The following is a 57,671-nucleotide window of genomic DNA, read 5'->3' as shown; positions in this document are numbered from 1 at the left end:
CGGCAGCAAGTACCTACAATCCGTGGACAGGAAATTATGCGAGAACCAATCAAGGGCATAACGCGTATGCACAATGGGGACATTCGGCTGCGACAAACGGTAATCAGTGGGCGCAAACTGGACATATTACAACAAGACGAGGAACGGCAGTTGCTTATCAGACCTCAGGCGGAAAAGAAGGTGTAATTACACATCGCAGAGGCGGAGGAACGACTGTTCATACCAACAATAACAATCTTTATGCAGGTCACGATGGACATGTCTATAAAAGAGATGCCAACGGAAACTGGAGTCATTACAATAACGGAAACGGTGGCTGGACACAAGCAGGAACTTTGGGTTCGTCTAAAAAAACAGGTGAAGGAATTCAGAATAGAGCTAATCAAGGACTTGGTGCCAATGGAGCGGGAGAGCGAATTCAGCGTGATAATCAGGGATTGGGAGCAAATGGAGCAGGAGAAAGAATTCAGCCGAAAGCAAACCAAAACTTGGGTGGTGAAACTCGACTAGGAGGAGCAACGCAACGTGATAATTTTACCAAACCAGAACAAACGCTGGGGCAACCCAATAAACCGCTTGGTGAAGCAGGTCGTCCTGATATTACAAACGATCTAGACCGTTCTGCTTTTTCAAGAGACCGTGGCGAATCGCAAACGCGTAATTTCCAAAACTTCCAAAGAGATGGCGGCAGCCGTTTAGGCGGTGGCGGAGGTTTCAGCGGTGGAGGTTTTAGAGGAGGCGGAGGCTTTAGAGGAAGAAGATAAATACAATAAAGTTAGTTATAATTCAAAAAATCAGGAATGGTAGAAATACTAGACCTGATTTTTTTTTAAATCTCAATCCTTAAATTCTAAAAACAAGTAATTGAAATTTTAATTTTAGATTTTCCTTATATTTAACATTCAAAAATTAAATAGATGAATTTTAAGAAACTTTTACTTGTTTTTTTTCTTATGGCACAAGTCGTATTGGGTCAGACGAACTCAGATTCTATTTTAAAACAGCTGAGCAAACAGCATCAGTTTGCTAAAATGGATAGTCTTAACAATAGAGAAAAAGGTAAAGATTATTATTTCTATAAAGGATTGTATGCCAATGTCTGCAACAAACCAAAGCTTTCAAACCAGTATTTGGACAGCCTGAAAAATAATGAACTTATAAATAGTTATGAATTTGCCAAATTGAAAGATGATAACTACATTAAACTCTTCAGTTATAATTCTGCTTATATGGCTTCTAAAGTTTTGACCATGAAGTTTCAGCAAAAATTTACCAAAGAAGAACTTCTTGACGAAATAAACACTCAGAAAATCTGGAAGACTTTGCGAAGTACGAGACCTCAGTCTATCGACAAATTCTCGAAAATTACTTTGGCTACGATAAGAGATAAAGCGGGTCTGATTACAACAGAGGTTAAAGCAAAAGATACATTGGCTCATTTTGTTTTTGATACTGGAGCAGGAATCAGCTGTATCACAGAAAGCATTGCAAAAAAAATGGGGCTAAAAATTCTTCCCGACGATGATATTTCGGTGGAGAGTTTTACGGGGCAAAAGAATAAAGTTCGTATTGGCGTTGCACCTGAAATTACTTTAGGGGAACTGAAAATTCATAACGCTGTATTTTTAGTATATCCAGATAAGGCTTTTACTTTTGCAGATGGAGCATATGTGATTAACGGAATTATTGGTTTCCCTATTGTAAAAGAATTAGGAACCATTACAATTGAAAAAGATAAACTTACGTTTTCTAAAGAATTAGATTCTGGTGCAAATGAAAAAAACTTGTTTGTAGACGAACTTAGAGCAATTGTAATGCTGGAGTATAAAGGTAAAACACTGCCATTCAATTTTGATAGTGGCGCAAAAGTGAGTCTCTTCAACAAAGCGTTTTACGAAAAATTCAAAACAGCTCTTGATCAAGCTGGAACTCTAGAAACGATGAAATCTTCTAGTGCAGGAGCAGAAGTTGTTTCGACTGAAGTTTTAGTTTTAAAAGAGCAGCAAATATCGCTCGGAAATAAAACAATTCAGCTTCAAAAAATGGAAATTGACCCAAAAGATTATGGCGTTTATGGCGAAGTAAACTTTGGCAATATTGGTCAAGATATCCTCGGGCAATTTGAAAAGGTAGTGATTAGCTTTGATGGCAATTATTTGAAATTAGAGAATTAGAATTAACTACAGAAGAATTATATAAATCAGGATAGTAATAACATACTATACCTGATTTTTTTTGCTAACTGCTTATTTAACCGCAAAGCACGCAAAGGTTTACGCAATCCCGATAGCTATCGGGAGCAAGGTTTTTTTAATCTCGCAAAGTTTCTAAATTCTTTGAGTCTTAGGGACTTTGCGAGCAATTCCACCATCGTTATCCACAAAGCCTTGCGCTCTTTGCATTTTTACAAAGTCCACGCAAAAAAACCTTGCGTGCTTTGCGGTAAAATACACCAGCATTTCACATCTCACATTTCACATCCCAGAAATCCACAACTCACAGCCTGTCCATTTCACCCTGAAGTTTGTCCGTTTCAACTATTTTCTCATTTCCTAAGAAGGGTTATCGAAATACTTTTGACAAAGAAATTAACGATTAACACTAATTTAAAAATCAGAAAAAATGAAAACAGTTCAGAGAAACAGACCTTCTTTTATACAAACAATTGCAGCGGGAACTTTCATGTTATTGGCATCAGCTTCTTTCGCACAAAATAAAGACAAACAAACTAAAAATGATGCAAGTTTAATTCGTCCTTATCATATCAGCGTTTCGCAGGAAGCAATTACAGATCTTCGCAATCGCATCAATGCGACAAGATGGCCAGATCAGGAAACAGTAAGCGATCAGTCGCAAGGAGTAAAACTGAATCAGATTCAAGGTCTGGTAAAATATTGGGGAACAGATTATGATTGGCATAAAGCCGAAGATAAACTAAACGCTCTGCCTCAGTTTGTAACCAACATCGACGGACTCGATATTCAGTTTGTCCATGTAAAATCAAAACATAAAAATGCAATGCCTCTGATTATTACGCACGGCTGGCCAGGTTCGGTTTTTGAACTTTTAAAAGTAGTTGGACCGCTAACAGATCCGACTTCGTATGGAGGAAAAGCAGAAGATGCTTTCGATTTGGTAATTCCGTCAATGCCAGGTTACGGTTTTTCTGAAAAGCCAAAAGGAACAGGTTGGGGACCAGAGAAAATAGGAAGTGCTTGGGATGTTTTAATGAAACGTTTAGGCTATAAATACTATGTTTCGCAAGGTGGCGATTGGGGTTCTGTAATTGCAGATGCCATGGCGCGCCAAGCTCCAGAAGGTTTATTAGGAATTCATGTGAATATGCCGGCGACTGTTCCTGCTGATGTTGCAAAAGCTTTAAAAGACGGCGATCCAGCTCCTGCAGGATTATCGGTTAAAGAAAAAGCAGCTTTTAATTCGCTAAACAAATTACATACAAAAGGCGGCGGTTATGCCGGAATGATGGTAACGCGTCCGCAGACTTTAGGTTACGGATTGACAGATTCTCCTGTTGGATTGGCTTCCTTTTTCTTGGATAAATTCAACGAATGGACATACAGCGGAGGAAATGCCGAAAAATCACTTACAAAAGACGAAATGCTAGACGATATCTCTTTGTATTGGCTAACGAATACAGCCAATTCTTCAGCTCAATTGTATTGGGAAAACAACAATAACAACTTTAATGCTTTCGAACAGAAAACAGCTGATATTAAAATTCCAGTAGCGATTACGGTATTTCCCGGAGAGATTTATCAGGCGCCAAAAAGCTGGGCTGAAAAAGCATACAAAAACTTGTCTTACTATAACGAAGTAAACAAAGGCGGACATTTCGCTTCATGGGAAGAGCCACAAATTTTCACTATCGAACTTCGCGATGCTTTCAGAAGTTTAAGAGGGAAACATTGATAAGAAGATAGAAAAAAGAACATAGAATATAGAAAAAAGAAAAAAGTTGTTTCACGCTCGCGATAACTATTGGAGCGTGAAATAAATGAAAGATATACCAAACTAAAAAAGAGAAAAAATCATGGAAACGAAAAAACAAAAAACTTGGGTTGTAATTGCAATTGTTATTTTAGGAATCATTGCCTTTTTAGTTCCGAATCAGCTTGCGGCGCAAACAGGAGTAAAACGTACCGATTTACAAAAACACGATCTCAGCACTCCAGGAAAAGAAATGGTTCAAGCTCGAATTGATTTTAAAGCGCATTCATCATTTGGAAAACACTTTCACCCAGGAGAAGAAGTGATTTATGTAGTAGAAGGAACGTTAGAATATCAAATTGAAGGCGAAAAACCGGTGACGCTAAAAGCGGGAGAAGTACTTTTTATTCCAGCAGGCGTAGTGCATTCCGCTAAAAATAATACCAATGCCAATGCAGCAGAACTGGCGACTTATATTGTAGAAAAAGGAAAGCCAATCTTAACGTTGAAAAAATAGTTTCAGGTTTCAGGTTGCATGTTGAAATGCGTGTGGAATTTAACCGCAAAGTGCGCAAGGTTTTTTATCTATAGGGCTTTGTAAAAACGCAAAGGGCGCAAAGCTAAGCGAAATAAAACTTTGCGTCTTAGCGACTTTGCGAGATTAATCTTGAATGGCGTGTGGGTTTAGCCGCAAAGAGCGCAAGGTTTTTTATCTATAGGACTTTGTAAAAACGCAAAGGGCGCAAAGCTAGGCGAAATAAAACTTTGCGTCTTAGCGACTTTGCGAGATTAATCTTGAATGGCGTGTGGGTTTAGCCGCAAAGAGCGCAAGGTTTTTTATCTATAGGACTTTGTAAAAACGCAAAGGGCGCAAAGCTAGGCGAAATAAAACTTTGCGTCTTAGCGACTTTGCGAGATTAATCTTGAATGGCGTGTGAGGTTTAACCGCAAAGTGCGCAAAGGATTACGCTAAGTCCGCTAAGTTTTTTTTATCACACAGCTTTGCGCTCTTTGCGTTTTTACTAAGTCTTGAAAGCAAAAAATCTTAGCGTGCTTTGCGGTTAAAAAAAAAGCTTGTCCACTTCAACCCCAACTTTGTCCACTTCACCTTTTTTTATCTTTTAAAACAACCATTGTCAAGATACCTTTGACGAAGAAATTAACTGATAATCAAATACTAAAAAAATAAATAATTATGAAAACGATCTTAAAAATTACAAATAGCATTGCAACTAAAATAGTTTTAATCGCAATCCTTTTTATGAATGCATCTTTAACTCAAGCACAAACTTCAACACAAAAAACAATCGAAGTAAACAGTTCATTAGGAACTTTAAAACAAATCAATGCAGGTTTATTAAACGTGGGTTATACCGAAGCAGGACCTTCAAACGGAATACCCGTAATCTTGCTTCACGGCTGGCCTTATGACATTCACAGTTACAACGAAGTGGTTCCGCTTTTAGTAGCAAAAGGATATCATGTTTTTACACCATATCTAAGAGGATTCGGAACAACAACTTTTCTTTCTAAAGACACTTTTAGAAACGGTCAGCAAGCGGCTATAGCAAGTGATATTATTGCTTTTATGGATGCGTTAAAAATCGACAAAGCCGTAATTGGCGGTTTCGATTGGGGAGCGAGAACAGCAGTTGTAGTTTCAGCACTTTGGCCAGAACGTGTAAAAGGTTTGGTTTCGGTAAGCGGTTACTTGGTAGTGAATTTAGAAGCAAATTTAAAACCGCTTCCTCCAACAGCTGAATTAGGATGGTGGTACCAATATTATTTTGCAACCGAAAGAGGAAAACAAGGTTACGCTCAAAACACCTACGATTTCAATAAATTAATCTGGAAAATCGCTTCTCCGTTATGGAATTTCGACAAAGCAACTTACGATCAAACCGCTCAATCTTTCAATAATCCAGATCACGTAGCAATTGTAATTCACAATTACAGATGGAGACAATCTCTAGAAGCAGGAGAATCTAAATATGATGCTTTAGAAAAACGTCTTTCAACAAAACCAGAAATTAAAGTCCCAACCATTACCATAGGAAGTGATTTTGACGGCGCTTTCGCGGATGGAAAAGCATACGCAAACAAATTCACAGGAAAATACGAACACAGAATCTTAAAAGGAATTGGACACAACGTTCCGCAAGAAGATCCAAAAGCATTTGCACAAGCGATAATTGATGTAGCGAACTTGAAATAAATTCCAATTTTTAAAATTCCAAATTCCAATATCAATATCAAAAATCAATAACAACAAACATTTTACTTTTTACAAATAACATTTTACACAGAAAAATCATGGAAACAAAAGTTTTATACACAGGAAAAACACACACAACAGGCGGTAGAGAAGGAGCCTCTCAAAGTTCAGACGAACAATTGAATATCAAATTAAGCGTGCCGGGATCTTCGCGTCCGGGAACAAATCCAGAGCAACTGTTTGCTGCGGGTTGGTCGGCTTGTTTTATTGGAGCTTTAGGAATTGCGGCTTCAAAACAAGGAGTTAGACTTCCAGCAGAAACTGCGGTAGACGCTGAGGTTGATTTATGTGTAACAGAAGGAGAATATTCGCTTCAAGCGAGATTAAATATCAGTCTTCCAGGTTTAGATACTGAAACCGCAGAAGCTTTGGCCGCTCAAGCGCATCAGACTTGTCCATACTCTAAAGCGACCAGAGGAAATATAAACGTTGAGATTAATATCCTTTAATTTTTTGTTGATGGTTGTTGGTTGGTAGTTTTTGGTTTTTTTCCAAAGAAGAGAATCGATCAACCAACAACAATCAACAATCAACAAAAAAAATAATGTTATGAAAAAAATACTAATGGGCTTAATAATGTTGTTTCTCTTTAGTGCAAGCAGCATTTTTAGTCAAAACTCAGATAAAAAAGGTTTTGCACTTTTAGAATTGTATACTTCAGAAGGCTGTTCGAGTTGTCCGCCAGCAGATGAATTGCTTGGAAAAATTCAGAATGAATATCAAGATAAGAATGTCTACGTACTGGCTTATCATGTCGATTACTGGGACAAACAAGGCTGGAAAGATATTTTTAGCAATGCCAGTTACACCCAAAGACAATACGACTACGCGCAATTTTTGGGAAAAGAACCAATTTATACGCCTCAAGTAATCATTAACGGAAAAGCAGATTATATCGGTTCTCAGGAAACCAGTTTGCGAAACGGAATCAAATCAGCACTTTCTAAACCCGCTGCGGTTGATTTGTCCTTAGAAACCAAACAGCAAAATGATAAATTAACGCTGAATTATAGTATTAATGGTACTTTCAAAAACATTCATTTGCTTATTGCAGTAGTTCAAAAATCAGCTAAAAGCAATGTAAAGCGAGGAGAGAATGCGCATCGCGTTTTATCGCATTACCAGATTGTACAGCGTTTGCAAACCATCGATCTGAAAGCTGCAAAAGGAAACTCGACAATTACTTTGCCTAAGAATTTTAATAGCCAAGACTTTGAAGTAATTGGATTTGTACAAGATATGAAATCTGGTGCTATTCTTGGGGTGAAACGTGCTTAGGTTTTTTGTTTCACGTAGATTATTTTAACACATAGAAACATAGATTGCTTTGCGGACAAAGGCGTTTCACTTTGCATAAATACACATAGCTATTGCTTTACGCTTTGTCAAAGTTTCAAACTTTGACAAAGCTTTTACGCAGTCTGACAATGTGTTAAAAACTAGTTTTTTTCTTTTATCTCATTTAAGAATAAAATAAAAAATCTATGTTTCTATGTGTTTAAAAAAAATAAAAAATCTCCTCAATCTGCAAAATCTGCGAGAGCAAAATCTAATTTAATTTTTTAAAAATAAACCTATCTTTGACAGAGTAAGATCAAAAACAAACCTTAATTATGGAAAAAGTTAAACGCTTTCAGGTTTCTCAAAAAGTCATTTGGGGAAGTTCTATCGCACTGGCGGTTATGGCTTCGATACCCAAATTATTTGATGCCGATTCTACGCCTGGTGATCTTATTATCAATTCTTCGATTACACTTTTGTTTTCCCTTTTTATATGGTATTACAATATCTATAGTTTGCCAAAATTTTCATCGCACCAAAACAACAAAAGTCTGTTTAACTGGAAACTTTTGTTGAGTGTCGTAATGGGAATTCTGCTGATGGTGATTCTCGTAATCGCACATCAGGAACTTTTTCAGGTGTCAAAAATGGACGCGCCAATTATGTTCGAACTCCGTGGCGTTTTGATTAACCTTATTGTCTATATGTTCTTGCATTTGCTTTTTCAAAACTATCAAACCCAGCAAATAGGAGTAGAGCTAGAACGCACAAAAGCAGTAAATCTAGGCGCTCAATACGAATTGCTGAAACAGCAGGTTAATCCGCATTTTCTTTTTAATAGCTTGAACACCTTGAAATCGATGGTTGATATTCAAGATCCGCAGAGTTCTGATTTTATATTGAAATTATCTGATTTTTATCGTTTTACATTAGAAAGTCGAAAAATGGATTTGATTCCGCTAAGCGAAGAGCTTCAGATTCTAGATTCGTATGTTTATCTACTGAAAGCCCGTTTTGAAGACGGATTTGTTTTAGAAAACGAAATTGATCCAAAACAATACGATTCTGCAATTCCGCCTTTTACTTTGCAACTGCTCATCGAAAACTGCATCAAACACAATGTTGTTTCTTTAGATAAACCTTTGATTATTAAACTTTATACCGAAAATGAGTTTTTAGTAATTGAAAATAAAATTCAGCTCAAAAGAGGCGCAGTGTCTACAGGTGTTGGTTTGGATAATATCAACCAGCGTTTTATGCACTTGATTCACAAAGAAATTGAAATTGATAAAGACGAAACCACTTTTAAAGTAAAAATACCATTGAATTATGACTATCATAATAATTGAAGATGAAGTAAAAACGGCCAAAGCACTTGGTCAGCTTATTCTGAGCATCAGACCCGATGTTCAGATTTTGTCTTATATACAAAGTATTGACGGAGCGGTTGATTATCTTATGGAAAACGATCAGCCCGATCTTATTTTTATGGATATTCAGCTGGCAGACGGCCAATGTTTTGAGATTTTTAAAAACGTTGAGGTTCTGTCGCCTGTAATTTTTTGTACTGCTTTTGACGATTATGCGATCGACGCTTTCAAGTCAAACGGAATCGATTATGTTCTAAAGCCTTTTTCTAGAGACAGCATTTCGCAAGCTTTAAAGAAAGCAGGAGAGTTGAAAAACTTCTTTCAAAGAAATAAAAAAGCAATGCCCGATTTTGATTATTTGCTTACGCGAAATGGCGAAAACAAGGGGAAAAGCAGTTTTTTGGTTTTCAAAAACAATAAATATCAAACGGTTTTAACGGAAAATATTGCGTTTTTCTTCATCAAAAACGAAACGCCAACGATTATGACTTTAGATAAAAATGAATATCCGTTAACGCAGTCTTTAGACGAAATTCATAAGCTTTTATCGCCAATTCAGTTCTTTAGAGTCAACCGACAATATTTGGTCAATTTTGCTGCGATAAGAGAAGCAGAGCATTATTTTTCGCGTAAGATAATCGTAAAATTAAGCGTTCCGACAGAAGAAAAAATATTGGTCGGAAAAGAAAAAGCAACAGCATTTTTAAGCTGGTTAGAAAACCGATAAAACCAATTAATCCATCGTTTTTGAGATAAATTAATTGGCATGATTTTACAATCCTGGAAACATAAAACAGCTTATAAAAAACAAAGCTGAAAGTATAAAACAGAGAATGAGAATGATCTTTTTCATTTTGATTTGTATTAAAATAAAAAATAATAAAATGCCTAATATTCAAGTATTAGGCATTTTCATTTTGATGTAGTTTTGTTATTAGTTGATTTCTGATGGAGTGTAAGTTGCCATATATAATTTTCTATACATTGCATAAGTTACGCTTACCATTACAAAGGCGATTATAGCATCTGTTGCTGCGCCAAAACCTAAAACGGCTATTTTTGAAAAGAAAGCAAAGATAATGTCGAAAAAGATACCTGCGAAAACCCATTCTTTCAATCTCAGTAATTTGTTCGGAATTAAAAGTGTAATAACACCGGCTACTTTAAAAACACCAAGGATATAAATAAAATGCGCTGGATAACCTAATTGCTGTGTGATTCCCCAAACCAATGGATTGTTTGTTAATTCGAAGAAACCGCTTGCGCCAAACCATAAAGAAGTTAATACTGCGCCTGTCCAATAGATAATTTTTGTTGTTTTTGAGTTCATGATTTTGATATTTATAGTTATTTAACGGTACAAATGTGCGTCGAATGCCTTAAAAACGAAATCGGAAATAGGTTGAAGCGGACAAACTTCAGGATGAAATGGACAGTCTTTGAGTTGTGAAATGTGAAATGTGAAATGCTGGATGGGTTTAACCGCAAAGCACGCTAGGATTTTTCGCAAAGCACGCTAAGTTTTTTTAATCTCGCAAAGTCGCGAAGTTGCGAAGAATTTAAAAACTCTGCGACTTCGCGACTTTGCGAGCAATTGGCATCGTTCTAATCCACAAAGCTTTGCGAACTTAAAACACAATCTAGAGAAAAAAAACTTAGCGTACTTTGCGGTTAAACACACAAGCATTTCAACATGAAACGTGAAACATGAAACGTGAAACATGAAACTTGAAACATGAAACAATTTAATTAAACTTAGCGTGCTTTGCGGTAAAATGCAGCTGTTTCAGTAATTAGAGACTGCATCAATTCGTTGGCTTTATGATGTTTTAAATTGCTTGTGTTTTGTCCCGACCAAAAACTAATCATATCTGTTCTTCCTTGAGCGAGTGCGGCGACTTTCAAAGGTGCGATTAATTTGGTTTGAAGTGGAAAAGGGAGCACTTCGGTTTCAAAAGGAACAGCATCAGAGATTTTATTGCTGATCATTCGGCCCATTCTTCCTGTAAGCGATTTTGAAACCGTAGTTGGCACATTCGGATTCTTAAATAACATTTCTTTATGAATAGGAGCAGCGCCAGATTCATCCGTAACCATAAAAGCAGTTCCTAGTTGTACGGCATCAGCGCCTAAAGTTAAAGCAGCAGCAATTCCTTTTGCATCTATGATTCCACCTGCGGCAATAATTGGTGTTTTGGTTTTTGCTTTTAGTTGTTGTACAAGGCTGAATAATCCTGTAAAAGATTCCTGTGCTGGTTTTAAAAAGGATGGTCTGTGTCCGCCTGCTTCAAATCCTGCTGCGATAATGGCATCAACTTCAGCATCTTCTAAGGCTAATGCTTCTTCTAAAGTGGTTGCTGCGCCAATGGTTTTTATTCCCAATTTTCGACTTTCTTGAAGGATTTCTTTTGAAGGGATTCCGAAAATGAAACTAAAAACAGCTGGTTTGAGTTCGAATAAAACTTCTACTTGTTTTTCAAATTTAGACGGAATATCAGAAGATAAATCGGGAAGCGGAATTCCTAATTCATCAAAATAAGGTTTAAATTGCTGTTTTATCTTTTCCAGTTTTTCTGCAGGATAATTTAAAAGACTTTTATCTACATCATTAACCCATAAATTGATATTGTAAGGTTTAGAAGTAGCGAGTTTAATTTCTTTTCCCGCTTCTCGAATTTCTTCTGGAGTAAGCGTATAAGCACCGTAACTGCCCAATCCGCCCGCGTTGCTTACAGAAGCCAATAGAGCGGCAGTTGAAAAACCACCGCCCATCGGACCTTGTAAAATTGGATACTCAATACCTAGTAATTGTGTTATTTTGGTTGAATTCCACATTGTATTTTAATTTACTTTAGTTGCTAATTTATTGCTGATAACCCATTTGCCGTCAACGACAATAAGGCTTAAAAAGTCATAATAATTGAACTCGAATATCGGAACTTGCACTTTCGCGACAGCGGTATTATTGATAATTTCTAAAGATAAGATTTTCATTTTGAATTCTTCTTCCAATTCCTGCGGACTTTTACGGTTTTTAACGCCTTCCAGATATTGATTTACGGTTTTGAAATGCGTTTCTCCATTCAAATCAAAACCAATAATTGCTTGCGGATGAAATACACTTTGCAATAAAGTAACATCGCCGTTATAAATTCCGTTAAAATAATTCATAAGCACAGCTGTAATCAAGGCTGCGTTTGTGCCAAAATTTTCCATGATTTAAAGTTTTGAAGTTATCAAATGCTGTGACCCGCAACGTGACCGCCATCTAAATTAATAATTTCGCCTGTCACAAAATTGCTTTCGGCCAAATAAAGCGCCAGTTGTGCAACATCGTTTGTTTCTCCAATTCGTTTCAAAAGATGCAAACCAGCCAGACTATCTGCATTATCTACACCCGTTTTTGCCTGCAGCGGACTTCTAATGATACCAGGAGCAATAGCATTTACTCGAATATTGTTTTTTCCGAACTCAGCTGCAAGCTGTTTCGTAAAAGCATGAATACCGCCCTTGCTTGAAATTGGTGCAGTAGCAGGAAAGCCGTCAATAGCATGGTCAACCAAAACAGTTCCGATATTAATGATTGAACCTTCACCTTGTTGGAGCATCTGTTTTACTGCAGCTTGGCTTGTAAAATAAGTCCCTTTTAAATTGATGTTTAAAAAGCGATCCAAATCTTTTTCTTCAACATCTAAGAAAGATTGTGGCTGAAATATTCCGGCATTGTTTATCAATACATCAACACTTCCAAAACGTTCTAAGGCTGTTTGAACTAATTGTTTTCCTGTTGCAATTTGACTTACATCACCTTGTACCATCGCCAATTGGCTATGATGCCCAAGTTCTTTAAAAGTAGTTTCAAGATTCTGCAAATTGGCAGAGTTGATGACCACGTTATAGCCTTTTTCTAAAAATAATTGAGCTATTGATTTACCGATGCCTGTCGAAGCGCCGGTTACTATAATTGTTTTCATTTTTTCTGGTTTTAAATTATTTCTTTTGAGCTGTAATCCCTCTTTCGCGCAATACAGAAACTTGTTCGCCAGCAAATCCCCAATCGTCCAGTTCTATTTCCTGAATGACAATATGCGTAAGGCTCGGATCTTTGTCTAAAACATCTGTTATTAGTTGCGTAATGCCAGCTATCAGCTGCTGTTTTTGTTCTCTTGTAACGCCTTCACGAGTTACTTCAATTTTTACGTATGGCATGATTTCTAGGTATTAAGCAAGTTTAGCTGTTAGGTTTACATCCAATTCAAAATCATTGTAAATCAAAGTATCGCCAAGATTGGTGAAGAAATTTCCAGAACGGAATTTCATATCGTATTTGGTTCTGTCGATGATGATTTTGCCTGAAGCTTTCAAGTCGTTTTCGTTTCTTTTTACTTCCAAATTAAATCCAATAGGATGCGTGATGGCTTTAATCGTAAGATTGCCTTCAATAAAATAAGCTGATTCAGCTTGTTTAGAAACAGCTGTGATGTCTAAAGAAGCGCTTTTGAATTTGTCGATAGAAAAGAAATCGTCAGAAGCTAGATGTCCAGCAAATTGCTGATTGGTTGCGGAATCGGTAACGTCAAGAATTACGATAGAAGTAGTGTCAATAACGACATTTCCGCCAGTAAGTTCGTCATTAGAAAAAGTAAAATTACCTTCCTCGATATTAATTGTTCCATTGTGTTGTCCAGTAACTTTTTTTCCAATCCAGTTTACTTGACTCTCAGTATTCGAAATTTTAAAATTTTTAGTTTCCATTATTCTGTATTTTAAATTGTTATTAATTTATAGTACAAAGTAATGGTGACATTCAAAATTGATTACGTGATGTAGATCACATTCGTCAATGGGGTTTAGAAGCGTTATATAATCGGCTTAAAGTTTCTCTGGAAACACCCAGATAAGCGGCGATTAAATGTTTTGGAACAGTATTGTATAGAGCAGGATACAATGAAAGCAATTCTTCATATCTTGTTTTGGTGTCATTATTCATAAAAGAAAGCAATCTTTTTTGAGAAGCCACATAACCGCGATTGGTTCTCCATCTGAAAAAATGCTCAACTTCGTGTATTTCACTGCAGATTTTCTCCCGATCCTCATTGGAAAGACAAAGAATTTCAACATCCGAAATACAATCAACATTTATAGTAGCTTTGGTTTTGTTGTAAAGTGCGGCATAATCAGACGCCCACCAAGTTGGCATGGCAAACTGCAGAATGTACATTTTTACTTCATCATTAACATAAAAGGATTTCAAACAGCCTGAAACAACAAAATACTCTTGCTCAACGTCTTGACCTTCGCTAATAATAGTTTGTCCTTTCTTAAAAGATGCTGCTTTAAAATGAGAAAAGAAATAATCAAATTGCTCATCGGTTAAGGCAACAATTTTTGAAACATGTTCTTTTAATAGATATTTGGCATCCATTGCTAAAGTTTTAATCCCAGTAAAAGTAATAAATATTAAAACGGTCAGAGCCGATTATTTTCTGCCGTTTTTAAAGTAAGAAACAAAAAAGTAAAGCCAGTTTTTTCAGGAATGATATTTTACGTTTGAGTCACCAAAAATGATTATTCGGTTACATAAAAAAAGCTTCAAGCCTTAATTTGAGCAATTTTGCACAAAAGCTTAATTGTATTTTATGAATTCACCTCTTACTATAATCGCCGCGACAAATTTTTCTGCCATCGCCACCAATGCTGTTAATTATGCAGCCGGACTTGCAAAAGCTACGGGCGCAAAATTGGTTTTATTTAATTCATTTTCGTTGAGTGTGCACAGTGCCAACTCGCATATTACTGCAGATGCCATGCAAAAGCAGATTGAAAAAGCAATTTTTAGGTTAGAAAGCCTCGCCAAAGAACTTGCCGAGTCGTTTAAAATTGAAACTTCGGCAATTTGCACCTATTCTTTTTTGGAAGATGAACTGCCGAAAATTATTGCTGAAACAAACGCAGATGTTGTGGTAATGGGAATGGCAGAACGCACTTTTGAACAGGAATTACTAGGAAATTCGACCACAACAGCGATCAAAAACCTTCATATTCCCGTTTTAGCTGTTCCAGAAAAGGCACGTTTCTTAAACATTAAAAAGGTGCTTTATGCTTGTGATAGCTTAAGTTTTTCGGCTATTAAGAAATTTAGCTGGATCAAAAATGCTTTAGGAGATTTTGGAGCAGAGATCGAATTTTTCAGTGTAGACGAAAAATTGGATGATTTGAAAGAAGAACAACACAGAATCTTAATGAATTCCAATATCGAAAAAGAATTTGAAGATGTAAAATATCTATATAAAACGGTAAGATCAAATGCCGTAATTAATGAAATCAGAAAAGAAATTAAGAATTATGAAGCCGATTTACTGATTATGGTGCCACAAAAATATGGTTTTTGGGATTCTTTGGTTCACAGAAGCAAAACTAGGATTCTAGCAGCAGGACTTGATATCCCATTATTGTCGTTTCCGAATTATTAAAGATTGATTTGATTTAAAAATAATGATATAAAAATTAGAGGTTTTTTTTGAAGAAATTTTAGCAAAATAAATTTTAACAGATTTTTTTTGATTTTAGGGATTCTATAATTTTTAGAGTTTGTTGTCCGATATCACAATTATATTTTAACATTTCAGACAGTTTTGTTAATTATTCTTAATATTCTGCTTGATTCAGATTTTTTTAAATTAATTTTGCTGCACTCCAAAAACTTAATGCAGATAGTTTTTTTATCCGTACGGCAAAAGCTATAATTGGAAATATCTACAAATTGAAATAGCATTGTATGATTTTAAAAATAAGATAAATTAAAGATTATATACAAAGGAAAACCGAGAGATACTTCGTGTAGATTTTTAATTTATTTTAATTGGATTTTATATAGTGTTTTTAGCTTGTTCAGGTTTTTTAAAACAGTATTTCTTAAAAAAGTCAATGTCAGCAGATTTAATCGGCTTTTAAGGAATACAATTGTTGTTTCCTGCATCGTTTCTAAATGAGAAAAGAAGAGAAAAGTGTAAGCATTGGGTTCTAAGAGTACAAAGCTTAAAAAAATAAAAACAAATGAGCGCAGTTATTACAGCAATAGGTGGTTTCGTGCCATCATCAATTTTGACCAATAAAAAGATTTCAGAAACAGTTGATACATCAGAAGAATGGATCATTAAAAGAACTGGAATTAGAGAACGTAGAATCGCAGACGACGACACAGCAACATCTGATCTGGCTGCCGCAGCGATTGAAAATCTTATCGAAAATTATAATGTAGATCGCAATGAGATTGAAGCTTTGCTTGTGGCAACAGCAACTCCAGATCACATTTTAGCACCAACAGCAAGTATTGTCTGCGATAAAAGCGGACTTACAAATGCTTTTGGAATTGACATGAATGCAGCTTGCAGCGGATTTTTATATGCACTTGAAATGGGGGCAAATATGATCGAAAGCGGACGCTACAAAAAATTAATCATCGTAGGAGCTGACAAAATGAGCTCTATCGTAGATTATGAAGACCGCAATACCTGTATTCTTTTCGGAGATGGAGCAGGAGCAGTTTTATTAGAAAAAACTGAATCTGATGCAGGTTTAATGAAAACAATTTTAAAAACAGACGGAAGCGGTGTTTCTTCTCTTGCTGTACCAGCCGGAGGATCTAGAAATCCAACTTCTATGCAGAGTCTTTTGCACAGAACACATTATTTAAAACAAGACGGAGCCTTTGTTTTTAAAAGAGCCGTTGCAGCAATGAGTCAAGTTTCGCAAGATGCTTTGGCAAAAAATGATTTAGAGGCAGATAAAATTGATTGGGTTGTACCACATCAAGCCAATTTAAGAATTATTACTGCTGTCAGCGAAAGTCTAAATATTGATTTTGAAAAAGTTAAAGTAAATATCGATCGTTACGGAAATACAACTTCTGCTACAGTCCCGTTGTGTTTATGGGATTTCAAAGACGATTTTAAAGAAGGACAAAATGTATTGATCACTACTTTTGGTGCAGGATTTTCTTGGGGTGCAACATGCTTGAAATGGGGTGTTATGCGCGAGAAAAATCCAGCTGCAACTATAAGAGCAAACAAAAAAGAAGAAGCTGTTCTTGTAGAACACTAATAAGGTAGGATTTTTCAATTTTTAGAGTTGAGGGAATAAATGGGTAGAAAGAACCAAAATAAAAAATCAGGCAAGAATTTTTTCTATAAATACTACAGGGTTATAGTAATTCCAGCCGTTTTTTTGGTCTATCTTTCTTCGTATTATTTTCTAAATCCATACCGAAATTTTGAAGAGGAAGGTTTGCTCGATTTAGACCAAACCTTCGATATCTTCATTATTCTGCTCTATTGCGCCATACTTACAGAACTGACTTTGTTTGTTGGGCGAAAATTAAATTACTACATAAGCTGGGAACAAAATCCAGTTTTTAGAGCAATAGCACAATTTATTTGTCTTATTGCCGGAAATATACTTTTAAACTATTTTTTCTCTTGTCTTTGGGATTATTTGTATCCCTGTACAGCATTAGAAGAAAATGATCTCGTTACCATTTGGCAGTCAAAAATTATGGCTGCGATTATTTCGCTTTTCATTAGTGCCATTCATACCGGAATATTTTTGTTGAACAGATGGCGTTTAAACGCTATAGAAACAGCTGAATTAAAGGTTAAAGCCTCAGAGCTTCAAGAAGCAGTAACACGTTCGAAATTAGAATCTTTAAAGATGCAGTTAGATCCGCATTTTGTTTTCAATAATTTCAGCACGCTGACAGAACTTATTTATGAAGATCAAAAAGAAGCGGCTTCTTTCTTAGAAAATATAACGAGAGTATATCGTTATATGATTTCCAATTCCAATAAAGATACCATTACGGTAAAAGAGGAAATAGAATTCCTGAATGCTTATTTTTATTTGCTAAAGAAAAGATTAGGCGAAAAAATCGATTTGAAAGTTGAAGTCGATTCCGCTTCGCTGGCACTTCATTTACCGCCATTAACACTGCAATTATTGGTAGAGAATGCCGTAAAACACAATATGGCAACCTTAGCCAATCCGCTTACGATTACTGTTTTATCTGATTCTGGAGATATTATTGTTCGAAATAACTTGCAGCGAACTGCAGGAAAAAGCTTGGCTTCGACTGGAATTGGAAATAAAAATATTGAATTCCGCTATAAAATTTTATCTGAAAGAATGCCAACTTTTAGCGAATCAAATGGTTATTATGAAGTGCGTCTGCCATTAATTTAAGAGTTATGAAAATTTTAATTGTAGAAGATGAAAGTATTAATGCCAGTCGATTAAAAAGACTGTTGGAAGAGCTGGAACCCAATTGCGAAATTTTAGGCATTATTGACACAGTGGTAGATACTGTCGAATGGCTAAAATCGAATCCGTGTCCAGATTTGATTACAATGGACATCCGTCTAGCCGACGGACTTAGTTTTGCTATTTTTGACGAAATCAATATCACTTGTCCCGTAATTTTTACCACAGCCTATGACGAATATGCGATTCGGGCCTTTAAGGTAAACAGCATCGATTATTTGATGAAACCCATCGAAAAGACAGAGTTAGAATTTGCCTTGACGAAATTCAAATCTTTAAATAAAAACGAAACTAGCGTGACCAATATCGCTGGAATCTTAAAAGAACTGATTGACAAACCAGTTTTCAGAATGCGCTTTTTAGTAACCTATCGTGACGGCTATAAAAGCGTAGACGTTACCGATATCGACTTTATATATTCTGAATTTAAAACCAGTAATTTGTTTCTTAAATCTGGTGTTATTATCTCTATTCCGCAAACCATGGAAGAGCTGGAGCAAGAATTAGATCCGAATATCTTTTTCCGTGCCAATCGCCAGTTTTTCATCCGTGCCGAAAGTATCAAATCGATTGCGAATTACTTCAACGCAAAACTAAAAATCCAACTTAAACTCGATCCAGAACGAGAGGTGATTATCAGCAGAGAAAAAACGCCTTTTTTTAAACAGTGGATGGATCGATAAAGTTGCTAAGGTTCTTTTTTTTTGCCGCAAAGCCACTAAGACGCGAAGTTTTTTTTTCGCCACGAATTCACGAATTTTTTTTGCTACGAAGGCGCGAAGTTTTTCTGCCATGAATTTCACTAATTTTCGCTAATTTTTTCCTGTATTTATGATGTTTTACTCTCATTTTTGTCATTTCGACGAAGGAGAAATCTCCGCAAGTAGCTCCACAATCTATAGCCAATCTTTGTCGAGTTTCTCGCGAAGATTTCTCCTTCGTCGAAATGACAAACTTTGTGTTTTATAATTTATGCGGTAAAAATTCGAGAAATTATCTTCGCAATATTTCTCACAATAATTTTAATTAGAGAAAATTCGTGAATTGCTTCGCCTGTCACTATCGTTCGAGTCGTGGCGAAAAAACTTCAGACTTTCGTAGAGAAAAAAACTTCGCGCCCTAGCGCCTTAGCGGCATAGCCCTAACACTACGTTTCAGTATCAAAAAATGTCGTTTGGGTAAATTTCTCCAATAAAAAAGCCGTTTTACGCTGTTATTTTGCGCCCAAATTTGAGGTAATTCATTTAAAAATGAAAAGTAAAATGACAAAACAGTTTTCTAAAAATAATAAAGCAATAGGCAACATTGCAATTTTATTGATAATCCTTTCCCTTGCTTCATGCGGAAAAAGTGGAGAAGCACAAATGGCTCCTCCAAAGCCAGAAGTCGACTTTCTTCAGACTAATTCGGCAACAGGAGAAGTAGAAAAAAAATACCCAGGAACAGTTGAAGGTACTGTAAACGTTGATATAAAAGCGCAAGTTTCAGGTTATCTGGAAGCCATTTATGTAAAAGAAGGAGATTATGTAACCAAAGGACAATCTCTTTTTAAAATAAAAGGTGACGTTTATGCCGAGCAGGTAAACAACAGCCGTGCAGCTTATAAAAGCGCTTTGGCAAATCAGGCAAATGCGAAATTGGAAGTGGAGAAAATCAAACCTTTGGTAGAAGGAAAAGTTTTTTCAGACATGCAGCTAAAAACAGCGCAAGCCAATTACGAAGCCGCAACGGCACAAGTCGCACAAGCTAAGGCCGCTTTGGGATCGTCTCAGATTAATGCCAATTTCTCTTTGATTAAAGCTCCTGTAAGCGGCTATATTAGCCGTATTCCAAACCGAATTGGAAATTTGGTAACGCCAACAGACGCTGTTCCGTTGACGGTTTTATCTGAAATCAATAACGTCTTCGTTTATTTTTCATTGACAGAAGCCGATTATTTAGCTTTTTCTAAAGATGCCAAAAACAATCAGACCGTAAGTTTAATTATGGCAGATGACAGCGAGTACGATCAAAAAGGAAAACTGGAAGTGGCTAGTGGAAATATCGATCGCGCAACAGGAACAATTGCTTTGAAAGCCATTTTTCCGAATCCGAAAAAACAATTGCGTGCGGGAGGTTCTGCGAGAATTGTGTTAAACAAAAGTTTATCCTCTGTGATTACCGTTCCGATGGCTAGCGTAAAAGACATTCAAGACAAATTCTTTGTTTTTGTTTTAAAAGGAGGAAATAAAGTAGCCATGGTTCCAATTGAAATCGCTGGAAGTGCCGGAGTAGATTATTTCGTAAAATCGGGATTGAAACCAGGAGATAAAGTAGCGTTGAATAATATCGATGTGCTTTATGATGGACTGGAAGTCGTTCCAAAAATCGCTGCTAAAAACGCAAGCAAATAATTTTTCATTTAATAAAATAACATTTCCATGTTAAAGAAAATAATAGACAGGCCTGTATTGGCCACAGTTATCTCTATTGTACTAGTTATACTGGGGATTATAGGTCTTACCCGATTATCTGTAACGCGATTCCCAGATATCTCGCCGCCAACCGTTATGGTAAGCGGTTCCTATCCTGGAGGAAACAGTGAAACCGTAATTCGTTCGGTAGTAACGCCTTTAGAAGAACAGATTAACGGAGTAGAGAACATGCAGTACATCAAATCGACTGCAAGTAACGACGGATCTTTCTCTATCAGTGTCATTTTTAAGCAAGGAGTAGATCCCGATCAAGCAGCGGTAAACGTTCAGAATAGAGTACAGCAAGCCACTCCAAAACTGCCACAGGAAGTAATCCGAATGGGATTAACGACTTCGAAGCAGCAAAATAGTATGATTGTTATTTTCAACTTGTACACAGATGATAATAGCAAATACGATGAATTGTTCTTGCAGAATTATGCGAATATCAACTTAGTGCCTCAAATGAAACGTGTGCCGGGAGTAGGACAGGTTCAGATTTTTGGTGTAAAAGATTATTCGATGCGTGTTTGGTTAGATCCGCGAAAAATGGCCAATGCAGGTTTAGTGCCTTCCGATGTTACGCAGGCCATTGCAGAGCAAAGTTTAGAATCGGCTCCAGGAAAATTGGGAGAAGAATCGACTGCGGCTTTAGAATACGTAATTCGTTATAAAGGAAAAAAGAACAAACCAGAGCAATATGAAAATATTGTTGTTAAAAACGTTGGCAGCAATGTTTTAAGATTGAAAGATGTTGCGCGAGTGGAGTTTGGTTCTATTTCGTACAGCGGAGACAATAAATCGAATAGCAAGAATGCTGTTACAATGGCTATTTTGCAAACTTCGGGTTCAAACGCCAATGATATCGAAATCGGAATTAATAAAGAAGTAGAACGTTTGTCTAAATCTTTTCCTCCGGGTATCAAATACGTTAACGTAATGAGTACCAAAGAACGATTGGACGAAGCAACAGGTCAGGTAAAATCGACTTTGTTTGAAGCTTTTATTCTGGTATTTATTGTGGTGTTTATTTTCCTTCAGGACATTCGCTCGACGATTATTCCAGCGATTGCAGTGCCTGTAGCGATTGTAGGAACCTTTTTCTTCCTTCTGGTTTTCGGATTTACGATTAATATCTTAACGCTTTTTGCCTTGGTATTGGCCATCGGAATTGTGGTTGATGACGCGATTGTGGTTGTCGAAGCGGTACACAGTAAAATGGAAGAAGATCATGAAATTTCGGCTCAAGAAGCGACTCACGGCGCAATGGCAGAAATTACAGGAGCAGTAATTTCGATTACTTTGGTCATGTCGGCAGTGTTTATTCCAATCGGATTCATGACAGGATCTTCTGGGATTTTCTACAAACAATTTGCTTATACATTGGCAATTGCGATTATTATTTCGGCTGTAAATGCCTTGACACTTACGCCAGCTTTATGTGCGCTTTTGCTAAAGAATCACGGCGGTAAACATGGCGATCACGAACATAAAACCACTTTTAAAGACCGTTTTTTCGTTGGTTTTAATACAAGTTTCAACAATCTTACGGGAAGATATATTAAAGGCGTTCGTTTCTTAATTGGAAGAAAATGGATTGCTGCGGGATTAGTAGCAGGAATTACGGCACTTGCAGTGTACATGATGACGTCTACACCAAAAAGTTTTGTGCCTTTAGAAGATGACGGTTTCATGGTGTATAGTTTGTCTATGCCGCCAGGAACGGCTCTTGACAGAACTACTGCTGTAATTGAGAAATTGGAAAAAGAATTGGCTCCAGTAGAAGCGATCGATGTGAATACGAGTATTACAGGATTTAATATTTTGAGTAACAGTGCCAGTCCTGCCTATGGATTAGGGTTTATAAAACTAAAACCTAAGAAAGACAGAGGCGCAGTTAAAGATATTGAGGAAATCATGAATATCGTGAGCGGGAAACTGGCAAAAATTAAAGAAGGTCAAGTTATGGTTTTCAGAATGCCGCCTGTTGAAGGTTTTGGTGTAACAAGTGGAGCTGAAATTGTATTGCAAGACAGAATGGCGAGAAGTCCTGAAACCTTAAAAGCCATGTCTGACAAAGTAATTGGGCAGATTATGCAACAGCCAGGTGTTCAATATGCATACACCACTTTTAGAGCCGATTATCCGCAATTGGAATTGGAAGTTGACGAAGACAAAGCACGTCAAATGGGCGTGAATATCAAAGAGCTTTTAGGAAATATCCAAACCTATTTTGCAGGAGATCAATCAGCTGACTTTTCGAGATTTGGTAAGTTTTACCGTGTGAATGTAAAAGCCGATGGTATTTTTAGAATGGATGAAGATGCTTTTAATGAAATTTTCGTTAGAAATGCCGATATGCAAATGGTTCCTGTAAAATCTATCGTGAAGTTCCACAAAGTTTATGGTCCAGAATCGGTGAATCGTTACAACCTTTATAATTCGGTAAATATTACAGCGATGGCTTTGCCAGGATATAGTAACGGACAAATTATGGAAAATCTGGAACAAGTTTTAGACAAACTTCCATCTGATTACAGTTACGAATGGACAGGTTTAAGTTTGGAAGAAAAATCCGGAGGAAGCCAAACCGTTGCTATTTTCGGATTGTGTTTATTGTTTGTATTCTTCTTATTGGCAGCGCAATACGAAAGTTATTTATTGCCGCTTGCGGTATTGCTTTCTATTCCAACTGGAATTTTAGGAGCTTTCGCAGGAATTAAAGCAGTTGGATTAGACAATAATATCTACGTTCAGGTTGGATTGATCATGCTGGTCGGACTTCTGGCTAAAAATGCCATTTTGATTGTGGAATTTGCCTTACAGAGACGTCTTTCAGGATTAACGATTATCGATGCTGCAATTGAAGGATCGAGATCTAGGTTACGACCAATTATCATGACTTCGCTAGCTTTTATTGTGGGTATGATTCCGTTGATGTTTGCTTCTGGAGGAACCGCAGTAGGAAATAGATCGATCAGTGTGAGCGCGGCAGTCGGGATGTTTAGCGGTGTTATTCTGGGAATTTTTGTGATTCCGTTGCTTTTCATTGTATTTCAATATTTACAAGAAAAAGTATCAAGGAAAAAAATCGCAACTCAAGTTCAAACGATAAAAGAATAAGAATGAAAACATTATATAAAATCGGAATGGTTTTACTTACTGGAGCGATCATGACATCGTGCGTAGTAGGGAAAAAATATTCTCGTACAGATTTACAAGCTCCAGAAAAATACCGCGAAGAAGTTGCGGTTACTGGAGACACGGTTTTATTGCCGTGGAAAAACTATTACAAAGATCCTTTGCTGGTTGCTTTGATTGAAAAAGCTTTAGTCAAAAACAATGAAGTGATCATTGCCATGAAAAGTATGGAACAGCTCGACCTCAGTTATAAACAAGCCAAATTATCGTTATTACCCACACTAGATTTCGATGCTGGAGCGAGCCGTTCTTATCCTTCTAAAAATTCCCTAAACGGATCTTTGAGCCAGCAGTTTATTGGTAAAGATTATATGGATGATTACAGTGCCAATCTGCGTCTTTCTTGGGAAGTGGATATTTGGGGAAAAGCAGCTATGCAGAAAAGAGATGCCAAAGCAGCTTATTTTGCCCAAAAAGAGAATCTTTCGGCATTAAAAACACGAATTATTGTTCAGGTGGCGCAAGCGTATTACAATCTTTTAGGTTTAGACGAACAGCTGAAAATTGCCGAGAAAAACATCGAATTGAGTACCAATACTTTGAATATGATGCAATTGCAATACAAATCGGGTTCGATTAGCTCATTGGCAGTCAATCAAACCGAAGCTCAAAAGAAAACGGCTGAATTATTAGTGCCTTTAGCGAAAGCAAATATTGCCGTTCAAGAAAATGCTTTGCAGATTTTATGCGGAGAATATCCAGATAAAATTGAAAGAGCAGGAAATATTGATGCTGCGGAAGTTTCGGTACTTTTTGCAGGAGGAATTCCAGCTTCGCTTTTAAGCCGAAGACCAGACGTAAAAGCCAGTGAATATGCGGTTATGTCTGCCAATGCCAAAACAGGATTGGCAAAAGCCACGATGTATCCAACTTTAAGTTTGAATCCGTCTATTGGAGTGAATTCTTTTGAGTTTGAAAACTGGTTCGATTTTCCAGGTTCTATTACCAAAACGATCGCAGCCAATTTAGCGCAACCCATCTTTAGAAAAAAAGCGTTGAGAACTGCTTACGAAGTTGCCGTTTTAGAACAGGAAAAAGCCGTTGTACAATTCAAGCAGTCATTTATAACAGCAGTTGGCGAAGTAAACGATGCCATGTCGAGATTAAAATATGCCGACGAACGCATAATTTTAGCAAAAGACAAAGCAGCATCGTTAGACAAAGCAACTTCAGACGCTGGTTTGCTTTACAAAAGCGGAATGGCCAATTATCTTGAAGTTATCGCAGCTCAAAACAGTTCGCTTCAAAACGAATTGGATTTGGTAACCATAAAACTCGAAAAACTGAATGCAGCAATTAACCTGTACCGTGCTTTAGGAGGCGGAGTAGAGTAGTACTTAATTTTTCTTCATTCACCATTTCTGTAAGCAATTATAGAGATGGTGTTTTTTTTTTGATTTAGTGACAAAATTAATTACGTCAACCCTGATATTTTGGTTTGGATGCAAATCAAAATTCCGTAGGAATGACTTTATTGTAGCAACGGATTTCAATCCGTTGAATTAAGATTGTTATAATTTGCAGAGTTCCGTAGGAACGATTAATATTTATATGTGCCGAACCTACGGCTCTTTTATTCGGTGTCTTAATATTTAATCGGATTAAAATCCGACTCTATTATATTCTTCGAGCCGATGGCTCTTTTATTCGTATATTATTTTTTTACCGATGGCTCTTATATTAAATTGCATTCAATTTTACCTAAAATCCTTTTTAAATAGTAACTCAAAGCTAAGTCCGTTTTCATTCTGGATAGATAAATCTCCTTCAAGCGTATTGCTCAAGCCATTTATAAGCGTCATTCCGAACGAATCGCTATTTTGCAATTCTACGATATCTGATATGCCAATTCCGTTATCAGAAATAAACAATCTATAGCAGTTTTCTGAAGTTTCAGATAATGAAAGGCCAATAATGCAATTTTCAGTATCCTTAAAAGCGTATTTGATCGAGTTGGTAATGACTTCGTTAATAATTAATCCCAACGCAATGGCTTGCGAGATGTCTAGCTCTATGGCATCAATTTTTACTTCAAAATGAATGTATTCGGCATTAAAGGATTCTTTTAAATATTCCACCAATTCATTGCAATAATCTGGCATATTAATCATCGAAACATTGTCTTCCTGATACAATCTCTGATGGATTAAAGACATCGCATAAATTCTATTCTGGCTATTTTTTATGGTAGAAATTGCCAAATCATCTTTTAAATAAGAAGACTGAGAATTGAGCAGACTAATTACGGTTTGAAGATTGTTTTTTACACGATGGTGAATTTCCTTTAAAAGCCATTCTTTTTCTTCGACCAAACGCTCCAATTTTACATTTTTAAGCTTGATTTCTTTTTCTTTTAATTGCAGTCGGGCTGTATTGCGCTGTTTAATTTTAGCTCTGTTGTACAATAAAATAATGATAATCAGCAATAAAAATAAGCTGCTTACAGAAATTGTGTTTAAAAGTCTAGACGAATGCAATTCGTTCTTCTGAAGTCTCGTCTGCTGTTTTAAAGACTTTATGTTTTGCTCTTTGGCCGTTGTTTCAAATTTAAATTTTAAATTTTCATAATCCCTATTCTTGCTGATATCATCCATCGAATCCTGAATTCGCGTATAGTTCTTCATGTGATCGATTGCCGAAAGATAATTTCCGTTGATCGAATCAATTTTAAATAAAGAAAGTTCCAAAGTCTGATGATTAAAATCTTTATTGGTTTTCTTTGTAATAGCAATAACTCGATCTGTAATTTCTTTTGCTTTTTGCGGCTTATTAATTTTTATATAAAATAAAGCCATATGCGAAGAGCACTCCGCCACATCTTTCATTGCTTCTATGCTTTTTAATTTTCTAGCATAAAAATCGACCTTTTCATAATTGCTTTCGGCTTCTTTTACCTTTGCTAATCTTTCGTAACAGGTTGCTTTAAGCTGATTTAGAATCATATTATCCAAATCGTTTTTTGGTGGATATTTTTTGGAATTGTCTTCTAGATATTTTAAAGCTTCAATATATTTAGAAGAATCCATTAACGATCGTACAGCACCAAAAAAACTTTTGTACCAAGTTCCAGTATTTAACTCTTTTTGGTTGTATTCAATTCCTTTAAGATAGAATTTAATAGCATCTTCATAGTAGCCTTTAGTGCTATAAATGTTTCCTAGACGTATATAAAAGCTATCCGCAAAAGCATAATCTTTTGTTTTCTCCATTGAGCTAACGCTTTCTAAGGCATAGTAAAGCGCATTTTTATAATTATTCTCGAATAATTCGATATGCGCAATTGTCGTTTCGGTATATTGTGTATATAGAAAACCAATTTTTTTCTGTAAACTTAAACTCGTTAAGAGTTCTTGTTTGGCCAATTTCGTATTGCCAGTCCAGAAATGCACTGGAATTATTTTCATATAAGTTTCAATTTCCTTCTCTTTGTTGCCTAATTTTTTATAAATAGCCAAAGCTTCGGCAAGAATTACGGCTTTTTCTTTATTGCTGTCAGGCATAAAAGTGCCTTGATTGTCAATAGCTTCTGCCAGTATTTTTTCGTTTTTTGTTTTTCTTGCTGCATTTACCAGCTGTGTAAAAATAGTGCTGCTCAAATGCGGTTTGCCCGCTTGGTAATAGTATTTAGCAAGAAGAAATTTGGATTGAAAAGACCACTTTTGAATTTTGGATTTCTCTGCCAATTTTTGGGCTTTATGGATGTACAGAAGAGCATTTTCTAAATCATTTTTTTTAGCGCCAGCTTTAAAAAGATAAAAACTCCCAATTTGCAGTGAAAGCTTAATCTGATCTACTGTCCTTAACCTTGGCAATAGCAATTCTGCTCCACGAACATAATCATTAGTAATTAAATTATTCCCTGGAAAGTTAGATCCGTCATTAAAACCTTCGTCGTTGGCAAGCGTATACGGCAATTTGTGTGCTTTGCAGGCCAAAATCATCGCGCTGTCAATATCGATAGATCCTTGGCTGACATTTCGAAGATAAATAGCCACGTTATGCAGCATCAATCTATCTTTCTGAAGCTTAAGTTTATTGGTTTCATTTTGGCTGAAGGAGGATGTGGTAAAGAAAGTTAGTAAAAGTAAGAAAATTACTTTTTTCATGTTTTGGAGTGTTTGAAAGGAGTAAAGCTAATAGATTTAAAAGTGTTTAGAAAACATTTTAGAGCATTATTTTCACCGATCGCGCGGATTTGCAATCCGTGCCCGCAACAGTGAGACACAATACAAATTATCAATGCAAACTCAACACTAAATATGTAGTTTTTGTATTTACAGAAAATAGACAATCTTTACGGGCACGGATTGCAAATCCGCGCTATTGGGTAATGAAAAAAGAGTCAACATAGTAAAGCTTCTAGTTAACTCTTTTTTATAATGAATTTTAAAAATTTTGAATTATATTTTTTCAGCAATATATTTCGCTACTTCGGCAAGTCGATTGGCGAAACCCCATTCATTGTCGTACCATGCCGCAACAGAAAGTAAATTTCCTTCTTTGGAAGTAAGCGGTAAATCGATAATAGAGGAATGAGGATCGCCGACAATTCGGGCCGACGTCCATTGCTCTTCCAATACATCCATTACGCCTTTTAACGGGCCTTCAGCTGCCGCTTTTCTAAAAGCATTATTTACTTCTTCTACCGTACAATCTTTGGTGGTCACCAAATTTAATTCGGCAATACTTCCAGTTCTGGTTGGAACTCTATACGCTTTTCCTGTAATTTTTAAATCGCTCCAGATAAACTGTAAAGCTCTTGCAGCACCAGAAGAAGACGGAATAATATTTTCGGCAGCCGCCCAAGAATCACGTCTGTCTTTCATAGGCTGATCTGTCAAAGATTGCGTATTGGTGTAGGAGTGAACGGTTGAAAAAAGACCGTATTCAATACCGAAATTTTCTTTGATTACTTTTACAACAGCAGCTAATCCATTTGTAGTACAGCTTCCCATGCTGATGATTTTATGGCTTCCAGCATCAAATTCATCCAAATTAATTCCTTTTAAAAGAACAGCATCACAATCAGCCAAAGATTTACTTGGTGCACTTACCAAAACATATTTTGCCCCTTTGTCAATGTGTTTTTGAGCAAAATCTCTTGTGGTCGCACGTCCCGTACAATCTACAACAATATCAATTCCTAATGCTTTCCAATCGGGAATGTCTAGCTTTGAATTTTGATACGGAATCGTTCTGCCTCCAATTAAAAAATTTTCATCTGTTGTTTTCACTTCTTCGTGCCATCTTCCATAATTGGTGTCAACACTAAAAAGTGCTCCAAGCAGGTTAATATCTTGAATGTCAGCGATGACCTCAGGAACAAAAAGATTGTCTTTTAAAGCGACGCGAAGAAATTGTCTTCCTATGCGGCCAAATCCGTATAATGCTATTTTTGCCATAATATAGTAATTTAAATGATTATTTATTTGCAATCTAATAGTGAAGAATGCAGTAACATATTTTATAAATTTAATATTAAAATATTGATTATCAATTTTTTAATATTAAATAATTTTTAATTGTTTCTAAGTGAAGATTAAAAAAAGCTGCCTAGAATTTAGACAGCTTTTTCAAAATAGTTGTGTGTTTTGGGTTTAACCCCAGTTTAATAAAACAAATTAATTAATCTTAACCAAATGTTTTTCAATTGCTTCTCTTTGAGGCTCGTATTGAGCTGGAAGTTTTAGGTTTTGACCTAATTCTTCTAAGCTTTCGTCTACAGTAAATCCAGGATTATCGGTAGCGATTTCAAACAAAACTCCTCCTGGTTCTCTGAAATATAGAGAGTGGAAATATTGTCTGTCAATTTGTGGCGTAATCTGTAATCCGTATTCTTCGATTTTTTCTCTAAATTTCATTAGAATTTCGTCATTTGGCACACGGAAAGCCACGTGGTGAACAGTTCCGTTAGCGTTTAAACCGCGTTTTTCTTCAGGTAATTCTACCAAGTCAACAATAGCAGCATTTTCTACAGCATCTGTTGCATAACGGTAACGATTTACATCCTGATCGATCAATTTATAACCAAATATTTCAGTCAAAACTGCAGCAGTTGGCTTAATGTTGTTTAAAGTCAAAGTAATGTTATGAAAACCTTTTGTTGCCACATCTGCTTTTACTTCGTCAGTTTCCCAAGCTTTTCTGCTGTCTTCTGTTTTAGATTCGATTAACTCCAATTTCAATCCGTCTGGATCTAAGAAAGTCAAATATTTTTCACCAAACTTTTCAGCTGGTTTATTGTAAATTACATTATACTGCTCGAAACGTTTTTGCCAGAAATCAAGACTTCCTTTTGGAACAGAATATCCAATTTCAGTTGCCATTCCAGAACCTTTTCTTCCTTGCTGAATTCCTGATCCCCAGGGGAAGAATGTTAAAATGGTTCCTGCGCTTCCAACTTCGTCACCAAAGTAAAAGTGGTAGGTTCCAGGATCGTCAAAGTTTACTGTTTTTTTAATGAATCTTAATCCTAAAACTTTAGAATAAAAGTCAAAATTACGTTTAGCGTCACCTGCGATTGCAGTAATATGGTGTAAGCCTAAAATTTTATTTTCCATGGTATTTTTATATTAAATTGTTATTGATTTTTCTTTTACAAATTTACGGCGGTTATGCTTTTGCATCGATTAACCTAGATTAAGAAATAAAAAGCCCTGTTTTTTTTGAAAACACGAAAGGTTAAACAATTAATATTCCGATTTTGAAAAGGCTCTGAAAAACAAGGCTTTTGATGAAAAACCAAAGTATAGAGTATACGATATATCGTAAATTTATGATATTAAAAGGGCATATTAGAAAATCGATAGTGATTTACAAAACGCTATTTCTTAAATTTACAGTTCCACACTCAGAAATACCATACGAAATACCGTTTATGCAAAAGCCGATAGACAAAGCTGCAATTACAATAAATAGACTACAGGAAAGAGAAAAAGAACAAATGCTTATTATGTCTATTTGCGCATCACTTTCTCAGGTTTTAAACAAAGAGGAATTTAGCTCTGTGGTAAACGGAATCTTAAAAGATAACTTCCAATTTGAATCTTTTATTGTTGCTTCTTCTGATGAAAGTCAAGCGGAATACTTCCTTTTTTATTCCACAGCTGAAAATGTAGATTTAAAAAGTTACGCCATAAATGACGGTTTTTTTGATTCCTGCACCGATTCTGCTGATATTGTTTCCTTTGATTTAGCAAACACCAAGAATCCAGATTATATTCAGAACATTTATAAAAAAGGCTTTAAACACGCATTCGGAATTAGTCTACCTTGTATAAAAGGAAATCGAAATGTACTTTTTCTTTTCTTTAAAAATGCTAAAACGTTCAGCAGAGAATCTAATCGAGTTTTTAGAGGAATTGCCATGCAGCTTTCTATTACGCTCAGAAATATCATGCTTGCACAACAAAATGAAGATAGGCTTGCCAAATTAGAAATTTTGAAGAAGAATATTTCAAGCAAAAAGAAAGAAAAGAACATTCAAAAAAGCGAAGATTTCTATGGAATTATAGGATCGAGCGATGCCATGAAACAAGTTCAGGAATTGATTTTGCAGGTGGCTTCTTCCAATTCTACGGTTTTAATTTTGGGAGAAACAGGAACAGGAAAAGAACTCGTTGCAAATGCAATTCACCATTTATCTGGAGTTTCAGACCAAAAAATGACTAAAGTGAATTGTGCTTCAATCCCTGAAAATTTGATTGAAAGCGAATTGTTCGGACATGAAAAAGGTGCTTTTACTGGAGCGGCCGAACAAAGAATCGGCAAGTTTGAACAAGCGGAGAACAGTACCATTTTTTTAGACGAAATAGGAGAGTTGCCCTTAGAATTGCAAGGAAAACTGCTTCGTGTTTTACAAGAAAAAGAAATTGAGCGAGTGGGCGGAAACAAAAGCATAAAAGTGAATGCAAGAATTATTGCTGCAACCAATAAAATGCTTGAGAAAGAAGTTGCCGAAGAACGCTTTAGAAGCGATTTGTATTATCGTTTAAATGTATATCCAATTCATCTGCCTGCATTACGTAACCGCAAAGAAGACATACCTGCTTTAGCCCATTTTTTCTTGGAAAAGCATGCTCAAAAAACGGGTAAACATATAAAAGGCTTTTCTAAAGAAGTGATGAAAAATATGATTGCAAATGCTTGGCCGGGAAATGTTCGCGAATTGGAAAATATGGTCGAAAGAAGCATTTTGTTTGCCAAAGGCGAAAAAATAAAAGAAATGGCTTTTTCTGAAATTGTGATTACAGATTCTAATGTTTTAGAAAAAGAACTTTGCATCAAAACGCTTCAAGAAGTAGAGAAGGAGCACATTCTAAAAGTCATAAAAAAATGTAACGGAAGAATTTCGGGTCCGCAAGGCGCGGCTGTTTTATTGGGTTTGCCATCTACGACACTGGCTTCTAGAATGCGAAAGCTAGGAATCAAAAAAGAACATTTTTTGGATTGATGTTTTGAAAGTGCAAAGGTTTTAAACACATAGAAACATAGTTTTATCTTGTGTAAAAAGGCATTTCACTTGAAATAATACATATAGCGCTGCACGCCAACTTTGTCAAAGTTTAAAACTTTGACAAAGTTCTACACAACCTGAAACCTGAAACCTGAAACAACGTTTCTAAACTAACTTGATAAAAATAGATTTTCGCAGTTTAGGTTCTAAATTTTTGGTTTTGTGCCCTTTTCCTGCGGTATCTTCTACCAATAAAATCGAACCCGTTGGAAATGTTCTTTTTTCGCCCAAAGAAGTTTCAATTTCTACGCCTCCTTCGAGTAAAACAATGTATTGGCGATCTGGAGCATTGTGAAAATCGTAATCGTAAGAAGGACTGACTTCTCTAAAAACGATAGATTTTACAGGTTCATCATCAGATAAAAAGCCGATGTCGCCATTGTTTTTTAATGGGACTTCAAAGTCTTCAAAATGACTTTCTCCGCTAGCATCGCTGTAAACACGAGTAATCGTAATCATTATTTTTTATTGAAAATTAAGGCATTGGCACAATCTACTTCATCTTGACTTATCGTATGTCCCATATTTGGGTAGATTTTTTTTGTGACATCTGCACCCATTTTCTCCATAAGAGCTTCCGTTTCATTGACCCTTTCTACAGGAACGTGAAAATCGGGATCGCTTGTTCCGATAAAAACAGGCGTATTTTCGAAATTTCCTGCATAATGGTTTTCATAGACTTTATCGCCAATTAATCCGCCTGTAAAAGCTACGACTCCGCCATATTTTGCCGCATTTCTTGTTGTAAATTCCAAAGCAAGACAAGCACCTTGAGAGAATCCCAAGAAATAGATATTTTCCTTTTCAATTCCGTTTTGCTGAATTGCGACCACAACTTGATGTATGGCTTCTAATGATTTAGAAAAAGAAGGTTCATTTTCGTTCAAAGGAGCTAAAAACGAATAGGGATACCAAGTTCTATTTTCTGCCTGAGGTGCTACCAATGCAAAATCACCAACGTTAAGATGTCTTGCGATTGAAAGAATATCATGAGCACTGGCACCACGTCCGTGAATCATAATTAAGGCTTTTTTAGCTTCATTTAAAGGAATACCATCTGTTAAAATATCTGTATTCATGGTTGTTTTGTTCTTTTAATTATTAGACTGGCCATTTAATTTTTCACGCTCTCGATAGCTATCGGGATTAAAAAGATTTTAGCAGATTTTTTTCAACACAATCTTGTCATTTCGACGTAAGGAGAAATCCTCGCGAGTAGCTCGCCAAAGATTGGACTCTTGTTGCGGAGTTACTTGCGGAAATCTCTCGTTCCTCGAGATGACAAATTGGAGCGTTTTATTTCTTCCAAATATCCTCGTACTCGTCTGGATGTCTTTTAAATTGAGCGTGCACGTAAGGGCAAAGCGGTAAAACTTTCAAGTTATTGGCGCGAACATAAGCCACCATTTCTTCTAATAGTTTTTTTGCATAACCTTTTCCTTCTGCTTCTGGCTCGACTCCAGTGTGATAAACTGTAAGCAAATCAGGTTTGATGCTTACCGTCATTTCTCCTAATTTTTTACCGTCGACATAGAGATTAAAAGCACCATGTTTTTTTTCGTCTAATTCTAATTTTATTGTTTCCATATATTTTGTATTGTTTGTAAAATTTAACCGCAAAGTTTTTTTAAACCGCAAAGGCACAAGGGTTACGCAAAGTTCGCTAAGCTTTACTTTTTTAATTACGCATTTAATTACGCAGAGTTCGCTAAGGCTTTTTATTAAGATCTTAAGCGAAATCTAAAGATTAAGTTCGCAAAGCTTTGTCTAGATAAAACTTTGCAGACAAAGCTTTGCAAACTCATGATTTTCAAAGAATTTCAAAAGAAACTTCGCGAACTTTGCGTAAATCTTAGCGTGCTTTGCGGTAAAAAAACTTTGCGGTTCTATAAATTTAATTATATCCTTGTTTAATACCTAATTTTTTCATTTTTGAATACAAAGTCTGCGGTTGCATTTTTAAAAGCTCGGCAGCACCACCAATGCCTGAGACTTTGCCATTGCAGATTTGAAGTGCATTCATAATATGTTCTTTTTCCATTTCTTCCATTGACTTTAGTTTATTAGAGCTAGTTTCTAAAGCGACAATAGGAGTGATAGAAGGTAAGTCAAATTTTTCAATTTCGTTTGTTTTGGCGAGCAGCACATTTCTTTCTGCCAAATGTTCCAATTCACGTACATTTCCTGGCCAATTATAACTTTTTAATTGTTCCAAAGCTGGTGCGCTTATTTTGTTTACAGTCTTTTTAGAACTTGCTGCATATTTTTTTAGAAAATAATAAGCCAATATTTCTATATCTTCTTTGCGTTCTCTTAAAGACGGCAATTGTATCGGAAATACATTTAATCTATAATATAAATCTAGTCTGAAACGCCCTTCGGCAACTTCTTTTTCAAGAATTTTATTGGTAGCCGCTACAATGCGAACATTAATTTTAATGGTTTTATTGCTTCCAAGACGTTGAATTTCTTTCTCTTGCAACACTCGTAATAATTTTACTTGAGAGTCAAGCGGCAATTCGCCAATTTCATCGAGAAAAATAGTTCCGTTATTGGCTTGTTCGAATTTTCCAATTCGCAATGCATTAGCTCCTGTAAAAGCACCTTTTTCATGTCCGAAAAGTTCCGATTCTATCAAAGATTGCGGTAAAGCGGCGCAGTTTACCACTACAATCGGATGTGATTTATGCGTCGAAAGTTCATGTATGGCGTGTGCGGCTCTTTCTTTTCCGGTACCGCTTTCGCCCAAAATTAAAACAGAAGTTTCAGCAGGAGCTACAATTTTTATTTTTTCAATAGCTTCTTTTAATAACGGACTTTCGCCAATGATTCCCGCAATTTCTTGGTTTGCTGTCACGGCTGGAGCTAGATTTTCTTTTTCTTGATTAAATCGATATCTAGCGATATCCAACATCACAACGAGATCTTTTTCTCTAAAAGGCTTAACCATAAAACCGTACGGATGTGTAGCTTTAACGGCTTCAAGCGTGCTCTGATTGGTGTTTGCTGAGATATAAAGAAAAGGCAGATTCATTTCGCGCAGTTCCCACGCCAAATCAATTCCTGTTAAATTGCCTTTTAATATAATATCCAGTAAAATCCAATCTGGACTTTTTTCTTCGATTAGTTTTCTTGCCTGAGCCACAGAAGCGGCAATGCCAACAACTTGATAGCCTGCTTTCTGCAGCATGATTTTTAGATCATTTGCAACAATAAATTCATCTTCAACAATTAGTAGTTTCTCCTTCATTACATCATTTGTATAATTTCAAGAATGGCCAAGAATTTGGAGTTTTTTAGAAATTTCTTTTTGACGGATTTTAAGCTTTCTTTTGGAGAAAAGAAGGCTAAAATCATTTTTTAAAGATAGTATATTATCAGAAATCTGCAATCTGAAAGTAGGCGTTTTGCTTAACTATCTCGGTGATATAAGTAGCAAATAATCATTGCTGCTCCTGGCAGAATTAATGTTCCTAGTCCGAAAAATTTTCCTGCAACGGCTCCTAGAAAACATCCCGCAAGGAATCCGATTAAGGTAACCAGCTGTTTTTTAAAACTTAAAAATACTTCGGCATCTTTAAATCCGTTTTTTAATAAATTTCCCAAGTCAAGAGAAGCCTGCGTTACATTTCCTGTCATCATGGTAGTTGGACCGTGCGTTTCTTTCGCGTAAAGCTTTCCAAAAGCATTTTGAAGTCCCATTGCAAAAACGGTTGTCATTGCAATTGTATACATAGTCCATTCTTCAAAGTTTTGCAGATAGCCAAAAACATACGATGCAATGCCGCTTAAAAGTAAAATTAAGCCTTCCCAAAATAAAATAGTATAACGATTAGTGGCTTTTAAAGCAATTCTTCCTCCCGTAATTACGGCAATAATAAAAATAGGGAAGGTAAGCAGTTTCACCCACGCATGAAGGTCTGAACCTTTTACAATCTGATAAGCAAAAACAATAAAGTTACCCGTTACGTGCGCCGAAAATATCGAATCGGCAGCGACAAAGGTTACGGTATCGCAATACCCTGCTATCATGGTTAGAAGCAGGGTTACGTACCAAATATTTTTTTGTTGAATTTCCATAATTTGTTTTATTTTAAATGTGCGCGAAGCATCCACGCCATTTTTTCATGGTTTTCTACAAGACCTGTAATAAAATCGCTTGTTCCTGCATCTTGCCAATCATTAGCAATAAGATTAATGTTTTCGCGCAAGTAAATAATGATGCTTTCGTGATCTAAAAGCAATTCTTTGATAAAACCAGTGCTGTCGTTATTTTCTTTTAATTCTTCTGTTAAGTGTGTCAACGCTAGAAAATCTTTTAGTGTCGCTGGAGTATAGTGCCCTAGAGCTCTAATTCTTTCAGCAACCGTATCTACGATCTCGTCAATGGCATCATATTGCTGTTCGAAAAAGATATGTTTGTTGTAAAAGTCTGGACCTTCAACGTTCCAGTGCGCTCTTTTTGTTTTGGTATAAAGTACAAATTCGTCCGCAAGAACTTTAGTTAAAACCTCTACCACTTTTGAGATGTTTTCTTGTTTAATTCCGATGTTTGTTTTCATTTTTGAATTGGGTTTGATGAATAATGTTTTATGTTAATTGTGTTTTTTTAAACATCGAGACATAGGTTTTCTTTTATTCGTAAAAGAGTACAGAAAGAAACTAGTTTCTAAAACATAGTCCTTTGTGTTATTCTTTGCGAGAACTTTGTCAAAGTTTTAAACTTTGACAAAGTTGACCTGTAGTGAAACGCCTTTTGTTTGTCTTCAAAAGCTATGTTTCTATGTGTTTAAATTAATTGTTTAATAAGGTTAGTAAATAATTGTCTAGTGAATACGTTCCTGCACCAAGGGCAAGAAGCAATAGGAGCGATAAGGTGTACATGTACGGAACGTCGCGCACTTCTAAGGAATCGTTTTTGTGAACTACAAAATAGCCAATTGCAGTTACGCCAATTGTGGGAAGAACGGCAAGTCTAGTTCCGAGTCCGAAAATGATAAAAAACGGAATTATGGTATCTGAAAAAGTGGCTACTATTCCGTTCAATTTCTCAGGCAAATGCAACGGATTTGGAACGTGTTCTTTTTGTCCGTTTTCGACTCTAAATTTTTTCATTCCGTGAACTCTGAAAAGTTCTATGGCAAGGAGAACTCTAAACGCTAGAAGCGCTCCATTGTTGAATGATGTTCCTAAATCGGAATGCAATATTTGTTTGATAATTTCAATCATTTCTTTAAAATTTAGAAAGCAAAGCAAGAACAGCCTAAAGCGCCCCAGAATGCATTGTAATTGTTTACAGGAACATTGCTCATTCTTGCAGCATCGTGATTGTGCAAGTGAACATCGCAACTTCCGCTGCAGCTATGAATCTGTGAAGTCAGTTTTGGTTTTGCATCTGCTTTTGCGTTTTTTTCAATAGCATTTTGGAAACTGCTTCTTACTGGATATCCGTTGTAAATATTCGTTGGCGACCAGTCTGGCAAGATCGGAATGTGAGGCGGTGAAAACGAAGAAAAATCTCCGTTAGCATACACAATTTTTCCGTCTACGATAGTCAAATCAGCTTCGATTTTTTTGATGTCTTCGTCGTCAATGGTGAAATAATCGCGATCTAAAACCGCTAAATCGGCGAACATTCCCACTTTAATATCTCCTTTTTTAGTTTGTTCCTGCGAAAACCAAGCGCTTCCTCTAGTATACAATTCTAAAGCCGTTTGTCTGTTCAATCTCGTTTCGTTGTACAATTGCAATCCTCCAACAGTTTTTCCAACGGTCATCCAATACATAGAAACCCACGGATTATAACTGCTCACACGTGTCGCGTCTGAACCTGCGCCAACAGGAACTTCCATTTCAATCATTTTTTTGATTGGCGGCGTGTTTTCAGCTGCTTTTGCTCCGTAACGATCGGTGAAATATTCTCCTTGATACGCCATTCTGCTTTGAACTGCGATTCCGCCGCCTAAAGCTTTTACACGTTCGATGTTTCTTTCATCAATAGTTTCGGCGTGATCAAAAATCCAAGGAAGTCCGTTGAAAGGAACATCTTGATTGATTTTTTCGAAGACATTCAAAAATCTTGTAATGCTTTCGTTATAAGTGGCATGCAATCTGAAAGGCCAACGATTTTCTACCAAAAGACGAACAACTTTTTCTAGATCGGCTTCCATATTTTCTGGAAGATCTGGTCTTGGCTGAAGGAAATCTTCGAAATCAGCAGCAGAAAAAACTAACATTTCACCAGCTCCGTTGTGACGGTACATATCGTTTCCTTGATATAATTTTACGGTATCGATCCAATCGGAGAAATCTTCAAATTCGTGTTTTGGTTTTTGAGTGAAAAGATTGTAGGCAATTCTTACCGTCAATTGTTTCTTTTCGTTCAATTCATTCACCACTTTATAATCGTCTGGAAAGTTCTGAAATCCGCCTCCTGCATCAATCACGCTTGTGATTCCGAAACGGTTCAATTCTTTCATAAAATGACGAGTAGAATTAATCTGGTGCTCGTACGAAAGCGTTGGACCTTTTGCCAAAGTCGAATATAAAATCATAGCATTTGGAGTCGCAATAATAAGTCCCGTAGGCTCTCCGTTTGAATCGCGTTCGATATGTCCTCCCGGAGGGGCAGGCGTATTTTTATTATAACCAACTGCTCTCAAAGCCGCTCTGTTCATAATCGCTCTGTCGTATAAATGCAGAATAAAAACTGGAGTATCGGGTGCAATCGCATTGATTTCCTCTAAAGTCGGCATTCTGCGTTCTGCAAACTGAAACTCAGACCAACCGCCAACCACACGAACCCATTGCGGATTTGGAGTGCGATCTACTTGTTCTTTCAGCATTCGAAGCGCGTCTGCCAAAGAAGGAACGCCATCCCAACGCAATTCTAAATTATAGTTTAATCCGCCTCGAATAAGGTGAATGTGCGAATCGTTGATTCCAGGAACGACTCTTTTGTTCTGAAGATCAATTATTTTGGTTTCTTCAGATGCAAAAGCCATGATGTCGCTATCGTTTCCAACAGCAATAAATTTTCCGTCTTTGATGGCAACGGCTGTTACATTTGGAGTCTCAGCGTTGAAACTATAAATTTTTCCGTTGAATAAAATTAAATCTGCTTTCATAATTTCGATTATTTAGCGTTCAACTTTGCAATGGCGCTTTTTATTCCCTCTCCTGCAACTGTATAAAAAGCAGGGCCAGCCAATAAGATTATTTTGTTTAAAGGTTTGTATTCTGCTAATTTTTTGTCTTTCAAATACGTCTGAGTTCTATACGCTTCAAAAGAACCTAAAACTACATTTTCGGCTACAAGAGCGGTTGGAGAATCAATCCCGGCATCTTTAATATCACTTGCAAAAGAATAATTAGAAACTCCTAAACGTAAAGCTTCGCGCATGGCAGTGCCTCCAACACTAATCATTAAATCGGGTGTAAATTTGTTGCGGTCTCCCAATCCGATTAATAATAATTGTTTAGCTGCTAAAGTGCCTTTTGGAGGCGTAATCAATAAAGTTTCAAGCGAATGCCCCGTAAATTTACCGCTTTTTCGTAATTCGGTAATAATACCTTTTAATGCGTCGTCTAAGTGTATCATTCCGTTTAAGTTGGCAGGAAGGGCAGGAGGATTGAAAATATCACCCTCTGTGTATTCAAAAACGCAGGCAACTTGTAAATCAGCTTCTGCTGCAGATGGTCCCTGAACCAATCCGTTTACTGCAATTCCGTCTACTTTCCCCCAAGTTGTAGTAGAACCGATTGAAGCTGTTTGGGCAAAAGCATTGTTACTAAGAGCGCCTGCAAATGTTATAATTAAAAGAAACAGATGCGAAAATCTAAATCTGTATGCTGAAGTGTTTGTTTTCATGGTTAAGGGTTTAGTGTTGTTTTTTATTTTTCAAGTGTATAAGTTTTGACGCGGATATAACGGATTTGCTATCGCAAAGACGCGGATTTACACAGATTTTTTTATGATTATATTTAATAAATCCGTTTTTATCAGCGTCTTTGCGATAGCAAATCCGCGTAATCCGCGTTCTAATTTAGCGTCAGTATATTTTTGCCATTAAAATTTAAATCCAAGACGAGCGTTAAAGAAAACTCCGTCTTTTGAGTTCGGAATCACGTCATTGATAAAAGCACCTGTTTTGAAATACTGAATACCGCTGACAACCGAAATATATTTGTTTACGTTATAGGTAAAATTGGCGAGATAGGCCGTTCCAATATATCTTTCGTCAGAATCGCTTCCGCGAAGGTTGAGGATTCCGCTTGGTCTGTAAACTCCGTCTTGTGTTGAATATCTCCAGTTTAAAACCACATCGACCTGCATCTTTAAATTCGAAAGTAAGTCCAACGTTGCATAAGGATGAATATCGATAAGGTTTACCGGTCCCACTTGCGGACTAAAACCAAAATAGCCTCCTTTTGGATATAGCGGATTAAAGGTCTGAAGATCTCCGTTGCCTTGATTTTGATCTCCTGAGATGTAATCGTTTCTAAGATTGATGGTGGGCTTAAATTTTACGTTTTCAAACATATATCCAATATCAACAGATCCAGTCCAGGCATTGATATTTCCAGAACCAAAAGTTCCGAATTGATAAGCCGCTTCGAGATTGTAAATAAAACCGCCGCCGTATTTCCATAATCTAGATCCTATGGTATGCCTTCTTTCAGGAGCAATTCCTTCTTCAAAAACAGACTCATCTCTTCTGAACCCGAGATAATACAGATCGAGATTTCCTGCTTTTGGGAAAATTATTTTAGAATATGCTCCCCAAAGATTAAGCTGTTTGGACATTTTATTATCAAAAACTCCCGTGTGAACCGTGTCTGCCATCATAGCAAATGCATCTATTGAAACTCTTGACGAAGTATACATCAGTTTTCCTCCTGTAAAATAAAGTCTTGCATTTGGACCTTCTCTAACAGAGATTAACCTTCCAGAACCATAATCCAATTCTTGTCTTCCGGCGCGAATGGTTATTTTTTTGTCTTTTTGCTGCCAGACATTTACATCTACAAAAAGATTCTGCACATTCAGCTGGTCTTCATCTATACCGCGAGCTCCGTTTGCACGGCCATCTTCTAGGGCGCTTCTCAATTGGGCAAATATTCTAACGCGTTTTCCTAAATGCACATCGGCATGAAGATCGTAGCGCTGCAGTAAGAAATTGTTGTGTCCAATATTGAATCTTCCCCAGTCTTCATTGTTGAAATCAACGTATTCATATCGGGCTTCACCGCCAATTGACATATAAATGTCTTTTTCTTTGTTTAACGGAATGAATTTTAATCGTTCGTAAAAGTTTCTATTTGAATCTTTTAAGAATTCATAATTTTCATCATAACGCAACAGCTTAAAACTTTGAGCTGATGCTGTGTTTCCCATTAAAAGAAAAGAAACAATAGCTATGAAAAGGATTTTGGATACTATGGATTTTGATGATTCCAACATAATGAAGCGTAAGAGATTTATAATAAAATGAATTAGTGCGATTAGTGTTTCAACATGTTATGAGCATAGTGAATACCAATTCCGTAAGAACCGCCATATTTTTTCATTAAAGAAGTAACAGGACCGTAAGTTGCTTCGCGTGCCCAGTCTCTTTGAAGCTCTAATAAATATTGGATAGAAGTAATCGGAATTACTCCAGCTTGAATCATTCTTTGTACAGAACGCTCGTGAGCTTCGGCAGTAACATCACCACAGGCATCGGTAATAACATACACTTCGTAACCTTCTTCGATTGCTGATAAAGCAGGTCCTACAATGCAAACGCCTGTCCAAAGCCCAGCAAGAACTAATTTCTTTTTGTTTTTTGCTACAATAGCTTTGTAAGCGTTTTCGTCTTCCCAAGTATTCATTGTTGTTCTGTCAATGTATCCAGAAGTTGCAATTGGATAAAATTCTTCGACTTCAGGAAAAACAGGCCCAGAGAAGCTTTCTTCTGCAACTGTAGTTACTACTGTTGCTACATTAAAAATTTTTGATGCACCAGCCACAATTGCTACATTAGTACGCAATTCGCTTACCGGAATATTGTGTGTTGCAAAAGCCATTTGTCCTTCAAAATCGATTAGGACTAAAGCGTGATTGTCTGGTGATAATAAGTTAACTGATGGTTTCATAGTTATTTTGTTTTTAAGATTTTTTATTGGTTAGGCTAATGGAATCGAATGATTATTAGCGATATATCGTGATTTTTTTTAGAATTAATGTGTAGACAATTTCTTGATCATTTCGGCAGAAATTGAATCGGCATAGATTCCAAAAGCACTCGTTAAAACACCTTTGATATTGTATATTTCAGATTTAATCCCATACACAATGTCTTCATCTCCAGGATCGGTGTCTCCTTCAAAACGGAATAAATATTCAATTTTGAATTCTTCTGGTGACATGCTCTGTGTATTATTGTTGTATCGAATGCAATTGCTGTCAAGATTAAAGTTTTCTGTAAAACCTTGTGTACTTAGCCATTGCAAAGCTTCGGTAACGGTATCAAAAGAGGGTTGTTGGAAAAAACTCATAATTGAGAAGATTAAACTACCTGTAAATGAATCTTTACAGGTAGTGATTATGGATTATTTTATGAAATCTAAAATATCGTTGTTGATTGTATCTGCCTCTGTAGTTGGCATACCGTGAGGAAAACCTGGGTAAGAAATTAATTTTCCGTTTTTCAACAATTTTGCTGCTCTAGGAGCTTGAGCATAAGGAACGATTTGGTCGTCTTCTCCGTGCAATACTAAAACTGGAATGTCTAAGCTTTTTAAATCTTCAGTGAAATCAGACTCTGAGAATGCTTTAATTCCATCATGATGAGACAAAACAGAACCCATCATTCCTTGACGCCACCAATTATGTTTAATTCCTTCTTGAACAGTTTGTCCTTCGCGGTTCCATCCGTAGAATGGGATAGGGAAATCGTAGAAATATTGTGCTCTGTTAAATGCTGTTCCTTGTCTGATTTCGTCAAAAACTGACAATGGAACTCCTTCTGGATTAGATTCGTTTTGAATCATTATTGGTGTAACAGCACTAATGATTACTGCTTTTGCTACACGTCCTTTTCCGTATTTTGCTGCGTAGCGAATTACTTCACCGCCTCCAGTTGAGTGTCCAACGTGAATAGCATTTTTTAAGTCTAAAAATTCAGTCAATTCAGCGATATCAGATGCATAAGTTTCCATGTTGTTTCCTTCAGAAGCTTGGCTAGAACGCCCATGTCCGCGGCGATCGTGTGCAATAACTCTATAACCTTTATGAAGGAAAAACATCATTTGTGCGTCCCAATCATCGCTTGATAAAGGCCATCCGTGGTGAAAAACAATTGGCTGTCCTGTTCCCCAGTCTTTGTAATAAATCTGTGTTCCGTCTTTTACTGTAAATGTGCTCATGATTTTTTGATTTTAGGATTAATTTTATTTTAAAATATTTGAATAACTTGTGATTGTATTTAATTTTTTAACAAATAGATTGTTTTATTTGTATTGTTATTAGGTTTCTGATGCAAACTTATTACAGAAATAAATCTCGATCGATTAACCTAGATTAAGAAGTGAAAAACAGCCTTAAATTTTTTGCTTTTTAAAGCAGAAGCTGTTTTTTTCTTTTATCCAAAAGGCGGGGTCTCGACCCGAAAACGGAATTGCTGATGGTCTCATAATGTTCAGGATTTTTAAATTATTATTTAGATGAAAATACTATTGCCAATTAGCATGCCTTATTCGCAGTGCCTTAATTTTAAAGGGTTTGTTGAAAAGGAGCTGTTTTTTTATTTACGATATTTCGTTATTTTATGAAATACTCGTTGGTTTTATATAAAAAGACTACTATGAAATCTTTTCGAATGGCAAAGGAGAGCTGGAACCTATTTTATAGAAGATGATCGTTAATGAAACATATTGATACAAAAAATGCTAAACATTTACGTTTAGCATTTTGTATTAATCTTGTTTAAATTCTTTTAAACTTCCGTCTTCATTAAATTGTATCAAATAGCGCTCGCGGCTTCCGTTTATGGTTGTAGGATACCATTTTACCTCATTTTTCCAGATAGAAATGTAGACGCTTGTTGTAGGTTGCGCCCCTTCGACTTCCTCTGCTTTTTCATTGTAAATTTGGGCCACTTTCGCTGCATTTGCAAAACTAATTTTGTTTAAAGAAACCAATCGCCCTTTTATATCATCACGAATAGATACTTGAAGTGGTATTGGTTCAGACCATTTTCCGTCTTTAAATTCATAGGTGTCAATATATTTTGGATTTTCAGGATGTTGCAGTAAGGCATTTATACGTCCGTCATTATAAAAATAAAGCATTGAGTAAACAAACATTTTTTTTCCTTTGTATTGCGGCAATTTTTTCAATTCTTCTTCTGCCTTTTTTAAAGTTGGTATATCTGTCAGAAGGTTGGTTGCTGTTTTTTCGCTTTGTACAGAAACTGATGGCGTATTTTCTATTTCTTTTTCTGCTACAGAATCATTAGGTTTTAACGTGTCGTCAATACTTTTTGTGATTTGCTCGCAGCTAAAAAGAAAGAGGCAGACTATTACTAAAATTACTTTTTTCATTATTATATATACCCGTTGGGTGTAATTAAAATATTATAAATTTTGACGCTGATTCGGCAGATTCGTTATCGCGTTTTACGAAGCAAATCCGTTTTATTTTCGTGCTATCTTACTCAAAGTTACACTTTTAATATAATTGCATCCAAGGAATTATATATGGTTTAAATCACTTGCGAGTGCAATGTCTTTAGGATTTTCTGGATCGTAAAAAATATCCACGAACTGTTTTTTGGTCATATCAAGATCCAAAAAGCCAATTGTTTTTTTTAAAGTATTTTGATGCAATCTATTTTTAGTGTCCATAAATTCAAGCTTAAAACGCATTACAGGATGTTCATTTATATAGGTTCCTGTTTCGCCCACATGGGTAACCTTTGCCTGTGTTTTTACTCCTTTAAATTTAAGCGCATCTGCATCGTGATTTAAACCAGTCAATTTTTTAAATATAAAACGGATCAATACGCGATAAAATAAAAGAACGACTGGAATTATAATTAGCGGATGCCCAATAGACATAAAGCGCCAGCCCATGCCATGGTTTTCTGTTTTATATGAAAAGAAATAATAAAAAAGCACCAATGAAGTAAAAAGCACCCAGCCCAATATTCTTAAAATAAAACCTTTTTTGTAAAGCGTTGCAGAGGCTAAAGAAATTACAAAATAAGGAGGGTTTTTCATATCTCTGTCTAGCAATAGCGTAATTCGTTTTCCTTTTTCAAAACGCTTTTCCAGAGGTTTGGTATCTGTAATAGAAGTTTGATACGTGATTTCTGTATTGGCAAGATTTTTAAAAGACAATTTGAGTTCGTAATCATCAAATCGGGAATTGGGTTTAGACGTTTTTTTGGAGCTTATGATCTCTGCTTCACGGCGTAATCCGTTTCGTTTAATTTTTTCGAGATTGTTTTTGGTAATAAAAACCTGCACAATCCATTTTTTGAAATAACCAAGTAAAAGGGTTAACCAAAGCAGAATAGACAAGAGAACAAATCCTAATGCCCAATACGGATCTTTATCTTTTAAAGTAGTAACATCAAATTCGCTATTAATGCTATAATAAAGGATCATTGGAAACGGAATTGCAAAAAAGAGCATATAGAGTGCCCAAAAAATTATGACTAGATTTTTTTTCATTACGACATATTTGGGATTGAAATAGGAAACTTTTAATTTTCTATATCGTCTAGAAAAACGACGATAACCAAATTTAGACAAAATAAACAAAGTAGAAGTCTATTTTTTGTTAAGAAATCTTTTATAGAATATAGAACAAGAAAAATACAAGACAACTTAATAGATAAATTTGAGTTTAGGTATGTTTAAAATAGTGCTAAAATTAATTCTTACACCGCTATTGTTATTAGCCTCTAGTTTGAAAAGGCCCGATTTTACTGGTCTTTTGCATTTCTTTTCAAAAAAGAGAGGAATGTTTATAATATGTTGATAAATAATGCGTTGCGGACTGTGTTAAAATCTGATTTCGATAGATTAAATGTTTTAAATTTAGTAACTGAATGATAGTTAATTATTTAAAATATTTTGAATATGGAAAGAGCTATAAAATTACAGGTTCGCAAGGAACTTGATGGAAAACAGCAGGTAAACTTAATTAAGCTAAAAGGCAGTTTAATTACAAAAGGCTACACAGAAATTATTCATATTAGCGATAAGGATGATGAATTTTACATTAACTCATTTGCAACCAGAACAGAAGCAAGCAATGAAGTAAAAGAATTTATCCTAGATTTTATAAACAAAGAAAATTTAAGCAATACAATTAGTGTACTAGCCTAAATTGCTAGAATTGCACTGCTTAAATTTTCCAGTTATTTAGTTTAAACCGCGCTGGTATAACTTGAATTTTGATCCAGATAAAGAGGTTGGTCTTTTAAAGCATTTTCGGGTTTTTCATCCCAATCTCCCCAATCTCCTACATAAGTTTTACGAAATATTAATTCGTTATTATCACCACTACAAACCAAAGTTCGGTCTGTACAGGTTTCATTGTTTGGACTGAAGTTTATTTGTATGTTTTTCATGGTGCAATTATTTATAAGTGTTTGTAAATGAGAATATAAAATTAAAACTATCGTGTCGGATTTTGTTATAAAATAATATTAAATTATTGTTTAATTTTCACGTTTATGAGTAAAAAATAACCCTATAAAAAAGGCTGTCCCAATTGAGACAGCCTTTTTTTTTGTGGATATGCTGGACGTAGGCGCACTGCGGTGCGTCTCTACAATTTATCTTTCGTATAAAAAAGATGAGACTTATTAAGACTGAAGCAAGTTCTACACTTTCCTCTTTCTTCTATAATCTTTCCTCTCTCTTAAGACATCTTCCCCGAGGTTCATCGCCTTCGCGAAGTATAATTTCAGAATGTAAAAATTGCGCTGCATCTGCAGAATCTTTTACTTTGGCAGCGCTGCGTTCTAGCATTTCAGTTTCAAAATCATTCAATACACGTTCTCTTAGTCCGATTGTTCTCCATTGTGATTGCGTATGGCATCCTTTATAAATTTTTCGGGCTAATTTTAAGGCATCCAATAAAGCCTGATTGGCGCCTTGCCCTTTAAACGGACTCATTGGGTGTGCGGCATCGCCAATTAGAGTAATGTTTTTATTTTTTTGTAATAATTCGGAATGCAGCAATTCGCGATCGTAGACAGGATAGCCAGAAATCAAATTTTCTGGTGTCGCTTCTAAAATCTGCGGAATAGGAGCGTGCCATTTTGTTCTGAGACAGGCTTCTTCCTTAAGCGCTTTTGCACCTTTTGCGCTCAGTTCTTTGGCTTCTTTTTCGGATATAGGAAAACTTAGCTGCCACATTACAGAATCTGCTGTGTAAGGCATTATGTAAATTCGCTCATTGCCGTTTGCAGTCTGAAAAACGGTTGCAGAATCCAATAACGGACTCGAAACGTCTTCGAGAGCACTCAAAGGGCAAATTCCTAATATTACAATACAGTCCAAATAGCGAAGCGGAGTTGCATCTTCGCCAATTATAATTTTTCTCACAGCACTTCTAATACCGTCTGCACCAACAACAAGATCAGCTTTTACCGTTTTTATTTCTCCATTTGCCTGAAAATTCAATTCAACATCATTTTCAGATGCGGTAAGATTTAATAATTGATGTCCCCATTGTATACTTTTATTTCCTCCGAGCTGCTCCAAAAGCGCTAAGCGAAGTGATTGTCTTGCGATGTGTATGTTGGTGCGTTTTGCCGGATTTTTAATTTCTTCTTCTAACCATTTTCTGGTTCCCCATTCGCCGAGTACTTTTCCTTCTGTATTATGAACAATATGTTTTGTCGAAATTACACCGCCTAAAGAAGTAATTCCTAAACCGTTCATGGCTTTGCTTGCCTGCTGTAATGTAAGTCCATAACCTTGAGATCTAGCATCAAAATGCGTATCTCTTTCGTAAATTGTAAAAGGAATTCCGCGATGCAAGCACGCCACAGCCAAAGCAACGCCGCCAATACCAGCGCCAATTATGGCAACGTGAGGTTTTGTGGAATCTGGTTCCAGATAGTTTTCAGACTGAATTAATCCCGATCCTGAACAATTTAAACAGGGATGTAAGTGCGCTTTAGGACGAATAGGCGCCGGAGCCGTACTTTGCGATTGCTCGTACAAAGCCAATTCCGATTGGTAACGGCGTTGCGTTTTTTTACTGAGTCCGCGATTTATTTTGCCTTGTCCCTGGCATTCCTTACATATGGTCCACATATTCTAACTCACAATTGTATTGAGCTACAAAGTTACGTTATCTGAAGTATTTAAACTATGCTTTTCACTATTGGAGCTATTTCTACAAACTAGCTAAAGCTTTTTGAAAGTTTTCGGAACATAAAGGAATATCTTTTAAAGATTAATATTGTTTATAAACTCCTCTGTAGAAGAAAGAACATGACCGTAATTAGGAAAATTAGTTTCTACAGTTACTCGAATTTCTTCCCAATTAAAAGCGCCAATTCCATCTTTTATTAAAGTGACGTGATAACCCAATTCGACTCCGAATCTCGCAGTTGAATCGATACAGGTGTTGGCTCTCATGCCGACAATAACAATATGGTCAATATCGTGCTGGCGTAAAAGGAAATCTAAATCAGTGTTGGCAAAACCACTTGCAGTCCAATGATTTTGAGCAATAAGATCACCTTCTTGCATAATAAGATCAGGATGAAATTCGGCTCCCCATGAATCTTTCTCAAACAAAGTAATATTATTACTTCCTGAATGCGAAGGCCATAAACTTCCAGTTCAAGTAATCGCCTTTTTGAGTGTGGCGATGCGGTGCATAAATCACCTGAATTTTCTTTTCTCTCACCGCTGTTAATAGTTTTTTTATGTTACTGACTACATTATTTCCTTCAACAGTTTCTTTTGTTACAGGAAATAATTTTCCTCCTTCAGAAAGAAAATCATTAAAAGGATCAATAATAACAAGTGCGGTTTTTTGAAGTGGATACAAGCTCATGATTTTAAATTTTTAAAGTTTAAGCGATTGTTCTCTAATAATATGCCACTTGCTTTTGAAGCTGTTCTTATTGGCTTTTAATAAATTAAACTAATAGGAAAAGCGCGATATTTAACGGATTTTCGAAATAAAACAAATACTACCCGATACAAGCGAGCCATTTTATTTTATAATTTTTAAAAATGATTATATAAGAAAGACTATTCCATTTGAAGTAATTTTAAGAATCATTAAAAAACTAGGAATTATGGAGAAGAATAATCAAACCCAGAAAAACCCGAATCCGAAACAGGGCGGGGCAGATCATCGAACAGATACTAGGAAACATCAATATAAAGAACATGAAGAAGTTTTGACTAATGATGAAAATTATGATGTGGACACTAAAAAGTTCAAAGGAGAAAAACCAGAACTCGATGACAAATTAAATAATGAAGAAAAGAAATAATGCAGAAGCGCCTCAGTTCGTTTGAGGCGCTTTTTTATTCATTAAAAATGACTTTTTTTGAGGGATAAAAGAGAAGAAGCACAAAATATGATTGGATTTTTATAGATTTGTAAAAATCTAATACAGTTTCTCCAGTAATAATTGAGAAATAATATATAATACAAGGCATGAAATCGGTTACTTCAGTTTTTTTACTTTTAATGTTTGTCTGTTCCAATTCTTACTCACAATTGAGTTCTGATAAAATATTTGAAAGTTTTAAACAAGGTGAACGTACAAATTGTTCGTCTATAGCTTTTATTAAAGCTTCTTTAAACGTTTACGGATTAGATAATCTTTTTGTAAGCGAAAAAGTAAACGATGATTTGTATAAGATTACACTAAAAAACAATGCTTCTTTTAATCTGAACAGCAGTGAAATAAATAAGGCTAAATCTTCAGCTGGTTTTGTTTATATCAAAGACAATTGCGACACTGAAAAAATAACCGATTACGCAGAATTGACTTATGCCGTAATGGCCAAATACAAGCAAATTATTGATAGAGAAGCTACTTTTGATAAAGCTCTAGAAGATTTAGAAGACGGTACCGTATATACTCCAACAATTTATAAGTATCTCGGATTCACATTAGGCAAACAAATTCAGAAATTAAAAAAAGAGTCGGGAACTGAATATTGCGGTGTGGTAGCATGGTCAAAAGTACATGCTGTTTTTGTATGCGGAGAATTTATGGACTATTACGGAAACAAAAAGAGCTTGTGGATTAAATATCCGAGCCGTTTTAGGATAATTAAGTCGTAAAACACTAAAAATGACTTTTGCGAAATAAGGTGAAATCGCCATAATTTACTGCTTTACTGTAATCTTTTTCTTGTCGCGACGTAACAATTTTATTTTTATTGTGAAAAAGAAAATATAAAAGTTGCATTTTAACATAATTTATATATTTTTGTTTTATTCAAGAACCAAATCTATTAAGAAAATGAAGAGTAAGATTATTTTATTATGTGTCCTTTTCTTCTTGACAACTGCGGCTGTTTCTGCGCAGGCAAAAAATGCGCCAAGAAGTATCATTAGTACAACTGCTTTAATTCGTAAATACCATGATCAAAAAGAGTTAAGTGGTATGCAGAAAGGAGAACTTTTAGAATTGTACATTGAACGTATTAAAGTTCTAGTAAAAACCCTTCCTTATATTGCTTTGGTTACTAAACCAGGTGTTACAATGGCAGATTTAGGTATTCCTGATACAAGTGAGAATAAAAAAATCTTAGACGGACAAGCAGAAGGCACAACAGTTTTCTTAGATACTACTGTTGATTTTCAAAGAAAGATGATGCCTTATTCAGATAAAGGAAATCTTATCGCTGCAATTTTGTTTTATGAAACTACATTAAAATCATTACACGAGTTTAACGAATTGTAATAATTAGAAATAAAAAATAAAAGCTCCAAGGTCTTATGATCTTGGAGCTTTTTTTTATGCTGTTAAGCCTCATATTTATAATATCTTATTGCACTTTGCGGTAAAATGTAACGCAAAGAGCGCAAAGGTTTTTCGCAAAGCGCGCTAAGTTTTTTGAGAATCATTAAAAATGAAAAGTTCACAAAGCTTTATCTGCGCAAAGCTTTGTGAACTTAAATTATGTTCAGCTTCGGCTCGCATTTATAATATCTTATTGCACTTTGCGATAAAATGTAACGCAAAGAGCGCAAAGATTTTTCGCAAAGTGCGCTAAGTTTTTTTTTGAGAATCATTAAAAATGAAAAGTTCACAAAGCCTTATCTGCCCAAAGCTTTGTGAACTTAAATTATGCTCCAGCTGAGTCCTGCATTAAAAATATCTTAGCGCTCTTTGCGGTAAAATGTAACGCAAAGAGCGCAAAGTTTTTTCGCAAAGTGCGCTAAGTTTTTTTGAGAATCATTAAAAATGAAAAGTTCACAAAGTTTTATTTGCACAAAGCTTTGCGAACTTAAATTATCTTCAGCTGAGTCTTGCATTAAAAATATCTTAGCGCTCTTTGCGGTAAAATTTAATGCAAAGAGCAAAGGTTTTTCACAAAGAGCGCCAAAATAGAATTTAAAAGATTAAAATCCTTTGAAAATATTGGGCTTTTAGTACAATTCTTATAAAACCGCAAAAAAACGCAATTCTTATAACTATTTTATTTTTAGTTGTTTAGAGGTTTTTGCTAAAGTAGATTAACATTTTTTTTGCAAAAAGTTTAATTAAAATTTGGGAACTAATATTTTTAATTTACCTTTGTTCTATCAAATTAGTAGAGTTTAAAATTTAGTTAGAAATACAGAGATTAAAACCTTATCATTTCATTTTGAGAAATATACAAGCATAGGACAGTTTTTACTTTATGCATCACTACGGTTAAAATTCCTCTTTTAAATTCATTATAAATTTTTAATAACACTATCCTGAAATAAGGGTAAGAATTGTATAGGCCAAATAAAATAATAATCTAAAAAAAAGTAAAAATGAAAAAACGAATGTGCTGCAGATAAAAAAGAGAAAACCATTTCTGTTGCAGCAGAAATGGTAGAAGCTTAAAAGAAATTGTCATCTCTAAAAGGAAAGCAAGAATAGCATAAAACTGTTCTTACGCTCGCCTTATTTATTAAACTAAAACAAAGTAATGAAAAAAAAATTAAAAAGATATGCTTGGCTATGTATTTTGTTGATTACCATAGGGGTTAAAGCTCAAGAGACAAAGCCGCTAATCCAGTCTAAACTGGAAGGAACAGTAATCGATGCCGTTACAAAAGAGCCTATTATTGGGGCTTCGGTAACAATTCAAGGAACGACTCATGGTGTGGTAACAGATACAGATGGAAAGTTTTATTTCCAAACCGGACAAAAATTTCCATATGTACTTTTAGTGAGCTACTTAGGATATAAAAAACAAGAAGTTGTAGTAGATAAAAACGCTATTGTAATTAATCTTGCTGAAGAGCAGAATGCATTATCTGAGGTAGTGGTTACCGCACTTGGAATTTCAAAAGAAAAGAAATCTTTAGGATATACTACTCAGGCTGTAAAAGGAAAAGAATTGGCTACTACAAAAGAAACCAACTTCTTAAATGCCCTTTCAGGTAAAGTGGCTGGTGTGCGTATTACAAATTCACAAGGAGATATGGGATCTTCACGTATCATTATACGTGGAGAAACTTCGATTGCAGGAAACAATCAGCCGCTTTTTGTGGTAGACGGAGTTCCTGTAGATAACTCACAGTTAAATTTTGGTGGAGCAACTCGTGATTTCAGAAATGCAATTGCCGATTTGAATCCGCAGGACATTGAAACTTTGACTGTATTAAAAGGACCAAACGCTGCTGCTCTTTACGGATCGCGTGCTGCGCATGGTGTTGTGCTTATTACGACAAAATCGGGTAAAGGACAAAAATCGGGTTATGGAGTTACTTTTAATACAGGTATAACGGTTTCTCAAGTGGCTACTTTGCCTTCTTTTCAGAATAGTTATGGACAAGGTTCTAATGGGAAATTTAGTTATGTAGATGGTAAAGGTGGAGGAGTTAATGACGGTGTTGACGAAAGCTGGGGGCCAAGATTAGATGGTCGTCTTATTCCGCAATTTTATTCTAAAGGTGAAGCTGTTCCCTTTGTGGCACACCCAAACAACGTAAAAGATTTCTTCAATACTGGGCTTACTTATGATAATAGTGTTTCTATTGCAAAAGCTAATGATAAAGGAGATTTCCGTTTAGGGGTAAACAACCAAAAACAGCTTGGAACTGTGCCTAATAGTGAAATAAACAAAACAAACTTTTCTATTAACACCAATTACCAAATTTCTGAAAGCGTAAAAGTAGGTGTTAATGCCAATTATATTGCTACCAATGCGCCGCAATTGCCAGGTGGTCCATCAGGCGGACGTGCTGCGGGTGTAATGTTGCAATTCTTATGGTTTGGCCGTCAGGTTGATATTAACGAATTGGATAAAGATTGGACACAAAACTGGAACAATAGTTATTATAGCAACCCATATTGGAATGCATATTACAATACAACAAGCCAACAGCGTAACCGTTTAATTGGAGATGTCCATTTGGATGCAAAACTGGCAGAAGGATTAAATTTCAGATTCCGTACAGGAGTTGATTATTATAACGACCGTAGAAAATATACTATTAAGTACGGTACAAACGGAACTCCTTTCGGATCGTATGCAGAAGATGCTTACACGGTAAATGAGCAAAATACTGAGGGGTTATTTCAATACACAAAACAGCTTAGTGAGGATTTTAGTTTAGATGCACTTGCAGGTTTCAATATTCGTAACCATAGCGATGCCAACAACTATCAGAAAGCACCACGTTTGGCAGTTCCAGATTTATACACTTTAACAAACTCTAGAGATCCGTTAACGTCATCAAACTCATTATCTAGATTGAGAGTTTACAGTGCTTATGCTTCTGCACAGTTTGGTTTTAGAAATTATGCGTTCTTAAACGTTACTGCACGTAATGATTGGTCTTCTACATTACCAAGCAGCAACCGTTCTTATTTCTATCCATCTTTCAATGGTAGTGTAGTTTTAACAGATGCATTAGGCATTAAGAGCAGTACATTAGATTTCTTAAAAGTACGTGGAGGTTGGTCTGAAGTAGGTAACGATGCAGATCCGTACCAATTGGCGACAGTGTATAATTTCCAAACTGCATTTGACGGAAATCCGATCCAGACTTCTTCTCAGAGAAAACTGAATGAAAACTTGAAACCAGAAACTACACGTTCTACTGAGGTTGGTCTTGAAGCTTCTTTCTGGAAAAACAGACTTCACTTTGATGTAGCGTATTACAATACAAATAGTTTCGATCAGATTTTAGAAATCAAAACTACAGCGGCAAGCGGTTATACTTCGCAGTTAATTAATGCAGGTAAAATTAATAACCAAGGTATTGAGGTGCAGTTGGACGGAAATCCTATTCAAACTCAAAACTTCAAATGGAATGTGGCTTTAAATTATTCTAAAAATAAAAGTAAAGTAGAAATTCTAGATTATGCAGGAGATATCAAAAACTATACTATTGGTTCTTCTGGAGGTGTAGATGTATTGGCATCAGTAGGACAAGCTTACGGAGCACTTTACGGAACAGCTTATGAGCGTGATGCTAGCGGTAATATTGTAGTAGGAGCAAATGGTTTGCCTAAAGCAGATCCGACAAAAAAAGTTTTAGGACACTATACTCCAGATTATTTAGCGGGTCTTACCAATACTTTGACTTACAAAAATCTTGAGCTTTCTTTCCTTGTTGATGCAAGCGTTGGCGGAGAACTTTTCTCTGGAACAAACAGAACAGGTAACTATACAGGAGTTTTGGCACAGACACTTCCAGGACGTGGTGCTGAAAACGGAGGTTTAAGCTACTACTACCCAGGAAACAATACTGCAAATCCGAAAACTTTGGTTACTGGCGGTGCAGCTCCAGGCGGTGTGACGGTTTATGATGATGGAATGATTTTCGGAGGTGTATTTGCTGATGGAACGCCTAATAATAAAGTGATTAGCGCACAGGAATATTACAAAGCATCGTACAACATTAGCGAAGCGTATATCTACAGTTCGACTTTTGTAAAAATGAGAGAGATCAAGCTTACTTATAATGTAGACAAAAAGCTGGTTAAAAAATTAGGACTAGAAGGAGCAAGCATTACGGCTGCTGGACGTAACTTATTCTTTATTTACAAAGATGCTCCAAATATTGATCCTGAAACCGCTTTCAATACTGGAAATGCACAAGGATTGGAAAGTTTAGCTTTACCAACAACTAGAAATTTCAGTTTAAACCTTAATGTTAAATTTTAAAAACTCGGAATCATGCTAAAAAAACTATCATATACAATACTGTTTGCATTGACACTGAGCTCTTGCAGTGATACTTTGGATGATATTAATTCAAATCCAAATGCAACTGAAACTCCGCTTGCACCGTACCTTTTGACCGGTACATTAAAACAAGGTGCCGATTTGTACTGGGGAGACGCAAACAACTTTAACTCAACTTTGCTGTTTGTGCAGCATTGGGCTAAAATTCAATATACAGAACCAGATCGTTACGATGTTTCGAATACTTCTTTCACGACATTGTGGGATAAAGGATATTCAACTCTAATTACAGATTTGAACACTATTTTAAAATTTTCAGATGCTCAAGCAAACTCTAACTATAAAGGAATTGCTTTAACATTGCGTTCATGGACATTTTTATTGCTAACAGATGCTTACGGAAGCATTCCGTACAAAGAAGCAGGACAAAAAGTAACACCAGCATACAATACTCAAAAAGAAGTGTACATAGGTTTGCTTGAAGATTTAAAACAAGCACAATCTTTATTAAATAATGCAAACGGTTCTGTTACTGGAGATTTGGTTTATAAAGGCGATATAGCAAAATGGAAAAAATTTGTGAATTCGCTTCGTTTGAGAATTGCATTAAGAATTTCTGATAAAGAACCTGCATTAGCAAAACAAGCGGCAATTGACGCAACAACTGATGCAGCAGGGGTAATCAGCAACGAGAGCGAAACATTTAAGTTTACTTATACAAGTTCGCCTCAGCAAAATCCAGCTTCGGCGTGGTTTGAAACTCGTGATGATTTCCGTATTTCAAAAACTATGGTCGATCAATTGTACGCATTATCAGATCCTCGTTTGCCAGTTTTCGCGCAATTGCCTTCAGATGCAAGCGTTGGCAAATATGTTGGAGGTGCTAACGGACTATCTAATAGTGATGCCAACAGCCAAGGATTTGCTAAAACATCAAAACCAGGAACCTATTTCTTAACATCGGCTTCTCCTGCAGTAATTGCTTCTTATTCAGAAACATTATTCAATCTTGCAGAAGCTGTAGCGCGTGGATTTATTTCTGGAGATGCAGAGCAGTATTATAAAAATGCTATTACAGCTTCGTTTATTCAGTTTGGAGTTACAAATACGACTACTATTTCAACTTACCTGAATCAGGCAAATGTGAAATACGATGCTTCAAATTATGCGAAATCAATTGGTACTCAAAAATGGATTGCGTTCTTCGGACAAGGTCTTGATGCTTTTACAGAATGGAGAAGATTGGATTATCCTGTATTAACAGCAGGTCCAGCTACTGTTTTGGACGGAAAAATACCATCGCGTCTTTTCTATCCTGGTACAGAACAGTCTCTTAACGGAGCAAGCTATCAAGCGGCAGTAGCAGCTCAAGGAAAAGATTTATTGACAACCAAATTATGGTTTGATGCGAAATAAGTCTCAGTTTTATTAAGTTTCATCAAAAAGCCCTGTATCTTAGTTGGATACAGGGCTTTTACATTATTCCATTCTTTGTTTTTGCCTTTCTAGATTCGATTCTTCTTCAGAATTTCCACGTTTCCAATATGAAACAGCATAATATCGATTGCTTTCCAATTGGAGCTCTTCTCTTAAATGGTTTCTTATTTTTCGAATAGTTTCAAATTCAGCCGCGGCAAATACATAATGCTTTTTTTCAATTAATAAAGCGATGCTTTCTTCTGCCAGCGAACTTCCGTTTAAAGGTGAAGAATTATAGATCCATTTTACATTGAGATTGGCTTTGGTATTCAAAATAAATGTGTCTCGATAAGAATTCACTTCAAGCAAAAGCATAACAGTTGCAGTTGAAGGCAGAGTTTCTAAAATGACTGAAATAACCGGAATTGCAGTGCTGTCTCCCACGATAAAATAGCTTTCTACAGAAGGAACAAGAGGTTTTCGGCTTTCTTTCATGGCAATTCCGAGAA

The 57,671-nt window shown here is 36.0% G+C and carries 53 protein-coding genes (2 of these 53 only partly in view); 23 read left to right on the top strand and 30 right to left on the bottom strand.

The annotated features are described in order from the left end of the window. The 9 genes from J7574_RS12585 to J7574_RS12545 all read left to right on the top strand — a co-directional run. Positions 1–764, top strand: partial view of a hypothetical protein gene (locus tag J7574_RS12585; RefSeq protein WP_290968681.1) — the final stretch only. It extends 1,753 nt beyond the left edge of the window; 764 of the gene's 2,517 nt are visible here — the last part of the coding sequence; its start codon lies off the left edge, out of view; the stop codon is at positions 762–764. A 153-nt stretch (positions 765–917) separates the two neighbouring features. Beyond that, positions 918–2,174 carry a retropepsin-like aspartic protease gene (locus tag J7574_RS12580; protein WP_290968679.1) on the top strand — a complete coding sequence of 419 codons (1,257 nt, stop codon included), beginning with the start codon at positions 918–920 and terminating at the stop codon, positions 2,172–2,174. A 448-nt stretch (positions 2,175–2,622) separates the two neighbouring features. Continuing rightward, entirely contained in the window at positions 2,623–3,930 is a 1,308-nt protein-coding gene (locus J7574_RS12575; RefSeq protein ID WP_290968677.1) for an epoxide hydrolase family protein, read from the top strand. A gap of 121 nt (positions 3,931–4,051) precedes the next feature. Then, positions 4,052–4,465, top strand: coding sequence for a cupin domain-containing protein (locus J7574_RS12570; RefSeq protein WP_290968675.1), 414 nt, complete (start codon positions 4,052–4,054; stop codon positions 4,463–4,465). Positions 4,466–5,143: 678 nt separating this feature from the next. After that, positions 5,144–6,163 carry an alpha/beta hydrolase gene (locus J7574_RS12565; protein WP_290968673.1) on the top strand — a complete coding sequence of 340 codons (1,020 nt, stop codon included), beginning with the start codon at positions 5,144–5,146 and terminating at the stop codon, positions 6,161–6,163. 98 nt (positions 6,164–6,261) lie between these two features. After that, positions 6,262–6,672, top strand: coding sequence for an organic hydroperoxide resistance protein (locus tag J7574_RS12560; protein ID WP_290968671.1), 411 nt, complete (start codon positions 6,262–6,264; stop codon positions 6,670–6,672). A 100-nt stretch (positions 6,673–6,772) separates the two neighbouring features. After that, on the top strand, positions 6,773–7,501 hold the full coding sequence (locus J7574_RS12555; protein ID WP_290968669.1) for a thioredoxin family protein: 729 nt from the start codon (positions 6,773–6,775) through the stop codon (positions 7,499–7,501). 335 nt (positions 7,502–7,836) lie between these two features. Then, complete coding sequence (locus tag J7574_RS12550) at positions 7,837–8,853, top strand: sensor histidine kinase (protein ID WP_290968667.1); 1,017 nt, start codon at positions 7,837–7,839, stop codon at positions 8,851–8,853. Next, a complete protein-coding gene (locus J7574_RS12545) occupies positions 8,834–9,601 on the top strand; it encodes a LytTR family DNA-binding domain-containing protein (protein ID WP_290968665.1) in 768 nt (255 codons plus the stop codon). Before J7574_RS12550 ends, J7574_RS12545 begins: the two co-directional genes overlap by 20 nt. A 207-nt stretch (positions 9,602–9,808) precedes the next feature. On the opposite strand, the gene J7574_RS12540 is transcribed toward J7574_RS12545, so the two are convergent. The 7 genes from J7574_RS12540 to J7574_RS12510 all read right to left on the bottom strand — a co-directional run bounded on the left by J7574_RS12540 (position 9,809) and on the right by J7574_RS12510 (position 14,299). Further along, positions 9,809–10,204 carry a DoxX family protein gene (locus tag J7574_RS12540; RefSeq protein WP_290968663.1) on the bottom strand — a complete coding sequence of 132 codons (396 nt, stop codon included), beginning with the start codon at positions 10,202–10,204 and terminating at the stop codon, positions 9,809–9,811. A gap of 425 nt (positions 10,205–10,629) precedes the next feature. Then, the gene (locus J7574_RS12535) at positions 10,630–11,709 is read right to left on the bottom strand and encodes a nitronate monooxygenase family protein (protein ID WP_290968661.1); all 1,080 of its coding nucleotides are present in this window, start codon (positions 11,707–11,709) and stop codon (positions 10,630–10,632) included. Positions 11,710–11,715: 6 nt separating this feature from the next. Then, entirely contained in the window at positions 11,716–12,090 is a 375-nt protein-coding gene (locus tag J7574_RS12530) for a nuclear transport factor 2 family protein (protein WP_290968659.1), read from the bottom strand. Positions 12,091–12,110: 20 nt separating this feature from the next. Continuing rightward, the gene (locus J7574_RS12525; RefSeq protein ID WP_290968657.1) at positions 12,111–12,848 is read right to left on the bottom strand and encodes an SDR family oxidoreductase; all 738 of its coding nucleotides are present in this window, start codon (positions 12,846–12,848) and stop codon (positions 12,111–12,113) included. A 16-nt stretch (positions 12,849–12,864) separates the two neighbouring features. Then, complete coding sequence (locus tag J7574_RS12520; protein ID WP_290968655.1) at positions 12,865–13,083, bottom strand: 4-oxalocrotonate tautomerase family protein; 219 nt, start codon at positions 13,081–13,083, stop codon at positions 12,865–12,867. A gap of 12 nt (positions 13,084–13,095) precedes the next feature. Further along, positions 13,096–13,629 carry a YceI family protein gene (locus J7574_RS12515; RefSeq protein ID WP_290968654.1) on the bottom strand — a complete coding sequence of 178 codons (534 nt, stop codon included), beginning with the start codon at positions 13,627–13,629 and terminating at the stop codon, positions 13,096–13,098. Positions 13,630–13,714: 85 nt separating this feature from the next. Next, the gene (locus J7574_RS12510; RefSeq protein ID WP_290968652.1) at positions 13,715–14,299 is read right to left on the bottom strand and encodes a Crp/Fnr family transcriptional regulator; all 585 of its coding nucleotides are present in this window, start codon (positions 14,297–14,299) and stop codon (positions 13,715–13,717) included. Between the two features lie 214 nt (positions 14,300–14,513). Here J7574_RS12510 and J7574_RS12505 point away from each other — a divergent pair, with 214 nt between their 5' ends. The 7 genes from J7574_RS12505 (at position 14,514) to J7574_RS12475 (ending at position 25,177) form a co-directional block, all read left to right on the top strand. Further along, entirely contained in the window at positions 14,514–15,347 is an 834-nt protein-coding gene (locus J7574_RS12505; protein WP_290968650.1) for a universal stress protein, read from the top strand. A 583-nt stretch (positions 15,348–15,930) separates the two neighbouring features. Then, positions 15,931–16,977 (top strand): beta-ketoacyl-ACP synthase III, encoded by a 1,047-nt coding sequence (locus tag J7574_RS12500; RefSeq protein ID WP_290968648.1) that lies wholly within the window; start codon positions 15,931–15,933, stop codon positions 16,975–16,977. Between the two features lie 39 nt (positions 16,978–17,016). Further along, positions 17,017–18,111 carry a sensor histidine kinase gene (locus J7574_RS12495; RefSeq protein ID WP_290968645.1) on the top strand — a complete coding sequence of 365 codons (1,095 nt, stop codon included), beginning with the start codon at positions 17,017–17,019 and terminating at the stop codon, positions 18,109–18,111. A gap of 5 nt (positions 18,112–18,116) precedes the next feature. Next, positions 18,117–18,872, top strand: coding sequence for a LytTR family DNA-binding domain-containing protein (locus tag J7574_RS12490; protein ID WP_290968643.1), 756 nt, complete (start codon positions 18,117–18,119; stop codon positions 18,870–18,872). Positions 18,873–19,451: 579 nt separating this feature from the next. Continuing rightward, positions 19,452–20,582, top strand: coding sequence for an efflux RND transporter periplasmic adaptor subunit (locus tag J7574_RS12485; RefSeq protein ID WP_290968640.1), 1,131 nt, complete (start codon positions 19,452–19,454; stop codon positions 20,580–20,582). Between the two features lie 27 nt (positions 20,583–20,609). Beyond that, positions 20,610–23,765 carry an efflux RND transporter permease subunit gene (locus tag J7574_RS12480; protein ID WP_290968637.1) on the top strand — a complete coding sequence of 1,052 codons (3,156 nt, stop codon included), beginning with the start codon at positions 20,610–20,612 and terminating at the stop codon, positions 23,763–23,765. 2 nt (positions 23,766–23,767) lie between these two features. Beyond that, a complete protein-coding gene (locus J7574_RS12475; RefSeq protein ID WP_290968634.1) occupies positions 23,768–25,177 on the top strand; it encodes an efflux transporter outer membrane subunit in 1,410 nt (469 codons plus the stop codon). A 363-nt stretch (positions 25,178–25,540) separates the two neighbouring features. Here the strand turns inward: J7574_RS12475 and J7574_RS12470 are convergent, their stop codons facing one another. From J7574_RS12470 to J7574_RS12460, 3 genes are all read right to left on the bottom strand, one after another. Beyond that, complete coding sequence (locus J7574_RS12470; RefSeq protein ID WP_290968631.1) at positions 25,541–27,949, bottom strand: sensor histidine kinase; 2,409 nt, start codon at positions 27,947–27,949, stop codon at positions 25,541–25,543. A 294-nt stretch (positions 27,950–28,243) separates the two neighbouring features. Then, positions 28,244–29,245, bottom strand: coding sequence for a type I glyceraldehyde-3-phosphate dehydrogenase (locus J7574_RS12465; RefSeq protein ID WP_290968628.1), 1,002 nt, complete (start codon positions 29,243–29,245; stop codon positions 28,244–28,246). Between the two features lie 219 nt (positions 29,246–29,464). Next, the gene (locus J7574_RS12460) at positions 29,465–30,403 is read right to left on the bottom strand and encodes a ring-cleaving dioxygenase (protein ID WP_290968625.1); all 939 of its coding nucleotides are present in this window, start codon (positions 30,401–30,403) and stop codon (positions 29,465–29,467) included. A gap of 173 nt (positions 30,404–30,576) precedes the next feature. Between J7574_RS12460 and J7574_RS12455 the strand changes: the two genes are divergently transcribed. Then, positions 30,577–32,295, top strand: coding sequence for a sigma 54-interacting transcriptional regulator (locus tag J7574_RS12455; RefSeq protein ID WP_290968622.1), 1,719 nt, complete (start codon positions 30,577–30,579; stop codon positions 32,293–32,295). Positions 32,296–32,463: 168 nt separating this feature from the next. Here the strand turns inward: J7574_RS12455 and J7574_RS12450 are convergent, their stop codons facing one another. The 15 genes from J7574_RS12450 to J7574_RS12380 all read right to left on the bottom strand — a co-directional run bounded on the left by J7574_RS12450 (position 32,464) and on the right by J7574_RS12380 (position 46,077). Beyond that, entirely contained in the window at positions 32,464–32,817 is a 354-nt protein-coding gene (locus J7574_RS12450; protein ID WP_290968618.1) for a hypothetical protein, read from the bottom strand. Then, positions 32,817–33,437, bottom strand: coding sequence for a dienelactone hydrolase family protein (locus J7574_RS12445; protein ID WP_290968610.1), 621 nt, complete (start codon positions 33,435–33,437; stop codon positions 32,817–32,819). The genes J7574_RS12450 and J7574_RS12445 overlap by 1 nt, the downstream gene beginning before the upstream one ends. 217 nt (positions 33,438–33,654) lie before the next feature. Beyond that, the gene (locus tag J7574_RS12440) at positions 33,655–33,945 is read right to left on the bottom strand and encodes a GNAT family N-acetyltransferase (protein ID WP_290968607.1); all 291 of its coding nucleotides are present in this window, start codon (positions 33,943–33,945) and stop codon (positions 33,655–33,657) included. A gap of 307 nt (positions 33,946–34,252) precedes the next feature. After that, positions 34,253–35,608, bottom strand: coding sequence for a sigma-54 dependent transcriptional regulator (locus tag J7574_RS12435; protein WP_290968604.1), 1,356 nt, complete (start codon positions 35,606–35,608; stop codon positions 34,253–34,255). Positions 35,609–35,769: 161 nt separating this feature from the next. Beyond that, complete coding sequence (locus tag J7574_RS12430; protein WP_290968602.1) at positions 35,770–36,438, bottom strand: YoaK family protein; 669 nt, start codon at positions 36,436–36,438, stop codon at positions 35,770–35,772. Positions 36,439–36,446: 8 nt separating this feature from the next. Beyond that, entirely contained in the window at positions 36,447–36,920 is a 474-nt protein-coding gene (locus J7574_RS12425; protein WP_290968599.1) for a DNA starvation/stationary phase protection protein, read from the bottom strand. A gap of 232 nt (positions 36,921–37,152) precedes the next feature. Then, positions 37,153–37,587, bottom strand: a complete 435-nt coding sequence (locus J7574_RS12420; protein WP_290968595.1) for a DoxX family protein — start codon at positions 37,585–37,587, stop codon at positions 37,153–37,155. A gap of 11 nt (positions 37,588–37,598) precedes the next feature. Next, the gene (locus J7574_RS12415) at positions 37,599–39,485 is read right to left on the bottom strand and encodes an amidohydrolase (RefSeq protein ID WP_290968592.1); all 1,887 of its coding nucleotides are present in this window, start codon (positions 39,483–39,485) and stop codon (positions 37,599–37,601) included. Positions 39,486–39,493: 8 nt separating this feature from the next. After that, positions 39,494–40,228, bottom strand: coding sequence for a M17 family peptidase N-terminal domain-containing protein (locus J7574_RS12410; RefSeq protein WP_290968590.1), 735 nt, complete (start codon positions 40,226–40,228; stop codon positions 39,494–39,496). 198 nt (positions 40,229–40,426) lie between these two features. After that, on the bottom strand, positions 40,427–41,755 hold the full coding sequence (locus J7574_RS12405; protein WP_290968587.1) for an alginate export family protein: 1,329 nt from the start codon (positions 41,753–41,755) through the stop codon (positions 40,427–40,429). A 107-nt stretch (positions 41,756–41,862) separates the two neighbouring features. Continuing rightward, positions 41,863–42,495 (bottom strand): hydrolase, encoded by a 633-nt coding sequence (locus J7574_RS12400; protein ID WP_290968584.1) that lies wholly within the window; start codon positions 42,493–42,495, stop codon positions 41,863–41,865. Positions 42,496–42,579: 84 nt separating this feature from the next. Further along, positions 42,580–42,897, bottom strand: a complete 318-nt coding sequence (locus J7574_RS12395; RefSeq protein ID WP_290968581.1) for a phosphoribosylpyrophosphate synthetase — start codon at positions 42,895–42,897, stop codon at positions 42,580–42,582. A 54-nt stretch (positions 42,898–42,951) separates the two neighbouring features. After that, positions 42,952–43,767: an alpha/beta hydrolase gene (locus tag J7574_RS12390; protein ID WP_290968578.1), complete on the bottom strand. Its 816-nt coding sequence runs from the start codon at positions 43,765–43,767 to the stop codon at positions 42,952–42,954. A 549-nt stretch (positions 43,768–44,316) separates the two neighbouring features. After that, the gene (locus tag J7574_RS12385) at positions 44,317–44,943 is read right to left on the bottom strand and encodes a hypothetical protein (protein ID WP_290968575.1); all 627 of its coding nucleotides are present in this window, start codon (positions 44,941–44,943) and stop codon (positions 44,317–44,319) included. 150 nt (positions 44,944–45,093) lie between these two features. Continuing rightward, positions 45,094–46,077: a hypothetical protein gene (locus J7574_RS12380; RefSeq protein ID WP_290968573.1), complete on the bottom strand. Its 984-nt coding sequence runs from the start codon at positions 46,075–46,077 to the stop codon at positions 45,094–45,096. A 411-nt stretch (positions 46,078–46,488) separates the two neighbouring features. Here J7574_RS12380 and J7574_RS12375 point away from each other — a divergent pair, with 411 nt between their 5' ends. Continuing rightward, on the top strand, positions 46,489–46,737 hold the full coding sequence (locus J7574_RS12375) for a hypothetical protein (RefSeq protein ID WP_290968570.1): 249 nt from the start codon (positions 46,489–46,491) through the stop codon (positions 46,735–46,737). 41 nt (positions 46,738–46,778) lie between these two features. Here the strand turns inward: J7574_RS12375 and J7574_RS12370 are convergent, their stop codons facing one another. The 4 genes from J7574_RS12370 to J7574_RS12355 all read right to left on the bottom strand — a co-directional run bounded on the left by J7574_RS12370 (position 46,779) and on the right by J7574_RS12355 (position 49,432). Beyond that, positions 46,779–46,982: a hypothetical protein gene (locus J7574_RS12370; RefSeq protein WP_290968567.1), complete on the bottom strand. Its 204-nt coding sequence runs from the start codon at positions 46,980–46,982 to the stop codon at positions 46,779–46,781. Positions 46,983–47,256: 274 nt separating this feature from the next. Then, a complete protein-coding gene (locus tag J7574_RS12365; RefSeq protein WP_290968564.1) occupies positions 47,257–48,681 on the bottom strand; it encodes an FAD-dependent monooxygenase in 1,425 nt (474 codons plus the stop codon). 135 nt (positions 48,682–48,816) lie between these two features. Next, complete coding sequence (locus J7574_RS12360; protein WP_290968561.1) at positions 48,817–49,170, bottom strand: cysteine hydrolase family protein; 354 nt, start codon at positions 49,168–49,170, stop codon at positions 48,817–48,819. A 10-nt stretch (positions 49,171–49,180) separates the two neighbouring features. Continuing rightward, positions 49,181–49,432: an isochorismatase family protein gene (locus J7574_RS12355; RefSeq protein WP_290968558.1), complete on the bottom strand. Its 252-nt coding sequence runs from the start codon at positions 49,430–49,432 to the stop codon at positions 49,181–49,183. 247 nt (positions 49,433–49,679) lie between these two features. On the opposite strand from J7574_RS12355, the gene J7574_RS12350 reads away from it, so the two are divergent. From J7574_RS12350 to J7574_RS12330, 5 genes are all read left to right on the top strand, one after another. Beyond that, complete coding sequence (locus J7574_RS12350; RefSeq protein WP_290968555.1) at positions 49,680–49,880, top strand: hypothetical protein; 201 nt, start codon at positions 49,680–49,682, stop codon at positions 49,878–49,880. Between the two features lie 167 nt (positions 49,881–50,047). Then, a complete protein-coding gene (locus J7574_RS12345; protein ID WP_290968552.1) occupies positions 50,048–50,683 on the top strand; it encodes a hypothetical protein in 636 nt (211 codons plus the stop codon). 181 nt (positions 50,684–50,864) lie between these two features. Then, positions 50,865–51,308 (top strand): hypothetical protein, encoded by a 444-nt coding sequence (locus J7574_RS12340; protein WP_008463513.1) that lies wholly within the window; start codon positions 50,865–50,867, stop codon positions 51,306–51,308. A gap of 1,222 nt (positions 51,309–52,530) precedes the next feature. Next, positions 52,531–55,722: a SusC/RagA family TonB-linked outer membrane protein gene (locus tag J7574_RS12335; RefSeq protein ID WP_290968546.1), complete on the top strand. Its 3,192-nt coding sequence runs from the start codon at positions 52,531–52,533 to the stop codon at positions 55,720–55,722. Positions 55,723–55,734: 12 nt separating this feature from the next. Continuing rightward, positions 55,735–57,159, top strand: a complete 1,425-nt coding sequence (locus J7574_RS12330; RefSeq protein ID WP_290968544.1) for a SusD/RagB family nutrient-binding outer membrane lipoprotein — start codon at positions 55,735–55,737, stop codon at positions 57,157–57,159. A 63-nt stretch (positions 57,160–57,222) separates the two neighbouring features. On the opposite strand, the gene J7574_RS12325 is transcribed toward J7574_RS12330, so the two are convergent. Then, on the bottom strand, positions 57,223–57,671 hold the 3' portion of the coding sequence (locus J7574_RS12325; protein ID WP_290968542.1) for a siderophore-interacting protein. 349 nt of this gene lie beyond the right edge of the window; only the last 449 of its 798 coding nucleotides appear in the window; the start codon falls outside the window, past its right edge; the stop codon is at positions 57,223–57,225.

The sequence above is a fragment of the Flavobacterium sp. genome (genome assembly GCF_017744675.1).
GTDB lineage: Bacteria > Bacteroidota > Bacteroidia > Flavobacteriales > Flavobacteriaceae > Flavobacterium.
This window is presented reverse-complemented; position numbering and strand designations above follow the sequence as displayed.

Excerpts from the sequence above, each read along its gene's own strand:
- J7574_RS12580 (WP_290968679.1), top strand. The coding sequence starts at position 918 with ATGAATTTTAAGAAACTTTTACTTGTTTTTTTTCTTATGGCACAAGTC.
- J7574_RS12575 (WP_290968677.1), top strand. The coding sequence starts at position 2,623 with ATGAAAACAGTTCAGAGAAACAGACCTTCTTTTATACAAACAATTGCA.
- J7574_RS12570 (WP_290968675.1), top strand. The coding sequence starts at position 4,052 with ATGGAAACGAAAAAACAAAAAACTTGGGTTGTAATTGCAATTGTTATT.
- J7574_RS12565 (WP_290968673.1), top strand. The coding sequence starts at position 5,144 with ATGAAAACGATCTTAAAAATTACAAATAGCATTGCAACTAAAATAGTT.
- J7574_RS12560 (WP_290968671.1), top strand. The coding sequence starts at position 6,262 with ATGGAAACAAAAGTTTTATACACAGGAAAAACACACACAACAGGCGGT.
- J7574_RS12555 (WP_290968669.1), top strand. The coding sequence starts at position 6,773 with ATGAAAAAAATACTAATGGGCTTAATAATGTTGTTTCTCTTTAGTGCA.
- J7574_RS12550 (WP_290968667.1), top strand. The coding sequence starts at position 7,837 with ATGGAAAAAGTTAAACGCTTTCAGGTTTCTCAAAAAGTCATTTGGGGA.
- J7574_RS12545 (WP_290968665.1), top strand. The coding sequence starts at position 8,834 with ATGACTATCATAATAATTGAAGATGAAGTAAAAACGGCCAAAGCACTT.
- J7574_RS12540 (WP_290968663.1), bottom strand. The coding sequence starts at position 10,204 with ATGAACTCAAAAACAACAAAAATTATCTATTGGACAGGCGCAGTATTA.
- J7574_RS12535 (WP_290968661.1), bottom strand. The coding sequence starts at position 11,709 with ATGTGGAATTCAACCAAAATAACACAATTACTAGGTATTGAGTATCCA.
- J7574_RS12530 (WP_290968659.1), bottom strand. The coding sequence starts at position 12,090 with ATGGAAAATTTTGGCACAAACGCAGCCTTGATTACAGCTGTGCTTATG.
- J7574_RS12525 (WP_290968657.1), bottom strand. The coding sequence starts at position 12,848 with ATGAAAACAATTATAGTAACCGGCGCTTCGACAGGCATCGGTAAATCA.
- J7574_RS12520 (WP_290968655.1), bottom strand. The coding sequence starts at position 13,083 with ATGCCATACGTAAAAATTGAAGTAACTCGTGAAGGCGTTACAAGAGAA.
- J7574_RS12515 (WP_290968654.1), bottom strand. The coding sequence starts at position 13,629 with ATGGAAACTAAAAATTTTAAAATTTCGAATACTGAGAGTCAAGTAAAC.
- J7574_RS12510 (WP_290968652.1), bottom strand. The coding sequence starts at position 14,299 with ATGGATGCCAAATATCTATTAAAAGAACATGTTTCAAAAATTGTTGCC.
- J7574_RS12505 (WP_290968650.1), top strand. The coding sequence starts at position 14,514 with ATGAATTCACCTCTTACTATAATCGCCGCGACAAATTTTTCTGCCATC.
- J7574_RS12500 (WP_290968648.1), top strand. The coding sequence starts at position 15,931 with ATGAGCGCAGTTATTACAGCAATAGGTGGTTTCGTGCCATCATCAATT.
- J7574_RS12495 (WP_290968645.1), top strand. The coding sequence starts at position 17,017 with ATGGGTAGAAAGAACCAAAATAAAAAATCAGGCAAGAATTTTTTCTAT.
- J7574_RS12490 (WP_290968643.1), top strand. The coding sequence starts at position 18,117 with ATGAAAATTTTAATTGTAGAAGATGAAAGTATTAATGCCAGTCGATTA.
- J7574_RS12485 (WP_290968640.1), top strand. The coding sequence starts at position 19,452 with ATGACAAAACAGTTTTCTAAAAATAATAAAGCAATAGGCAACATTGCA.
- J7574_RS12480 (WP_290968637.1), top strand. The coding sequence starts at position 20,610 with ATGTTAAAGAAAATAATAGACAGGCCTGTATTGGCCACAGTTATCTCT.
- J7574_RS12475 (WP_290968634.1), top strand. The coding sequence starts at position 23,768 with ATGAAAACATTATATAAAATCGGAATGGTTTTACTTACTGGAGCGATC.
- J7574_RS12470 (WP_290968631.1), bottom strand. The coding sequence starts at position 27,949 with ATGAAAAAAGTAATTTTCTTACTTTTACTAACTTTCTTTACCACATCC.
- J7574_RS12465 (WP_290968628.1), bottom strand. The coding sequence starts at position 29,245 with ATGGCAAAAATAGCATTATACGGATTTGGCCGCATAGGAAGACAATTT.
- J7574_RS12460 (WP_290968625.1), bottom strand. The coding sequence starts at position 30,403 with ATGGAAAATAAAATTTTAGGCTTACACCATATTACTGCAATCGCAGGT.
- J7574_RS12455 (WP_290968622.1), top strand. The coding sequence starts at position 30,577 with ATGAAAAACCAAAGTATAGAGTATACGATATATCGTAAATTTATGATA.
- J7574_RS12450 (WP_290968618.1), bottom strand. The coding sequence starts at position 32,817 with ATGATTACGATTACTCGTGTTTACAGCGATGCTAGCGGAGAAAGTCAT.
- J7574_RS12445 (WP_290968610.1), bottom strand. The coding sequence starts at position 33,437 with ATGAATACAGATATTTTAACAGATGGTATTCCTTTAAATGAAGCTAAA.
- J7574_RS12440 (WP_290968607.1), bottom strand. The coding sequence starts at position 33,945 with ATGGAAACAATAAAATTAGAATTAGACGAAAAAAAACATGGTGCTTTT.
- J7574_RS12435 (WP_290968604.1), bottom strand. The coding sequence starts at position 35,608 with ATGAAGGAGAAACTACTAATTGTTGAAGATGAATTTATTGTTGCAAAT.
- J7574_RS12430 (WP_290968602.1), bottom strand. The coding sequence starts at position 36,438 with ATGGAAATTCAACAAAAAAATATTTGGTACGTAACCCTGCTTCTAACC.
- J7574_RS12425 (WP_290968599.1), bottom strand. The coding sequence starts at position 36,920 with ATGAAAACAAACATCGGAATTAAACAAGAAAACATCTCAAAAGTGGTA.
- J7574_RS12420 (WP_290968595.1), bottom strand. The coding sequence starts at position 37,587 with ATGATTGAAATTATCAAACAAATATTGCATTCCGATTTAGGAACATCA.
- J7574_RS12415 (WP_290968592.1), bottom strand. The coding sequence starts at position 39,485 with ATGAAAGCAGATTTAATTTTATTCAACGGAAAAATTTATAGTTTCAAC.
- J7574_RS12410 (WP_290968590.1), bottom strand. The coding sequence starts at position 40,228 with ATGAAAACAAACACTTCAGCATACAGATTTAGATTTTCGCATCTGTTT.
- J7574_RS12405 (WP_290968587.1), bottom strand. The coding sequence starts at position 41,755 with ATGGGAAACACAGCATCAGCTCAAAGTTTTAAGCTGTTGCGTTATGAT.
- J7574_RS12400 (WP_290968584.1), bottom strand. The coding sequence starts at position 42,495 with ATGAAACCATCAGTTAACTTATTATCACCAGACAATCACGCTTTAGTC.
- J7574_RS12395 (WP_290968581.1), bottom strand. The coding sequence starts at position 42,897 with ATGAGTTTTTTCCAACAACCCTCTTTTGATACCGTTACCGAAGCTTTG.
- J7574_RS12390 (WP_290968578.1), bottom strand. The coding sequence starts at position 43,767 with ATGAGCACATTTACAGTAAAAGACGGAACACAGATTTATTACAAAGAC.
- J7574_RS12385 (WP_290968575.1), bottom strand. The coding sequence starts at position 44,943 with ATGAAAAAAGTAATTTTAGTAATAGTCTGCCTCTTTCTTTTTAGCTGC.
- J7574_RS12380 (WP_290968573.1), bottom strand. The coding sequence starts at position 46,077 with ATGAAAAAAAATCTAGTCATAATTTTTTGGGCACTCTATATGCTCTTT.
- J7574_RS12375 (WP_290968570.1), top strand. The coding sequence starts at position 46,489 with ATGGAAAGAGCTATAAAATTACAGGTTCGCAAGGAACTTGATGGAAAA.
- J7574_RS12370 (WP_290968567.1), bottom strand. The coding sequence starts at position 46,982 with ATGAAAAACATACAAATAAACTTCAGTCCAAACAATGAAACCTGTACA.
- J7574_RS12365 (WP_290968564.1), bottom strand. The coding sequence starts at position 48,681 with ATGTGGACCATATGTAAGGAATGCCAGGGACAAGGCAAAATAAATCGC.
- J7574_RS12355 (WP_290968558.1), bottom strand. The coding sequence starts at position 49,432 with ATGAGCTTGTATCCACTTCAAAAAACCGCACTTGTTATTATTGATCCT.
- J7574_RS12350 (WP_290968555.1), top strand. The coding sequence starts at position 49,680 with ATGGAGAAGAATAATCAAACCCAGAAAAACCCGAATCCGAAACAGGGC.
- J7574_RS12345 (WP_290968552.1), top strand. The coding sequence starts at position 50,048 with ATGAAATCGGTTACTTCAGTTTTTTTACTTTTAATGTTTGTCTGTTCC.
- J7574_RS12340 (WP_008463513.1), top strand. The coding sequence starts at position 50,865 with ATGAAGAGTAAGATTATTTTATTATGTGTCCTTTTCTTCTTGACAACT.
- J7574_RS12335 (WP_290968546.1), top strand. The coding sequence starts at position 52,531 with ATGAAAAAAAAATTAAAAAGATATGCTTGGCTATGTATTTTGTTGATT.
- J7574_RS12330 (WP_290968544.1), top strand. The coding sequence starts at position 55,735 with ATGCTAAAAAAACTATCATATACAATACTGTTTGCATTGACACTGAGC.